39 protein-coding genes and 1 pseudogene are annotated in these 45,082 nt (G+C 70.1%); 16 read left to right on the top strand and 24 right to left on the bottom strand.

Annotated elements, in window-relative coordinates; all coding sequences use genetic code 11:
• From ACWDZ6_RS30420 to ACWDZ6_RS30410, 3 genes are all read left to right on the top strand, one after another.
• The coding region (locus ACWDZ6_RS30420; RefSeq protein WP_451505390.1) for a hypothetical protein at positions 1-839 on the top strand (839 nt) is incomplete at its 5' end.
• Between the two features lie 150 nt (positions 840-989).
• Complete coding sequence (locus ACWDZ6_RS30415; protein ID WP_451505389.1) at positions 990-1,670, top strand: class F sortase; 681 nt, start codon at positions 990-992, stop codon at positions 1,668-1,670.
• Between the two features lie 94 nt (positions 1,671-1,764).
• Complete coding sequence (locus ACWDZ6_RS30410; protein WP_451505388.1) at positions 1,765-2,280, top strand: SixA phosphatase family protein; 516 nt, start codon at positions 1,765-1,767, stop codon at positions 2,278-2,280.
• A gap of 37 nt (positions 2,281-2,317) precedes the next feature.
• On the opposite strand, the gene ACWDZ6_RS30405 is transcribed toward ACWDZ6_RS30410, so the two are convergent.
• Positions 2,318-2,779 carry a MarR family winged helix-turn-helix transcriptional regulator gene (locus ACWDZ6_RS30405; protein ID WP_451505387.1) on the bottom strand — a complete coding sequence of 154 codons (462 nt, stop codon included), beginning with the start codon at positions 2,777-2,779 and terminating at the stop codon, positions 2,318-2,320.
• 95 nt (positions 2,780-2,874) lie between these two features.
• Between ACWDZ6_RS30405 and ACWDZ6_RS30400 the strand changes: the two genes are divergently transcribed.
• Positions 2,875-3,714 (top strand): SDR family oxidoreductase, encoded by an 840-nt coding sequence (locus ACWDZ6_RS30400; protein ID WP_366735559.1) that lies wholly within the window; start codon positions 2,875-2,877, stop codon positions 3,712-3,714.
• A gap of 37 nt (positions 3,715-3,751) precedes the next feature.
• On the opposite strand, the gene ACWDZ6_RS30395 is transcribed toward ACWDZ6_RS30400, so the two are convergent.
• The 4 genes from ACWDZ6_RS30395 to ACWDZ6_RS30380 form a co-directional block, all read right to left on the bottom strand.
• Positions 3,752-6,943 carry a carboxyl transferase domain-containing protein gene (locus ACWDZ6_RS30395; protein ID WP_451505386.1) on the bottom strand — a complete coding sequence of 1,064 codons (3,192 nt, stop codon included), beginning with the start codon at positions 6,941-6,943 and terminating at the stop codon, positions 3,752-3,754.
• A gap of 33 nt (positions 6,944-6,976) precedes the next feature.
• Positions 6,977-7,678 (bottom strand): HAD family hydrolase, encoded by a 702-nt coding sequence (locus ACWDZ6_RS30390; RefSeq protein ID WP_451505385.1) that lies wholly within the window; start codon positions 7,676-7,678, stop codon positions 6,977-6,979.
• A 108-nt stretch (positions 7,679-7,786) separates the two neighbouring features.
• Entirely contained in the window at positions 7,787-8,269 is a 483-nt protein-coding gene (locus tag ACWDZ6_RS30385) for an Lrp/AsnC family transcriptional regulator (protein WP_389184517.1), read from the bottom strand.
• Positions 8,270-8,389: 120 nt separating this feature from the next.
• Positions 8,390-9,613: a saccharopine dehydrogenase family protein gene (locus ACWDZ6_RS30380; protein ID WP_451505384.1), complete on the bottom strand. Its 1,224-nt coding sequence runs from the start codon at positions 9,611-9,613 to the stop codon at positions 8,390-8,392.
• Positions 9,614-9,776: 163 nt separating this feature from the next.
• Here ACWDZ6_RS30380 and ACWDZ6_RS30375 point away from each other — a divergent pair, with 163 nt between their 5' ends.
• The gene (locus ACWDZ6_RS30375) at positions 9,777-10,517 is read left to right on the top strand and encodes a TetR/AcrR family transcriptional regulator (RefSeq protein WP_451505383.1); all 741 of its coding nucleotides are present in this window, start codon (positions 9,777-9,779) and stop codon (positions 10,515-10,517) included.
• Positions 10,518-10,679: 162 nt separating this feature from the next.
• On the opposite strand, the gene ACWDZ6_RS30370 is transcribed toward ACWDZ6_RS30375, so the two are convergent.
• A complete protein-coding gene (locus ACWDZ6_RS30370) occupies positions 10,680-13,046 on the bottom strand; it encodes an ATP-binding protein (protein WP_451505382.1) in 2,367 nt (788 codons plus the stop codon).
• Between the two features lie 217 nt (positions 13,047-13,263).
• Here ACWDZ6_RS30370 and ACWDZ6_RS30365 point away from each other — a divergent pair, with 217 nt between their 5' ends.
• The 6 genes from ACWDZ6_RS30365 (at position 13,264) to ACWDZ6_RS30340 (ending at position 20,816) form a co-directional block, all read left to right on the top strand.
• On the top strand, positions 13,264-15,417 hold the full coding sequence (locus ACWDZ6_RS30365; protein ID WP_451505381.1) for an ATP-binding protein: 2,154 nt from the start codon (positions 13,264-13,266) through the stop codon (positions 15,415-15,417).
• A gap of 204 nt (positions 15,418-15,621) precedes the next feature.
• Positions 15,622-15,807 (top strand): DUF5999 family protein, encoded by a 186-nt coding sequence (locus ACWDZ6_RS30360; protein WP_451505380.1) that lies wholly within the window; start codon positions 15,622-15,624, stop codon positions 15,805-15,807.
• A complete protein-coding gene (locus tag ACWDZ6_RS30355; RefSeq protein ID WP_451505379.1) occupies positions 15,804-16,304 on the top strand; it encodes an ATP-binding protein in 501 nt (166 codons plus the stop codon). The genes ACWDZ6_RS30360 and ACWDZ6_RS30355 overlap by 4 nt, the downstream gene beginning before the upstream one ends.
• Before the next feature lie 510 nt (positions 16,305-16,814).
• Positions 16,815-18,317 carry an FUSC family protein gene (locus ACWDZ6_RS30350; RefSeq protein ID WP_451505393.1) on the top strand — a complete coding sequence of 501 codons (1,503 nt, stop codon included), beginning with the start codon at positions 16,815-16,817 and terminating at the stop codon, positions 18,315-18,317.
• Positions 18,318-18,541: 224 nt separating this feature from the next.
• Positions 18,542-19,693: a nitric oxide synthase oxygenase gene (locus ACWDZ6_RS30345; protein ID WP_451505392.1), complete on the top strand. Its 1,152-nt coding sequence runs from the start codon at positions 18,542-18,544 to the stop codon at positions 19,691-19,693.
• Positions 19,694-19,766: 73 nt separating this feature from the next.
• On the top strand, positions 19,767-20,816 hold the full coding sequence (locus ACWDZ6_RS30340; RefSeq protein ID WP_451505391.1) for a lactonase family protein: 1,050 nt from the start codon (positions 19,767-19,769) through the stop codon (positions 20,814-20,816).
• Positions 20,817-20,889: 73 nt separating this feature from the next.
• Here ACWDZ6_RS30340 and ACWDZ6_RS30335 read toward each other — a convergent pair whose 3' ends face one another.
• The 8 genes and pseudogenes from ACWDZ6_RS30335 to ddaH form a co-directional block, all read right to left on the bottom strand.
• Positions 20,890-21,810, bottom strand: a complete 921-nt coding sequence (locus ACWDZ6_RS30335; RefSeq protein WP_366735570.1) for a sirohydrochlorin chelatase — start codon at positions 21,808-21,810, stop codon at positions 20,890-20,892.
• A gap of 95 nt (positions 21,811-21,905) precedes the next feature.
• Complete coding sequence (locus ACWDZ6_RS30330; RefSeq protein ID WP_451505378.1) at positions 21,906-22,898, bottom strand: N-acetylglucosamine kinase; 993 nt, start codon at positions 22,896-22,898, stop codon at positions 21,906-21,908.
• Positions 22,895-23,572, bottom strand: coding sequence for a uracil-DNA glycosylase (locus ACWDZ6_RS30325; protein ID WP_451505377.1), 678 nt, complete (start codon positions 23,570-23,572; stop codon positions 22,895-22,897). Before ACWDZ6_RS30325 ends, ACWDZ6_RS30330 begins: the two co-directional genes overlap by 4 nt.
• Complete coding sequence (locus tag ACWDZ6_RS30320) at positions 23,554-25,500, bottom strand: recombinase family protein (RefSeq protein WP_451505376.1); 1,947 nt, start codon at positions 25,498-25,500, stop codon at positions 23,554-23,556. Before ACWDZ6_RS30320 ends, ACWDZ6_RS30325 begins: the two co-directional genes overlap by 19 nt.
• Before the next feature lie 396 nt (positions 25,501-25,896).
• Positions 25,897-26,982: a WD40/YVTN/BNR-like repeat-containing protein gene (locus tag ACWDZ6_RS30315; RefSeq protein ID WP_366735573.1), complete on the bottom strand. Its 1,086-nt coding sequence runs from the start codon at positions 26,980-26,982 to the stop codon at positions 25,897-25,899.
• A gap of 116 nt (positions 26,983-27,098) precedes the next feature.
• Positions 27,099-27,854 (bottom strand): SDR family NAD(P)-dependent oxidoreductase, encoded by a 756-nt coding sequence (locus ACWDZ6_RS30310; RefSeq protein ID WP_451505375.1) that lies wholly within the window; start codon positions 27,852-27,854, stop codon positions 27,099-27,101.
• Between the two features lie 146 nt (positions 27,855-28,000).
• Positions 28,001-28,190, bottom strand: a pseudogene (locus ACWDZ6_RS30305) (NADH:flavin oxidoreductase/NADH oxidase); the annotation flags it as partial.
• A gap of 44 nt (positions 28,191-28,234) precedes the next feature.
• A complete protein-coding gene (gene ddaH, locus ACWDZ6_RS30300) occupies positions 28,235-29,047 on the bottom strand; it encodes a dimethylargininase (protein ID WP_451505374.1) in 813 nt (270 codons plus the stop codon).
• An 831-nt stretch (positions 29,048-29,878) separates the two neighbouring features.
• On the opposite strand from ddaH, the gene rph reads away from it, so the two are divergent.
• Positions 29,879-32,494, top strand: a complete 2,616-nt coding sequence (rph, locus tag ACWDZ6_RS30295) for a rifamycin-inactivating phosphotransferase (protein ID WP_451505373.1) — start codon at positions 29,879-29,881, stop codon at positions 32,492-32,494.
• Between the two features lie 253 nt (positions 32,495-32,747).
• Here rph and ACWDZ6_RS30290 read toward each other — a convergent pair whose 3' ends face one another.
• The gene (locus tag ACWDZ6_RS30290; protein WP_326648242.1) at positions 32,748-33,239 is read right to left on the bottom strand and encodes an Lrp/AsnC family transcriptional regulator; all 492 of its coding nucleotides are present in this window, start codon (positions 33,237-33,239) and stop codon (positions 32,748-32,750) included.
• A gap of 311 nt (positions 33,240-33,550) precedes the next feature.
• Between ACWDZ6_RS30290 and ACWDZ6_RS30285 the strand changes: the two genes are divergently transcribed.
• Positions 33,551-34,261, top strand: coding sequence for an SDR family oxidoreductase (locus ACWDZ6_RS30285; protein WP_451505372.1), 711 nt, complete (start codon positions 33,551-33,553; stop codon positions 34,259-34,261).
• 28 nt (positions 34,262-34,289) lie between these two features.
• Here the strand turns inward: ACWDZ6_RS30285 and ACWDZ6_RS30280 are convergent, their stop codons facing one another.
• Complete coding sequence (locus ACWDZ6_RS30280; RefSeq protein WP_451505371.1) at positions 34,290-35,657, bottom strand: FAD-dependent oxidoreductase; 1,368 nt, start codon at positions 35,655-35,657, stop codon at positions 34,290-34,292.
• A 210-nt stretch (positions 35,658-35,867) separates the two neighbouring features.
• Between ACWDZ6_RS30280 and ACWDZ6_RS30275 the strand changes: the two genes are divergently transcribed.
• A complete protein-coding gene (locus ACWDZ6_RS30275) occupies positions 35,868-36,521 on the top strand; it encodes a DUF6214 family protein (RefSeq protein ID WP_451505370.1) in 654 nt (217 codons plus the stop codon).
• On the opposite strand, the gene ACWDZ6_RS30270 is transcribed toward ACWDZ6_RS30275, so the two are convergent.
• Positions 36,499-37,164, bottom strand: a complete 666-nt coding sequence (locus ACWDZ6_RS30270; protein WP_451505369.1) for a DUF305 domain-containing protein — start codon at positions 37,162-37,164, stop codon at positions 36,499-36,501. The two genes, ACWDZ6_RS30275 and ACWDZ6_RS30270, sit on opposite strands and share 23 nt — an antisense overlap.
• 176 nt (positions 37,165-37,340) lie before the next feature.
• On the opposite strand from ACWDZ6_RS30270, the gene ACWDZ6_RS30265 reads away from it, so the two are divergent.
• Positions 37,341-38,852: an LVIVD repeat-containing protein gene (locus tag ACWDZ6_RS30265; RefSeq protein ID WP_326648237.1), complete on the top strand. Its 1,512-nt coding sequence runs from the start codon at positions 37,341-37,343 to the stop codon at positions 38,850-38,852.
• Here the strand turns inward: ACWDZ6_RS30265 and ACWDZ6_RS30260 are convergent.
• From ACWDZ6_RS30260 to ACWDZ6_RS30235, 6 genes are all read right to left on the bottom strand, one after another.
• The gene (locus tag ACWDZ6_RS30260) at positions 38,828-39,481 is read right to left on the bottom strand and encodes a TetR/AcrR family transcriptional regulator (RefSeq protein ID WP_451505368.1); all 654 of its coding nucleotides are present in this window, start codon (positions 39,479-39,481) and stop codon (positions 38,828-38,830) included. The genes ACWDZ6_RS30265 and ACWDZ6_RS30260 overlap by 25 nt on opposite strands.
• A 165-nt stretch (positions 39,482-39,646) precedes the next feature.
• On the bottom strand, positions 39,647-40,342 hold the full coding sequence (locus tag ACWDZ6_RS30255) for an HAD family hydrolase (protein ID WP_451505367.1): 696 nt from the start codon (positions 40,340-40,342) through the stop codon (positions 39,647-39,649).
• Between the two features lie 19 nt (positions 40,343-40,361).
• On the bottom strand, positions 40,362-41,048 hold the full coding sequence (locus tag ACWDZ6_RS30250; RefSeq protein ID WP_451505366.1) for a phosphatase PAP2 family protein: 687 nt from the start codon (positions 41,046-41,048) through the stop codon (positions 40,362-40,364).
• A gap of 34 nt (positions 41,049-41,082) precedes the next feature.
• On the bottom strand, positions 41,083-42,018 hold the full coding sequence (locus tag ACWDZ6_RS30245; protein WP_366736147.1) for a M56 family metallopeptidase: 936 nt from the start codon (positions 42,016-42,018) through the stop codon (positions 41,083-41,085).
• Between the two features lie 103 nt (positions 42,019-42,121).
• Complete coding sequence (locus tag ACWDZ6_RS30240; RefSeq protein WP_451505365.1) at positions 42,122-42,673, bottom strand: DUF5134 domain-containing protein; 552 nt, start codon at positions 42,671-42,673, stop codon at positions 42,122-42,124.
• Between the two features lie 248 nt (positions 42,674-42,921).
• Positions 42,922-43,305 carry a VOC family protein gene (locus ACWDZ6_RS30235; RefSeq protein ID WP_366736149.1) on the bottom strand — a complete coding sequence of 128 codons (384 nt, stop codon included), beginning with the start codon at positions 43,303-43,305 and terminating at the stop codon, positions 42,922-42,924.
• Between the two features lie 76 nt (positions 43,306-43,381).
• Here ACWDZ6_RS30235 and ACWDZ6_RS30230 point away from each other — a divergent pair, with 76 nt between their 5' ends.
• The gene (locus ACWDZ6_RS30230) at positions 43,382-43,933 is read left to right on the top strand and encodes a GNAT family N-acetyltransferase (RefSeq protein ID WP_451505364.1); all 552 of its coding nucleotides are present in this window, start codon (positions 43,382-43,384) and stop codon (positions 43,931-43,933) included.
• 22 nt (positions 43,934-43,955) lie between these two features.
• Here the strand turns inward: ACWDZ6_RS30230 and ACWDZ6_RS30225 are convergent, their stop codons facing one another.
• Positions 43,956-44,639 (bottom strand): glycerophosphodiester phosphodiesterase, encoded by a 684-nt coding sequence (locus tag ACWDZ6_RS30225; protein ID WP_451505363.1) that lies wholly within the window; start codon positions 44,637-44,639, stop codon positions 43,956-43,958.
• Positions 44,640-45,082 lie beyond the last annotated feature (443 nt).

The raw sequence follows: 45,082 nt of genomic DNA, 5'->3' as shown, positions 1-45,082 counted from the left end.
ATGAGAAGGGTGATTCCGAGAAGTCTGAGAAGGGCGACTCGGAGAAGTCTGAGAAGGGTGATTCCGAGAAGTCTGAGAAGGGCGACTCGGAGAAGTCCGAGAAGGGTGATTCCGAGAAGTCTGAGAAGGGCGACTCGGAGAAGTCCGAGAAGGGCGACTACGAGAAGTCCTGGAAGGGCGACCACGGCAAGGGCGACCACGGTAAGGGCGACCACGAGAAGTCCTACTCGGAGAAGCCGAGTGGCGGTGTCCACACCGGTGGTGGCGCGCTGGCCATGGCCCTGAATGATGACTGGGGTCAGGAGAAGGGTGACTCGGAGAAGTCTGAGAAGGGTGACTCGGAGAAGTCTGAGAAGGGTGACTCGGAGAAGTCTGAGAAGGGTGACTCGGAGAAGTCCGAGAAGGGTGACTCGGAGAAGTCCGAGAAGGGTGACTCGGAGAAGTCCGAGAAGGGCGACTCGGAGAAGTCCGAGAAGGGCGACTCGGAGAAGTCCGAGAAGGGCGACTACGAGAAGTCCTGGAAGGGCGACCACGGCAAGGGCGGCTACGAGAAGTCCGGGAAGGGCGAGAAGCCGAGCGGCGGTGTCCACACCGGTGGCGGCGCGCTGACCATGACCGTGGCCGATGACTGGGGCCAGGAGAAGGGCGACTACGAGAAGGGCGGCCACGACAAGTCCGAGTGGAAGAAGGAGAAGCCGAACGGCGGCGTCCACGCCGGTGGCGGTGCTCTGGCCATGTCAGGCAGCAGCCTGGCTGCCGGCTCGGTACTGATGCTCATCGGTCTCGGCGCGGGGGCGTACCGGCTGCGCCGCACCGGGTCGGGCGTCACGGCGGCCTGATGGGGCCGAACCACTAGCAGTTCGTTTGCTGCCGCGGCCGCCGTCCCTCCCGGGCGGTGGCCGCGGCGATTGCCCTTTCCGCACCACAGACTGTTCCGTCGCCCGCCCGTGCCCCACCGGCGCACCCCGTAACGCGAAAGGCCCGCTCGTATGGCCGCCCAGCAGCCGTCCGGTACCGCTCCCGCCCCCCGCCCTTTCGGCCGCGCCCTGATGTGGCCAGCTGCGGCGGTTGGGCTGGGTTTCCTCCTTGTGTACAACTCCTTCACCACCCCGGCAGAGGCCCCTCCGCCGGCCCGCGCCATGGATTCCGCCCCCACCACACCCGGGGCCGCCGCCACGCCGGCCCCGCCGGCCGGTCTGGCGTTGTCCCGTTCCGCCCCGAAGCGGCTCTCCATCACGGAGATCGCCGTCGACGCGCCCTTCACACCGTTGTCCATCGGTTCTTCCGGACAACTGGACGCGCCACCGGGAGACGACAACAATCTGGTCGGCTGGTTCCAGGGGGGTCCCACACCTGGCGAGCGCGGCACGTCAATCGTCGCGGGTCATGTCGACACCAAGACCGGCCCGGCTGTATTCGTGGAGCTCGGCTCGCTCAAGCCCGGAAGCACGGTCGACATCACCCGCGAAGACAACACCGTCGCCACGTTCAAGGTCGACTCCGTCGAGACCTTCAGCAAGGCGCACTTTCCCAATCAGCGGGTCTACGCCGACACGCCCTCCCCGCAGCTGCGTCTGATCACCTGCGGAGGCGAGTACGACAGGAAGGCGAAGGACTACACGGACAACGTGGTCGTGTTCGCCCACCTCGACTCCACCAAACGCGCATGAACCGATGTGCGGAAAACCGGGACCTCGGCCGCACAGCACGCGCAGCGGAAGGATACTGGGGGTCCGGCACGGATCGCCGACCGCGGGAGGCCTTGTGGCAGAACTACGTCGGCTGATCGTCCTGAGGCACGCCAAGTCCGCCCGGCCGCCGGGGATGGAGGACTTCGACCGTCCGCTCGCCGAGCGTGGCCGCGGGGACGCCGCTGCTGCCGGTCGCTGGCTGAGGGATGCCCACTACATTCCGGACCTCATGATCTGCTCTACCGCTGTCCGGGCCCGACAGACCTGGGAACTGGCCGCCGAGCATCTCGAAACCCAGCCATCAGCGCGCTACGAGGACCGCGTCTACGATGCGCACTTTCACGCGCTGCTCGGTGTCGTAGGTGAAACACCCATATCCGTAGGCACATTGCTGCTGGTCGGCCACAACCCGGGAATGCAGGAGCTGGTGCTGGCACTGGCCGCTGAGGCGCTCGGCGACGCCCTGGAACGTGCCCGCGAGAAGTTCCCCACCAGTGCCATCGCCGTTCTCACCTGGCGCGGCGCCTGGTCCGAGCTCGCCCCCGGCACGGCTCTGCTCACCGACTTGGCAGTGCCTCGGGGGACTTGACCGGTACGGGGAGCCTTGGTGACCCGGAGAACAGGCGTCAGTCGTCCTTGGCGGCCTTGAGCTTGTGCCACACCGTGCTGAGCGCTTCGAGGTCCTCCGTGTCGAGGAGGTCGGTGAAGACCGGTGCCAGGCAGGCGCGTCGCGTGGCGTCGGCCTCCTCGAAGAGCTGGTGACCCGCCGGCGTGAGGGCCACTTCGACGGAGCGCGCGTCACGTGGGGACGGGGTGCGGCTGACAAGACCGCGGCTCTGGAGGGCGTCGACGACCCGGGACACCTGGCTGCGGCTGAGCATGGTGCTGTTGCCGAGTACGGAGGCCGGAACAGGATCCGGGTTCGAGGCGAGCCAGAGCATCACCTCGAACCAGGAGACCGGCAGGTCGTGGGCCTTGCTCAGGGCGCGGTCCACGCGTTCGGTCAGGACGGTGCCGGCCCAGACCAGTCCGTAGAAGGCGTGGTCGGCCACGGGCATCGCTGCCTGGGTGAGCTTCCTGGTTGCCATGGGCAGATCCTACCTGTTGCGTGTGCACGCACAGAATGGTTATGGTGTGTGTACACGCACTGAACTGCTCAGTGTCATGGACGAAAGGCTGCACCATGTCTTCCAAGGTTGTTCTGATCACCGGCACCTCCTCGGGCATCGGCCTGGCCGCGGCCGTTGCCGCCGCGCGGGCAGGCTGGCGGACCGTCGCGACCCTGCGCGACACCAGCCGCGCCGACGCACTGCGCAAGGCGGCCGCGGATGCCGGGGTCGAACTCGACATCCGCCGGCTCGACGTCACTGACGAGGCCTCCGTCGCCGCCGCGATCGAGGGCGTCATCAGTGACCACGGCCGCCTCGACGCCGTGATCAACAACGCGGGTGCCGGACACCTCGGCACGCTCGAGAACGAGACGGTTGCCGATGTGCGCAAGGTCATGGAGGTCAACTTCTTCGGCGTGCTCCATGTCTCCAAGGCGGCACTGCCCCACCTTCGAGCCTCCGGTGGCCGTCTGATCACCGTCACCAGCGTCGGCGGGGTCGTCGGGCAGCCGTTCAATGAGGCCTACTGCGCCGCGAAGTTCGCCGTCGAGGGCTACATGGAGAGCCTGGCACCGGTGGCAGCCAAGCTCGGTGTGACCGTCTCCGTCGTCGAACCCGGCGCTGTGGCCACCGAGTTCGTCAGCAACATCGGTGTCGACCCGGAGGCCGCGATCGCCGCGGCAGGTCCGTACGCCGATGCGATGCGGGTCTACGTGGACCGCACCATCTCGCAGTTCCTCAGCGGCGCGCAGACTCCGGCCGAGGCCGCCGATTCGGTACTCGAGGCGCTGACGGCGGACCGGCCCGCGTTCCGTATCCAGACATCCGACTGGGCCCGCGGCTTCACCGGCATCAAGCTCACCGACCTGGACGGTTCGGCGGTGCTCGGCCTCACCGGCGGCTGGGTCGGCTGACCCTGCCCCGGCGGACGCCGACGGCATGGCGGTGTGGCTACCAGGTATCGACGTACGGCCGCCGCGCCGCGCCGTCCGGCTCCGGCGACCAGGCGTCCAGCGCTGCCAGGATCCAGCGCCGCGAGTCCGCCGGGTCGATCACCGCGTCGATCTCCAGCGCGGCCGCCGCGTTGACCGCCTTGCCGTGCTCGTACAGCTCCGCGACGCGGGCGTCGAAGGCCTGCCGGCGCTCCTCGGGATCCTCGATCGCGGCCAGCTCGTTGCGGTAGCCGAGGCGTACCGCACCCTCCAGGCCCATGCCGCCGAGCTCGCCGCTCGGCCAGGCGGCGGTGGCCAGCGGGGCCCGTGTCGAGCCGCCCATCATGGCCATCGCGCCGAGTCCGTACGCCTTCCGCAGGATCAGGCAGACCAGCGGTACGCCGAGATGGGCGCCCGTCACGAAGAGCCGGGAGAAGTGGCGTACGGTCGCGGTCCGTTCCGCGTCGGAGCCGACCATGAACCCGGGCGTATCGCAGAGTGAGACGACCGGCAGGCCGTGAGCGTCGCACAGCTGCAGAAAGCGGGCGGCCTTGTCGGCGGCGTCGCTGTCGATCGCGCCGCCCAGGTGCCCCGGGTTGTTGGCGATCAGGCCCATCGGACGACCCTCGATCCGTACCAGTGCGGTGATCACGCCGGTCCCGAAACCGCGGCGCAGCTCCAGCACCGATCCGGTGTCGGCGAGCCCCTGGACGGCCGCCCGGATGTCGTATGCCCGGCGCCGGTTCTCGGGCACGGCATGCCGCAGCGCGCGCGGATCGGGGGAGTCCCAACTGCCTTGCGGACCCTGGAAGTACGAGAGGTACCGGCGCGCCACCCGCACCGCATCCGCCTCGTCGGCGACCGCGATGTCCACGACGCCGTTCGGCACCTGGACGGAGAGCGGACCGACCTCCTCGGGCCGCTGCACTCCGAGCCCGCCGCCCTCGATCATCGCCGGGCCACCCATGCCGATCGTCGCCTCGGGCGTCGCGATCACCACATCGCAGCAGCCGAGCAGCGCCGCATTGCCCGCGAAACAGCGCCCGGACGCGATCCCGATCAGCGGCACCAGACCACTGAGCCGTCCCATCTGGTGAAACGTCATGAGATCCAGCCCCGCGACAGCTGTGGTGTCCGTATCGCCGGGCCGCCCGCCGCCGCCTTCCGCGAAGAGCACCACGGGGAGCCGCCGCCGCTCGGCGAGCTGCAGCATCCGGTCGGTCTTGCGGTGGTTCTGGTGCCCCTGAGTGCCGGCGAGCACCGTGTAGTCGTACGACATCGCCACGCACGGAGTTCCCTCGACCGTCCCGGTGCCGGTGACCATGCCGTCGGCGGGCGTGGAGACGATCAGGTCCTCCAGCGAGCGGCGGCGGCGCTGGGCGGCGATGGCGAGCGCCCCGAACTCCCTGAAGCTGCCCGGGTCGCAGAGTTCGTCGATGTTCTCTCGGGCGGTGCGGCGGCCGATCCGATGCCGTTTGGCGACCGCGCCGGGACGGTTCTCGTCCAGGCCGACCGCATGGCGGCGCAGCGACTCGGCGAGATCCGGGCGTATGCGGTCGAGGTCGACGCCCACCTCGAGGGGCCCGTCATCGGCAGGTTCGTCCCCGGCCGGGTCGAGCAGTACCAGCGACTGTCCCGCTGTCACCGTGTCGCCCACCGCCGTCGGTACGGACCGCACGCTCCCGGCCGCGGTCGCCCTGAGGACATGCTCCATCTTCATCGCCTCGAGGACGAGCAGTTGCTGCCCGGTCCGCACTGAGTCTCCCGGAGCGACATCGACCGCCACGACGGTGCCGCTCATCGGTGCCTCGGCGGTACTCGCATCGGCGGCCACCGCGCCCGGGAGGTCCGAGAGCCTTTCGAGGAAGCCGGTGTCCGTGCCGCCCGCGGCGAACTCCGGGTCCGCGAGTACCGCCCGGAGCAGCGGAATCCCGGTTCGTACGCCCTCGATCCCGAACTCGCCGAGCGCCCGGGCGGTCCGCTCGCACGCCGCCGCGAAACCGGCGCCGGCCGGCACCCGGGCGATCACCTTCGCGAGGAGAGGGTCGTACCGGGTGCCCGTCGTCAGCCCCGCACGCGTCGCCGTGTCCACCCGTACGCCGGGGCCTGTCGGTACCTCGAACCGGCTCACAGTCCCGGGTTCCTCGGCGTACACCCGGGCCTGCACGGCGAAACCGCGGGGTGGCGGAGGCTCGGTGAGACCGAGCGACTCCAGCGTCTCGCCCTGAGCGAGACGCAGTTGTACGGAGACCAGGTCCACGCCCGTCACCTCCTCGGTGACGGTGTGTTCCACCTGGAGCCGCGGATTGGCCTCGATGAAATGGAACTCCTCACCGGCGAGGAGGAATTCGAAAGTCGTGAGCCCGGTGACGCCCGCCTCCCGCGCCATCCGCAGCGCGGCGACCAGCAGCCGGTCCCGCAGCTGCGCGGGCAGGGCGGGCGCCGGAGCGATCTCGATCAGCTTCTGGTGGCGGCGCTGGGCGCTGCAGTCCCGCTCCCACAGATGGGTCACCGACCCGGTGGTGTCGCCGAGGATCTGCACCTCGACATGGCGGGCACCCTCCAGCAGCCGCTCGACATACAACTCGCCCCGCCCGAAGGACTGCAGAGCCTCCGACCGGCAGCGTTCCCAGGCTTCCGCAAGATCGCCGAGGGCATGCACGGCCCGCATACCGCGCCCGCCGCCTCCGCCCACGGCCTTCACCATCACCGCCCCGCCGGGACCCAGCCCAGCAAGGAACTCCCGCGCCTCCTCCAGGCCCGTCGCCCCGCGCGTCCCCGCGAGCACCGGCACACCGACCCGCTCGGCGAGGACCCGCGCCCGCGCCTTGTCGCCGAAGAGCGCCAGCACCTCGGGCGACGGCCCCACAAAGCCGATTCCCGCCTCCGCGCAGCGCGCGGCGAAACCGGCGTCCTCGCTGAGGAAGCCGTATCCGGGGTGCAGCAGGCCGCAGCGGGCCCGCCGCGTCGCCGCCAGCACCGCCCCGCCGTCCAGATACGCGGCAGGTCCCGACCCCGGCAACGGCGCCGCCTCGTCGGCCAGTTGGACATGCTGTGATCCCGCGTCGTCCTCCGCGTACACGGCCGCGGTCCGCATTCCGGCCTCGGCGGCGGCGCGCAGCACCCGTACGGCGATCTCTCCGCGATTGGCGACGAGTACGGCGGCAGAACCCATGAGTTCCTCCAGAAAGGGCGGCGCCGCCATGCTCATCGGCCGATTCCGCCTGCGCAAGGCCCCCGACGTTCAAGATCGGACAGAGGGAGCCCGCGGAACGAGCCACTCGTACGCGGCCTGCGCCGTGAACTCGCTCTGGCCGCCCGCGAAGAGCAGCCCCGCGGCCTGGAACGCCGGGTCTCCGGCCGTCGCCGGGACGTAAGGGACGGCGATGCAGCGCATACCCGCGGCGTGCGCTGCCGCCGCGCCCGGGGCGGCGTCCTCCAGCACCACGCAGTCGGCGGGACCGGCGCCGAGGCGGCGCGCGGCCTCGAGGAAGACGTCGGGCTCGGGCTTGCCCTGCGCGACCTCCTCGGCCGAGACGACGATGGGGATGAACGCGTCGAGACCCGTACCCGCGAGCACCGCCTCGATGGCGGCACGGGAGGAGCCGGATGCCACCGCCATCGGCACTCCGTCCGTGTGGAGCCGCCGCACGAACTTCCACATCTCCGGGAAAACGTCCGTCGAGGCACGCGCCAGCTCCAGATAGTGGCGGTTCTTCGCGGCGAGCAGCTCCTCGACCGGCACCTCGATCCCGTACTCCCCGCGCAGGATCTCCAGCGTCTCCCGCGTCCCGATCCCGATGAACCGGGTGTGGTGCTCCCAGCTGAAGTCCGCCACGCCGTGCTGGGCCAGCAGCCGGCGCCCCGCTTCGTAGTAGTTCGGCTCGCTGTCCACCAGTGTTCCGTCGAGATCGAAGATGACCGAAGTGGTGCGCGAAGTGCTCATGCGCACCAGCATGCCAAGGCGCGGTTCGACCGTGCCAAGGCGGTGCTCGTCCGTGTCAGGACCGTGCCGGCGTGGAAAGGCTCGGTGCCACCCGGGCGATGACGGTGCTCAGCGTGATGTACCGGCGGCCCGGCCCACCGACTCGACCAGCGGCAGCAGCCGGTACGGAACGCGCTCGCGCAGTGCCATCTCGGTCCGCGTACGCACCACGCCCGGCAGCTGGATCAGCCGCTGGATGACATCCTCGAGATGCCCGTTGTCCCGTGCGGCGACGCGCGTCAGCAGATCACCGCCGCCGGTGATCGAGAACGCCTCGATGATCTCGGGCACGGCCGCGAGCGCGTCGCCGACCTCGTCCAGATGCCCCTGCGTGACCTCGATATGGACGAAGGCCAGCACTGGGTGCCCAAGAGCGGCGGGGGAGAGGTGCGGGCCCGTGCCGGTGATCACGCCGTCCCGCTCCAGCCGGTCGATCCTGGCCTGCAGGGTGCCGCGCGCGATGCCGAGGATCCGGGCGTACTCACGCACGCTGGTGCGCGGCCGCTCGATCAGCAGCCGCAGGATGCGCGTGTCGAGTGTGTCCACCGCCATGGCCCACTGGCCTCCCTCCGGCCCGAGCTCCTGCCCTGCACTGTGCCAACTGCCCAGTCTATCGCGATCCAGTTGAGCCACTGGGTGCGGTAATGCCAACCACCGCGGCGAGAGGGCGAGTCACTGCTCGCGCATGCCCCACGGTGAGCCGTACGCGGTCAGCAGGTCCAGGAAGGGCCGTGCGGGGAGGGCTTCGGGGCCGAGGACGCCGCTGCCGGACCAGGTGCCGGCGGCGATGAGTTCCAGCGCCACGACGGGGTTGATCGCCGTCTGCCACACGACGGCCTGGCAGCCGTACTCGCGCATGGACCACTGGTTGTCGACCACGTGGTACAGGTAGACCTCGCGCGGGCGGCCGTCCTTGGTGCCCTTGACCCAGGTGCCCGCGCAGGTCTTGCCGTGCATGCGTTCCCCGAGGGCTGCCGGGTCCGGCAGGCAGGCGGCGACCACGTCCCGCGGCGATACGTGGACCGTGCCCGAACCGTCCGCCGCGGGCACCGGCACCGGATCGGTGCGGTCGAGGCCCAGCAGGTGCAGCGTCCGCAGCGTACGGATGAAGTCCTCGCCGAGGCCGTACTTGAAGGTGACGCGTCCCGCCTCCACCCAGCGTGGCACCAGCAGGACCTCTTCGTGCTCGACGTTGACGCACTCGACGGGTCCGATTCCCTCGGGGAAGTCGAAGACCTCGGGTTCGCTGAAGGGTGCGGTGGTGAACCAGCCGCGGCCGGCCTCGTAGACGACGGGCGCGTTGAGGCATTCCTCGATGGTGGTCCAGATGCTGAACGAGGGCGCGAAGTCGTAGCCGTCGACCGTGAGGTTCGCTCCGTCGCGGATACCGATCTCCTCGATCTCGTCGAAGAGTTCCTCGGCGGCGTGGCGGGCGAAGACGTCGGACATTCCGGGCTCGACACCGATGCCGACCAGGGCGAGCAGCCCGGCCTTCTCCCAGTCCGCGGCCCGCTCGAACTGGGCGTCGCCGAGCTTGACGCCGCACAGTTCGTAGGGGCGCTCCGGGTGCGGGCGGGACAGCGACATCGCCATGTCCAGGTAGTGCGCCCCGGCGGCCAGGGCCGCCTGGAACAGCGGCATCACGAAGCGGGGGTCGGTGGCATTGAGCAGGACGTCACAGCGCTGCTCCTGCAGCAGCGCTGTGACGGCCCCCTCATCGCTCGCGTCGATCCGTTCGGCGCTGAAGCGACCGTCCGGCTCCAGGGCCGCGACGGCGGCCTGGGCGCGGGACAGGTCGTAGTCGGCGACGACCACATGGTCGAAGAACGACCGGCGGGCCGCGATCCGGGTGATTGCGGTACCGACGCCGCCAGCTCCCACGAGAAGAACACGCATGGCCAAACTCCGTTTCCCAGGCACGGTGCGCGGGCGGTCTGCTGGCGCCGATTGTGGACGCGCCGCCCGTCGGATCCGATCCAACGCGCCCGCCGTTGTTAACGTCAACCGCGTTGGCATAAGCTGCGCCGGGTCAGGACGACGGTGGTGGAGGGAGTGTTCCGTGCCCAAGCCTGTGGTGCCGGAAGAGGCCCGGAGGCGGCGACGTCCCACGAAGAACGGTGCGGTCCTCTCGGAGCGGCTGATCGTGGAGACCGCGCTGCGCATGCTGCGGGAGCACGGGAGCGCGGGCCTGACCGTCCGCCGCCTCGGCACCGCCCTGGGGGCGGACCCGAGCACGCTGTACCGGTACTTCAGCGGCATCGACGACCTGACGCTGGCCATCGGAAACATGCTCGTCGGACGGGCCCTGGCGTGCTGGGAGGGCACCGGTGACTGGCGTGCCGACCTGCGGGACCTGGGGCTGCGCATCCATGCCGCGTATCTCGAACATCCCCAGGCGGCAGTGCTGACCGCCAGCCGCGTGACCGGCAAAGGCTATGAAGTCGCGGCTGACGAGACGATCCTGGGGCTACTGCGCACGGCCGGCTTCCCGGACTCCGAGGCGGTCCGGATCTATCACGCGTTCATCGACCAGAGCCTGGCGTTCGCCGCGCTCGACGCGGCTTCGCTGGCACTGCCGGCGGCGGCACGCACGGCGGACGAGGAGGTCTGGCGAGCCACGTACGCCCGGCTGCCCGCCGCGACCCATCCGCACATCGCGGCGACCGCGCACCTGCTGGTCGCCCGGATGAACCACAGTGCGTATCCCACCGCGCTGGAGATGCTGCTGGACAGCGCATCGACCCGGCTTGCCGAAGTACGACGCGGGAGCAGAGGCGGCAGCAGCGGCGGGAGCGGCTGAGCCGCGGCGCGGAGTACACGGTGGCGCGAGATCGTGGAGGCGCTCACCTGGGGTGGGTCAAAGGGCAGTTGGCCTTCGGAGCCGGTTCACCTGGCGGTCGGCGGATCACCGCGCGGTCGGCGGGCCACGATGCCGTAGGCGGGTCACCGTGTCGTCGGCGGGTCACGGCCCGCCGTCGGGGGAGGGCTCGTCCCCGTCGGCCGGGCGGTAGTGCTCGAAGACCCAGACAGCCACCTGGGCACGGGAGGTGAAGCCGAGTTTGCTCAGTATGTGCTCGACATGGCCCTCCGCCGTGCGCCGGGCGATCACCAGCGTGGCCGCGATCTCCTTGTTGCTCAGCCCGCGCGCGACCAGATGGGCGATCTCGGTCTCCCGCCGGGTGAGCGGTGACGCCGGCTCATCCTCGCCGCCCGGTTCCGCAGCCAGGTGCTCCTCGAGCGCGTAGCCGAGCGCCTCTCCGTAAGGGAGCTGGGAACCCTTCCTGACGGCAGTGCGGAAGGCCGCGGCACCGAGGGCCCTGCTGGTGCGCGACTCGCATTCGTCGTGGTACTTGACGAGGTGCCCGTACCCGGACAGCGGCGCGCCGACCGCATGCCAGACGGTCTGCAGGACACCCAGGAGCCGAGCGGCGCGCTCGTAGTGCTCCTCCGTGGCGGCGATCCAGGCCAGTACCTCAAGGCTGACGCCGACCCCCAGTGGATCGTCCAGCGAACGGTTGAAGGCCAGGCTCTCCTTCTCCAGCTCGGCGGCGCGACGTGTGGAGCCCTGGCGCCAGACCTCAATGCCGAGCGCCATCGTCGTGTAGGCCCTGTGCCAGCCCTCTCCGTAGGCGTCGCACAACCGCAGAGACTCCTCCCCGAAGGAGACGGCGCGCGGCGAGTCACCGAGGAACGAGTGGACCAGCGAGAGCCGGATCAGTGCCAGCGCGAGTCCCGCGGGGTCGTTGACGGCCCGGTGCCTGGCCACTGCCTCCTCGTAGTGCCCGATCGCGGATTCGGCGTCTCCCCCATACATGGCGATCATGCCGGAGTACAGCGCGGTGTAGGCAAGTACGGATTCGTCCGCCAGCTGTTTCCCCAGCCTTCCGCTCTCCTCGAGCATGGCGGCCGCCGCGGCGGTCTCGGACTGGATGACGGCCAGCCAGCTGTTGGTCCACAGCGCCCGGGCCCGGACCGGGCTGGGTTCGGTGCAGACGGCGAGCCCCTCGTCCAGCCAGCGCCGTCCCTCGCCGAGGTAGTAACTGGTGATCCAGTGGTAGAGCAGGTCCGAGGCCATGTCCGTGCCGGCCTCGGCCTCCCCGGGTTCGGCGAAGCAGTACTCCAGGGCAGCGCGCAGATTGTTGTGCTCCAGGTGGAGCCGCGAGAACCAGGCCACCTGCGAAGGACCGAACAGCTCGGCATGAGCTTCGCGTGCCAGCCGCCGGTAGTGGTCGCGGTGGAGCCGTTGCAGATGGGCCGTCTCCCCGGCCGCGACGAGCTGCTCCCGGCCGTACTGCCGCAGTGTGTCCAGCAGCCGGTAGCGCACCGTCGAATGGGGCTCCTCTCTGAGAAGCACGGACTTGTCGACGAGTCCGGTCACCACGTCGAGGACCTCTTCGCGGCTGATGCTGTCGCCGGAGCACACCTCCTCCGCCGCCTCCAGATCGAACCCGCCGGTGAATACCGAGGCGCGAGCCCAGAGCAGCCGCTCCTGATCGGTGCACAGAACGTAACTCCAGTCGATCGTCGCCCGCAGCGTCTGGTGGCGCGGGAGCACCGCACGGGAACCTGCGGTGAGCAGCTGGAACCGGTCGTCCAGCCGCTCCAGCAGCTGCTGTACGGAAAGCGCCCGCAGCCGGACGACGGCGAGCTCGATTCCCAGGGGGATGCCGTCCAACTGCCGGCAGATCCGTTCGACCGCTTCACGGTTTGCCTCGGTGACGGAGAACCCGGGCAGGACCGCGCCCGCCCTCTCGATGAACAGCCGTACCGCGTCGCACCGGGCCAGGGACCTGGTGGACAGCCGGGGTTTCTCGGTGCTCGGCAGGTCCAGCGTCGGCACGGCCAGGGTGTGCTCGTAGGGGAGGCCCAGCACATGCCGGCTGGTGGCCAGGATCTTCAGGCCGGGACTGGAGTGCAGCAGGGAGTCGGCGAGCACCGCGCACTGCGGCAGCAGGTGCTCGCAGTTGTCCAGGATCACCAGGATGCGCTTGTCCCGGAGGTGGTCGGTGAGGATGTCGAGTGGCGGCCGGGAGGAATGGTCACGGATCTCCAGCGCTTCGGCGACGGTCTGGGCGAGCAGCCCGGAATTCTCCAGGCCCGCGAGTTCGACGAGCCACACGCCGTCCGGGAACGCCGACCTGACCTCGGCTGCCACATGTGACGCCAGCCGCGTCTTGCCGACTCCTCCCACACCGGTGAGCGTCACCAGACGCGATCCGGACAGTCTCCTGCGGACCTCGGCCACCTCGCGCCGACGTCCCACGAAGCTCGTCACCTCGGCGGGCAGCCTGCCGTCCTGCCGCCGACGTGCCGAGACGCTTGGTGTCACGACAGCCATCGATTCCTCGGACCGGTCCGATCCACGGAGTACGGGCCGTCCGCGAACCGTGCCGACACCATCCAGCCTATTCCTCCGCGTTCCGGAGATCCCCACTGCGCTCCACCTCCTCCATGCCCGGCGAGGAGGGCCCGGAGAGCCCGAGGCGAGGATAGCCGGGAGAGGGGACGTATCCGGCTCCTCCTACCGCAGGTGCAACCATGGTGTTATGTCCGCCTATGGTGCCAATGGCGCCGGTCCTGACTTTCCGAGAAGCGCCTCTTTCGGCGGCGAGTCCTCGCTGATCGGCCGCCGACAGCAGGTCGCCGAGGCCAAACGCATGCTGCGGCACTCCCGCCTGGTGACCCTCACGGGTGTGGGCGGTGTGGGAAAGACCAAGCTGGCGACAGGAGTTGCCGACGAGGTGCGAAGGGCGTTCCCGGACGGCGTGTGGCTGGTCGAGCTCGGCGCGCTGGAGGACGAAGGGCTGCTGCCGCAGACTGTCGCGACCGGGCTCGGGCTGCGGGACCAGTCGGCACGGCACCCCTCGGACCTGCTCTGTGACCACCTGCGTGACGCTCGTTCCCTGATGGTCCTGGACAACTGCGAGCACATCCTGGACGGTTGCGCGGCGCTCACCGACCGCCTGCTGCGCGCGGCTCCCGGGCTGCGCGTGCTGGCCACCAGCCGTCAGCCCCTGGGCGTGTACGGCGAGTCCGTCCTCTCGGTGCCCGCACAGGCCGTGCCGGAACCCCGTCGAGCGCTCCGCCCCGAGGCGGCCGCCCACTACGCGGCGGTCAGGCTGTTCCAGCGGCGGGCGGCGCAGGCGTCGCCGGGGTTCACCCTCGGCCCGGAAAACCTGGAGACGGTCGTCCGGCTCTGCAGGCGTTTGGACGGCATCCCGCTCGCCATCGAACTGGCCGCGGCGCAACTGAAAACCCTCACGCCACAAGAGATCCTCCGGCGGCTGGAGGAGCACCTCGATTTGTCCCCGAAGCGCTCCATGGCGGACCCGGCCCGCCATGAGACCTTGCGCGCGTCGATCGACTGGAGCTTCGATCTGTGCTCTCCGGGTGAGCAGCGGGTGTGGGCGCGCGCGTCGGTCTTCGCCGGGAGCTGCGGGCTGGAGGCGGTCGAAGCGGTCTGCTCGGGTGACGGCATTCCCGAGGAGCGCATCTTCGACCTGGTGGCGGGGTTGGTCGACAAATCGGTCTTCATCCGGGAGGAGCACGGTGCCCAGGTGCGCTACCGCCTGCTGGAAACGATCCGGCAGTACGGCGCGGAGCGCCTGGCCGAGGCCGGGGAGAAGACGGCCCTGCAGCGGCGCCACCGCGACTGGTACCACCAGCTGGCGGACCGCGCGGAGGCGGAGTGGCTCAGTCCGCGTCAGGAGACCTGGCTCGCCCGGCTGCAGAGCGAGCACGCCAACCTCCGTACCGCCCTCGAGTTCTGTCTCAGCGAGCCCGGTCAGGCACGGGCGGGGCTGGAGATCGCCGCGTCGCTGTGGTTCCACTGGCTGTGCAGCGGATTCCTCAGTGAGGGGCGCCACTGGCTCGGCAGGGCACTGGCGCTCGCGCCCGAGGACTCGGTGGCCCGTGGCAAGGCGCTGTGGGTGGACGGCTGGCTGTCGGTGCTCCGGGGCGACACGTCCTCCGCGCTGCCGCAGCTGGAGGAGTGCCGTGCCCTCGCGCTCCGGCTCGGCGATGAAGCCACCCTGGTCCACGCCGAGCAGTTCCTGGGCGGCTGTGTGCTCTACGACGGCGACTTCCGCCAGGCGATCGGCCTTCTGGAAAAGGCCGTGGCAGGTCACCGCGCGGCAGGCGACCGCAACGGCTTGATGACCGCCCTGTATCAGCTCACCGTGGCCTGCGCCCTGTCCGGCGATCTTCGTGCCGCGGATTTCGGGCAGGACTGCCTGGACCTGTGCAATGAGGCACACGCGCCCTGGTCCCGCTCCTACGCCCTGTGGGCGCTCGGCCTCCACCTCTGGCGCCGGGGCGAGCCACACCGCGCGGCGGAACTCCTCCGGGACGCCCTGAACACCCGCCGGGTCGTGGGAGACGGGTGGGGCATCGCCCTGTGCCTGGAGGCGCTGGCCTGGGCCGCCGCCTCGGCCGACGAGGCGGAACGCGGTGCCCGGCTGCTGGGCGCGGCGGACGTCGTCTGGCGTTCCATAGGGATCTCTCGATCGGGGTTCCGGTATCTGGCGGAGGGACACGAGAAGACCGAAATCCGCCTGCGCGGCGAGCTCGGTGAGCGCAGATATGCCGCGGCAGTCCGGCGCGGAGCGAGGCTGGGACGCGACGGGGCGGCGGAATGGGCGCTGTACGGCTCCCCGGCCCCGGCCCCGTGGCCTCCCAGGGAGGCGGTGGCCGGACGGTGAAGGGGGCGGGAACACGGGTTCCGCGGCAGCGCCCGCCCACGCTGAGCCATTCCGTGGTCACCCCGAGAAGCGTTCCGGGCCCACTTCGGGTGGTTCAGGTATCCGATCCGGGGATTTATCCCCTCCCTGCACGCGTGTCGTCGGCACATGATGGTCGGGTCTGTGAGACCGCCCCAGCCGGACGGAGAAGTGAAGGTCCGAGCAATGTGCCAGCACCAGCCACCATGTCCATCCTCGGCCGCGACCGACCATGACGCCGCGCGCCTCGTGGCCTACCACCCCGAGCAGGGCTGGGGCCTCCTCTGCAACGGCGTCACGGTGTTCGAGGACATGGGTGAGCTGCTTCCCGACGACAGGTCCACGGAGGCCGTGGAGGGCAGTGCGGCATGAATCCGTTCATCGATCGCACGCCCCACATCGCGCCTGTCCCGAAGCAGCAGGCGGGGCACGGCGCTCCCCCGGACGAGAGCCCATGTGACGCTCCCCCGGACGAGAACCCATGTGAACAGTCCTGGTTCCTGCCGCCCGAACCGTCCGCGGTGCGCCAAGCAAGCCGGATAGTGCGCGCCCAGCTGGCTCAGTGGGCGCTCCACGAGCAGATCGACGACACGGAGCTGCTCGTCACCGAGCTGGTCACCAACGCCCTGCACCACGCAGGGGGACCGGTCCGGCTGACGTTCCGTCGGCCCTCCCGGCACGGCGGGATACGTTGCGAGATCGAGGACGCGAACCCCGCAGGACCCCTGAGGCGCCAGTCCCGCGAGCACGACGAGGAGGGGCGCGGATTGCACCTTCTGACCCTGCTGTCCCGCTGCTGGGGCAGCCACCGGACAAGCGAAGGGAAGGTGGTGTGGTTCGAGCTGCATACCCGTGTCGGCTCCGTATAGCGGGCCGGACCTTACGACGGAAGGAGGACCAGTCGACGACGCGAAATGACGCAAACGCAAACAGCCTGATGGCCATCGAAATGGGCCCAGGGTCCGGGAGACGAGCTCCATAGCAGCCTCTCGCCCCTGGGCCTCCCGATCGCTCTCCCCGAGCGGCCTGCCGCCTTCTGCTCACACGCGCCGGGGCGCGGACGTCACACGCGCCGGGGCGCGGACGTTCCCTCGGCAGCCACGGGATGCGGTGCCGAGTGTGTCCACCGTCACGGTCCGTTGGCCTCTTTCGGTTCGGGTTTCCTGCCCTGGACTGTGCCAATGGACCAGCCCAATGCGATCGAGTTGAGCCACTGTGGGCGGTGATGCTTTCCTCTGTGGAGAGATGGCGCTGCGCAGCGCCGGAACGGCGACGGAGCCGGACCGGACCCGCGGCGCCTTTGCCATGTCTGAAGTGGGTGCGTGAACAGCAACGGGGGCGGGACGACCATCGTGAAGACCATGACCGGGGTGCAGCGGATGTTTGTGGCCCCGGATCCAGGGCGCGTGCGACTGCGTGTCTCGACGCGCGCCGTACTCGGCGTCGCCCTCGCGGTCGCCGCCGCCGAACTGGCCGGGCTCTCCCTGATCGCCTCCATCACCGGCGGCCTCGCCGCGCTGCTCGCGCTCTTCACCCTCGGCGACCCGACCGTGCGCCGCCAAACCGTCACCACCGCCCTGCTGCCCGCCGTCGGCTTCCCCGTCCTCGCGCTCGCGACCACCCTGCACGAGCTGCCGCTGTTGCGTGCCGCCGCATGGCTGAGCGTCGTTTTCTGCGCCGTCTACGCCAGGCGCTGGGGCCCGCGCGGGCAGGCGCTGGGCATCTTCGCGTTCATGATGTTCTTCGTCACCCAGTTCCTGCACGCGGGCCCTGCGCAGCTGCCGGAGCTGTACGGGGCGGTGGCGCTGGCCCTGACCGCCTCCTCGGCCGTCCGCTTCGGCCTGTGGTGCATCGAGCGGCGGACGCCGCCGGCGGCGGCGCCCGCGCCGCTCCCCGGCCGCGGACTCGCCCGCCCCACCACCCGGCTCGCTTTCCAGGCGACGTTCGCCTGCGGCGTCGCGATCGCCGCCGGGCTGCTGATCTCCCCGGACCGCTGGTACTGGGCCGTCGGCACCGCCTGGTGGATCTTCGTCAACACCGCGTCGCGCGGCGAGACGCTGGTCCGTGGCTTCCGCCGCGTCGTCGGCACCGTAACCGGCATCGCCGCGGGACTGCTGATCGCGATCCCGGTCGCGGGCATGCCCGCGCCGACGGCCGCCCTGGTCGCGGTCTGCGTCTTCGGCATCTTCTACACGGCCACGCCGTCGTACAGCTGGATGATGTTCTTCGTCACCGTCATGGCCGGTCTGCTGTACGGGCTGCTGGGTGTCCTGCACCCCGGGCTGCTGCTCCTGCGCTTCGAGGAGACGGCGGTCGGCGCGCTCGGTGCCGCCCTCGGTGTCGCGTTGATTCTGCCCGTCACCACCCATGCCGCGACCGACGCCTGGATCCGTCGCGCACTGCACTGTGTCCACGGCTGCACCACCGCGGCCGCGCTCCGACTGGCCGGGGACGAGAAGGCCGATCCGGCGCCGCTCGCAGCCGAACTGGAGCTGCTGCTCGGCCGGGTACGCCTCACTCTCGCCCCGCTCGTCCATCCGCTCAGCCCGCTGCGCGCCCGTAAGACGCGCGCCCGCCAGGTGATCGCGCTGCTCGACGACTGCGCCCGTGAAGTGCGTGGCCTCGCCGCCGTCGCCGCCGACCCGGACGCCTCCCACGACGCCCGGCTGGCAGCCGCCTGCCGGCGCGTCGATGCCGCCGTGCACGCGCTGGTGCAGCCCGCCACCCGGCAGGCCGAGGCCCCCGTCGACTCCCTGCCGGCCCCGCAGCACCACCACGGGGCCGAGGCCGCCCTCACGCACCTGCAGGGGCTGGAGCGGGCGCTCGTAGAGCTCGATGCGCCCCTGCGTACCTCTCCGCGCGCCGCACTCGTACCTGCCTGACCTGCGCATTGAGGCAAAGTTGCGAAATGAGGCAATTTCACCTGGCACACACAGGGTGGATCAGTCTGTTCAAAGGGTAACCAGAGCGGCATCCACGAACGTCCCCTCCAGGACCGGGGGTACGCGCCATGCGGAAGTTTCTGCTCAGAGCCCTGCGCCGGACCGGCGCACGGGTGTCAGCGCACGAATGGGCGAATGCTCCGGAGCCGGAAGCACGCTGCCCGATGGGCCACTCGGAGCCGCAGACCGCCGGCCCGCCCGCCACCCGCGGTGAGCTGGCGGAAGAGGCGGAGGAGTTCATCCGGCTGCACCATCGCGAGGAGCCGTCGGCAGGTGACCCGGCCGCCCGGATCGCCGCCGTACACGCGGAGATCGAGGCGACCGGAACCTACCGTCACACCCGGGCCGAACTCGTCCACGGAGCACGTGTCGCCTGGCGCAACAGCAACCGTTGCATCGGCCGGCTCTACTGGCGCTCCCTGCGCATACGCGACCGCCGACATATCGACGACGCCGACTCCGTGGCGCGCGAGGCGGCCGAACATCTGCGAGAAGCCAACAACGGCGGCCGGATCCGCCCGCTCATCACCGTCTTCGCGCCGGACGCGCCGGACCGTCCGGGACCGCGGATCTGGAACGAGCAGCTCGTACGGTACGCGGGCTACGCCAGTGAGTACGGGCCCGCAGTCGGCGACCCGCGCAACGCCGGGATCACCGAGCTCGCCCTCCGGCTCGGCTGGCCGGGCGGCCCGGGCACACACTTCGATCTGCTGCCGCTGGTGATCGAGGACGGGGACGGCAAACCGCGCTGGTTCGAGCTGCCGCGCGACGCCGTACTCGAGGTGGAGCTGCGCCACCCTGAGCAGAGCTGGTACGCGGGGCTCGGCCTGCGCTGGCACGCCGTACCCGCGATCGCGAACATGTGTCTGGAGATCGGCGGAATCTGCTACCCCGCCGCCCCCTTCAACGGCTGGTACATGGGCACCGAGATCGGCGCCCGCAACCTCGCCGACACCGACCGCTACGACCTGCTGCCGCGTATCGCCGAGCAGTTGGGCCTGGACACGACGAACGATCGCTCGCTCTGGAAGGACCGCGCACTGGTCGAGCTGAACCGAGCGGTCCTGCACTCCTTCGATCTCGCGGGAGTCACGGTCACCGACCACCACACCGAGTCGCGCCGCTTCCTCACGCACCTCGACCGCGAGCAGAGCCGGGGCCGGAGGGTGGGCGCGGACTGGTCGTGGATCGTGCCGCCGATCTCTGGCTCCGCGACACCCGTCTTCCACCGGACGTACGACCCGACCCAGTGGCGTCCCGCCTATGTCCACCATCCCGAGGCGATCGCGCGGGCCCGCGGCGAACGGAGCGCGTAGACGGAGTTGGTCTAGACCGCCTGCTACGGTCGGCCGGGCAGCAGGAGAATCAGTGGTGGAGAGGGGAAGCGCTGTGGGCGACAAGAGCGCCGGACGGGCATTCATCGGGTCGTTCACCTCGGCCGGAGGCCGCGGGATCATCGCAGCCACCGTGGACGGGGATACCGGGGCCCTGACGGAGACGGGGGCGAGCGACGCGGTCGCGGACCCGTCGTATCTCGCCCTGGCGATCGGGTCCGGCGGCACAATCCTCTACGCCGTCTCCGAGACGGCCGAGGGCGCGGTGGGGGCGTTCGAGGTGGACGGGCCGTCGCCGAGGCCGATCGGCGGGCGCGTACCGGTGTGCGGCGCGGGACCCACACATCTCGCGATCGCCTCGGGCCATCTGGTGACCGCCAACTACGGTTCCGGCAGCGTCAGCGTGCTCCCGGTCGGGGCCGGCGGCGCACCGGCCGCCGCCAGCGGCGTACTGCAGCACGAAGGCGCAGGACCGCACCCCGACCGGCAACGCGGCCCGCACGCGCACCAGGTACTGCCCGATCCGACCGGGCGCTGGGTGCTCAGCGTCGACCTCGGCACCGACTCCGTACGGATATGCGCACTGGACCCCGGGACGGGCGAACTGAGGCAGCACGGCGAGACCGCGCTGCGCCCCGGCACAGGACCGCGCCATCTCGCCTTCCACCCCGATGGCGGCCACGCCTATGTCCTGAACGAGCTCGAGCCGACTCTCACCGTCTGCCGCTGGGACGCGGACTCGGGCATCCTCGAACCGGTCGCCGAGACAGCGGTGCTGCCGGCCGGCGCGACCCGGCCCAGCTACCCGTCCGGGGTGGTCGTCTCGCACGACGGCCGCCATCTCTGGGCGGCCAACCGCGGCCACGACAGCATCGGCGTCCTCGCGCTCGACAGGACGCACGAGAAGGCGGAGCTGATCACGACGGTGCCGTGCGGCGGGCACTGGCCGCGCGACCTGGCACTGGACCCCACGGGACGCAGGCTGTACGCCGCCAATGAGCGCTCCGGAGATGTCACCTGGTTCGACATCGACCCGGAGACGGGCGTTCCGCGCAGGTCGGGCTCCCTCGACGTCCCCGCCGCCTCCTGCGTGATCTTCGCCTGACCGCCGGGGCACTGCGCAAGGGCCCGCACCCCTCGCGTGGTGCGGGCCCTTCTGCGTACCTGCGGCAGCGCCGTCAGAGACTCGGCGAGCCCTGAGGCTGCGGCGCGATACCCAACGCCGTCGCGTACTGCGACAGCACCAGCTTTCCGATCGCCGGGTAGGCCCCGAGCGCCTCGGCGGCGGCACAGCCCGCCTCCTTCACGGCCGAGTCGAGCAGGCCATCGGGCAGCTCGGGGCCCACGAGGTACGGCGCCAGGGCGAGCTGCACCGAGCCGGAGCCGCGCAGCTGCTCGGCGATCGCGCCGACCGCCCCCTCCTGGTCCAGCGCGGCGGCCATCACCGGCACCGCGAGACGCGCCGCCAGCAGCATGCCGGTGATCCCGGCGGCCTGGACGGCCTCCTCGCCGCCGACCGTGGCCAGGATGATGCCGTCGGCCGCCGTGGCCACGGTGAACAGCCTGGCGCGGTCGGCACGCGCCAGACCGGCCTCCGAGAGCCTGACGTGCAGGGCTTCGGCGAGCAGCGGGTGCGGGCCGAGGACATCGGTCAGCTCGGCGCTCGCGCGGCTGTCCATGACGGCATGGCGGATCCGGCGCATCAGGACGTTGTCGGGACCGGCGAGGAGGGGCACCACAACGGCGGCAGGACCCTCGGGCGCGGCCACTTCACGGCCGGCGGCCTGCGCGATCTCGTACCGCTCGGTGCGCCGGGCGGCGGTGTGCGCGAGGACGACTTCGAGCGTGGGGTACTCGGCGTTGTCCCCGTCGAGATAACCGATGCCGACCTCGAGGCCCGGCAGCTCGGAGCGAGCGATGCTTATGACCTCTTCGGCCAGGCTGCGCGTGGCGGGCACAGGAGCGCCGGGCACGGCCAGCACGAGCGCGGGCGCGCCCTCGGGAGCCGCTACGGGCTCCGGGCGGCGGTGCCGCCCGGTCTGGCGGGGTCGCGGCATTCGTACAGGCAGGCCGGATGCAGGCCCAGTGGGGGAGCTCATGGCGCCGCATGCTACTGGTTTTGGGGGTGCGACTGTTCGGGGAGGGGGCGGTCAAGTGTCATCTGTCCACATTTATCCGATGAATGCAGTACGCCTCAGCTGTCCCGCTCTGTCGGTACGTGCAACAGAGTCGGATGACGCGGCAGCCGCAGTGAACCGGTGGCAAGCGCGGACGCGATGACCAACGAGCCGGCGAGTGGATCGCCGGCCGCTGATACCTGCCGTGCGTACGGCAGTTGTCCGGCAAGCTCCGCCCTCAGCGGTACGAGAAGAGGGGCGCCCATCCTGAACAGCCCACCGGTGAGGGCGACTTCGCACCCCTCGGGCACATCGGTGGCAGGCGGGCAGACGGCCGCGGCCGACTCGGCGATATGCCGGGCGGCCGCCGCGAGGATGCCCGCCGACACCTCGTCGCCGTCCGCGGCGCACCTGCCGACCTCCGGCGCGAAGGAGGCGAGCACCGCGGGCCGGTCGGAGCGCGGGTACAGCATTCCCGGCAGCTCCCGCGCCGGACCGAACACCGACTCCATCCTGGCCAGCAGGGCCGCGGAACCACCACGCCGTCCGTCATGGACGCGCAGCGCGGCCTCCAGCCCGGCCCGGCCGATCCACGCGCCACCGCCGCAGTCGCCCAGCAGATGACCCCAGCCGTCAGCCCGGCGCCAGTCCGACAGGTCCGTGCCCAGCGCGATCATGCCGGTGCCCGCCGAGACGACCGCCCCGGGCCGCTGGCCGAGCGCACCGGCGTACGCCGTGACCGCGTCGGCCGCGAGCGCGAGGTGCCGTACACCCAGCGACTCGGCCAGCGCCGCGGGGACTTCGGCGCGCAGCCGGTCGCCGAGCGTCGCCATCCCGGCCGCGCCGACAGCGACCGCGGACACGGTGCCGCCCCCGGCCCGGTCGAGCAGGGCGCGCGCCATCGGCAGCAGCTGGTCCAGCAGATGCTTCGCGTCGATACCCGCTTCGCCGGTGCGCACCGGCTCGCGCGACACCTCGGTCTCGGCCTTCCCCGGGTTCCCGGCCTCCGCCAGCGCGACACGCAGCCCGGAACCGCCGGAGTCGACTCCGAGCACCCGGCTCACGCTCACGGAAGCTGCCAGTCCACCGGCTGCGCCCCCTGGCGTTGCAGGAGGTCATTGGTCCGGCTGAACGGACGCGATCCGAAGAAGCCGCGGTCCGCGGACATCGGGGAGGGATGCGAGGACTCGATCGCCGGAAGGTCGCCGAGCAGCGGACGCAGATTGCGGGCGTCACGCCCCCACAGCACGGACACCAGGGGCTTGCCGCGTGCGGCGAGGGCCCGGATGGCCTGCTCGGTCACCTCCTCCCAGCCCTTGCCGCGGTGCGCGGCGGGCTTACGGGGCGCGGTGGTGAGTGCCCGGTTCAGCAGCAGCACTCCCTGCCGGGTCCAGGGTGTGAGATCCCCGTTGGCGGGACGGGGGTGCCCCAGGTCCGCGTGCATCTCCCGGAAGATGTTGTCCAGACTGCCGGGCACCGGCCGCACCTCGGGCGCCACCGAGAAGCTCAGCCCCACGGCATGCCCGGGCGTGGGGTACGGATCCTGACCCACGATCAGGACTCGCACCTCGTCGAAGGGCTGCTGGAAGGCGCGCAGCACATTCGGTCCGGCCGGCAAGTAGGTGCGTCCCGCGGCGATCTCCGCGCGCAGGAAGTCGCCCATCGCGGCGATGCGTTCAGCCACGGGAGCGAGCGCATCGGCCCACCCGGGCTCTACAATTTCCTTCAATGGTCGTGCTGCCACGAGCGGTTGTCTCCAGGTGTCGCTTGTGTGTCAATGAGCAGTCGCGGGTCGAGACGCCCCTCCACGTGAAGGGGCGGGAGTGCGATGCTCCCCGGCAGGGGCGTGCCGGGCACGTCTGCCAGCAGGCCCATGGCCTGCTCCCACAGACCCGAGTGGTACCAGCGGTTGAAGGTGCTGCATACCGTGCCGAACGACCCGTACGCCTTGGGCAGATCCCGCCAGGTGCAGCCGGTGCGGGCCTTGTGGAGCATGGCGTCCAGCGCCTGATGGGGCGCCATCGTCGGCCGTCCGGGCCGCGGCGCGGCCAGGACTGGTTCGACCAGAGCCCACGCCTTGTCCGTCAGGTCGGGGACGGTCCTGCCGCGCGAGCGAAACCAGCCGATCACCCGGTCGTCCTCTCTTACCCGCATCGGGACCTCGCCCAGGATTGTGACCCGGACATCGAGCAGGGCCAACACCTCGGCCTGCTCGCCGGGCTGCATGTCGTGCAGCCGTTCACGGGCCATCTGGGCCAGGGCTTGAAGGTCACGGGCCCTCTGGCCGGCGGCCTGGGACTCGCTGCGCCACGCCTGCGCCTCCTCCAGGAGGACGCCCAGGCGGGCTCGCTCCTCCTTCAGCTGGCTGACGGCCGCCATGATGGCGGCGGCTGCGTCCGGCTCCTTGGCGGCCATGACGACGGCCGCAGTGATCGCACTGTCTTGCCCCGCGATCTGACCCTCCAGCTCAGTGACGCGGTCCTCGTGGTTCACGCCGCTGCGCTGGGCCATCTCGGCCCAGTCTCCGGCCATGGCCGTCAGGCGCTCCGGATCTTGCAGCAGGGTGCAGACTTCGCCCCACACGCGGGTCTCCACCGCTTCGGCGTCGATCTGCGAGCAGCCGCATCGGGGCTGCCCTGCGTATGACTCGACCTTGCCGGAGCAGCGGTAGGAGCGACCGTACCGGTCGTTGCGCTTGACGCCCGTGTAGTGCTTGCCGCAGGCGCCGAAGAGGCGCTTGCTCAGGGGGTGGGAGGCCCCATGCTTCCTGAAGGGCTTGCGCGCAGTGCGCTTCATCGCGGCGTTGAGCCTGACCACCTCCTCCTCGCTGAAGATGCGGTCCAGTTCGACGGTTACGGTCTCGCCGTGGACGGGACGCCCGTCGGCGTCCAGCTTGGTGCCGCGCTTCCCGGTGGAACTCGCGGGGCTGCGGTACACCCGCGTTCCCTCTTGCAGGGGTGGGCTCTTGAGGATCTTGCGGAGGCTGTTGGCGGACCAGCGTCCGCCCCGGGGCGCGGCGTGGCCTTCGGCGGCCAGCGTCATGGCGGCCTCGCGCATGTTCATGCCCTCGGTGACCATGAGGCTCCACGCCCGGTGCAGGACTGCGGCGGCGTCCTCGTCGATGACGAGGCGGCTGAGCTTGAGCTTGCCTTTGTCCTTGATGCGCCAGCCGTAGGGAGGGTTGCCGCCGAAGTGGCCACCCTCCTCCGCCTTCTCCTGGATGCCGCTCTGCGTGCGCTCGCGGATGATCTCGCGCTCCTCTTCGGCGTAGTCCGCATCCTTGCGCATCTTCTTGCGGCCCTCTTGAGTGGAGTTGTCGTAGTCGCCCTTGACGACGGCGACGTACACCCCCAACTCTTCCAGCTCCCACACCCAGCGCCAGAAGGCGCGGCCGGTGCGCCCGATGGCGCGGCCTTCTGAGACCACCACCATGTCGAAGGGGCGGGGGTTCTGCCGAGCCTGCTGCATGAGCCGCTCGAGGTCGGGGCGCTCGTGGGCCTCAAGTGAACCGCTCAGCCCTTCGTCGGCGAAGGTGTCGACGTGTTCCCACCCCTTCTCGCTGATGTGCTTGGCGGTCTTCTTGGCCGCGGCCTGTACGCCGTAGCCTTTGGCCTGCTCCTCGGTCGACACCCTGAGATAGTCGACCGCCTTGAGCGTGAGAGTCTTGGTCATGTCGGTCCCTTCGCGACTGACAGATCCCGGTGGTGTTGCTGCACTGCCGGGATCACCCATGTGCGGGCATCTTAGGCTGCGGGTCTGTCAGTTCGGGGCAGGAACAGGATCGCCAGCAGGCGGCCGTAAGCAGCACGGCTTGCAGCACGGCGGTGACCGCCGGGTAGCTGGTCTCCGTATCCATGTACGGCGCCAGGGCTTCGCGTATGTCCACGCGGAGGTCCAGGCGTCCTTTGTCTCTGGCCATAGGGCCTCCAACGAGAAGAGCCACCGCGCTTGGCGGTGGCTCTTGGGTATTCGCGCTGGTCAGGCGGCCAGACGCATTTGAAAACGGATGACACCTTGCGGTGCCCGCTCGCACGGGGCGTCACTCTACTGGTGCGGCGACGGCACGGTTCAACCCATGGCCGCCGCCCGTACACAGAGCACATCCGGCAGATGGGAGGCGAGCAGCTGCCAGCTGTCGCCGTCGTCCGCGCTCGCGTACACCTCGCCGTTGCGATTGCCGAAGTAGACACCGGCCGGATCCGCGTCGTCCGTGCGCAGAGCATCCCGCAGCACCGTCCCGAAGTGGTCTCCTTCGGGCAGCCCGGCCGACAGTGCCTCCCAGCTGCCGCCCGCGTCGTTCGTACGGTAGACGCGACAGCGACGCCCCGCAGGCACCCGGTCCGCATCCGCCGTGATCGGGAAGACATAGGCCGTGTCCGGACGGTGCGGATGCGCGGCGACCGCGAAACCGAAGTCGGACGGCAGGCCCTCGCCGATGTCGGTCCACTTGGCGCCCGCGTCGTCGCTGCGGTACACGCCCCAGTGGTTCTGCAGATACAGCCGGTCCAGATCGCCCGCGTCCTGCGCGATCTTGTGGACGCACTGTCCGAACTCCGGATTGGGGTCGGGCAGGAAGACCGCCGACACTCCCTGGTTGGAAGGCGCCCAGCTGGCGCCGCCGTCCTTGGAGCGGAACACCCCGGCCGTCGACACGGCGACCGTCACGGCCTCCGGGTCACGGCGGTCGGTCACCACCGTGTGCACCGCCTCACCACCGCCCCCCGGCACCCATTGCGAGCGCGTCGGATGCTCCCACAGGGGCCGTACGAGCTCGAAGGTCTCGCCGGCGTCGTCCGAGCGGAACAGCGCGGCCGGCTCCGTGCCCGCGTACACCACGTCGGGCGTGGCGGGACCGGCCGGATGCAGCTGCCACACCCGTTCCAGGGACGCCCCGGTGTCCTTGGGGAACTTCACGGCCGGCTTCGACGGCTCGATCCAGGTCTTGCCGAGATCGTCGGAGTGGAACACGGAAGGACCCCAGTGCAGGCTGTCGCCGCCGACCAGCAGCCGGGGCACGGAACGGCGCGTATCGATCCCGATCGAGTACACGGCCTGCGCATTGAAGTGCGGGCCGTCGAACTCCCATGTGCCACCGCGCCTGCGGCCGATGAAGAGCCCTTTTCGAGTGCCTACGGTCAGAAGTACATCGGTCATGGCCGATACCTCCAGGACGTCCTTGTCTCGGATAGTGGCCAGTCTGCACCCACCCACCGACAGTGGCCCGTGGGCGGCTCTCGCGCAGGCCGGCCCGGGGGAAAGGTCCGGACGGTTCAGTCGACGACCGAGCCGGCGGTGATGTTGAGGGCTGTCGCCGTCATCGAGCGAGCCATGTCCGAGGCGGCGAAGGCAGCCACGTTGCCGACGTCCTCCAGCGAGGCCGGCCGCCCCAGCATCGTCTGTTCCGTGATCTTCTCGGTGATGACATCTCGGTACTCGAGGCCCTCGGGGACCGTCTCGGGCACGCCGCCCGTCTGGAGCGTGAGAACACGGATGCCGTGCGGGCCCAGCTCGCCGGCCAGATTCCGCCGGAGGGACTCCATGGCGCCGAACGCCACCTGGAACCCGCCGATGTTGTAGTCGCGCGGCGGGTCGCCGTAACCGCCGAAGGCGAGGATCACGCCGGACTGCTGCCGGATCATGTGCCGCGCCGCGGATCTGGAGGTCAGGAACATCGCGCGTACTGCGTTGTGCACCGGGCGCTCGAAGTCCGCGAGAGAGATTTCGGTCAGCGGCGTCCCCTGGACCTCTGAGAACGAGATGAGGCTGAAGGAGATGTCGAGGCTGCCGGCCCGCTCGACCACCGCGCGGGTGAAGCGGTCGACCGCTGCCTCGTCGAGGGCGTCGACCTGATCGGTGTCGGCCCTGCCGCCCGCGGCACGGATGGTCTCGGCCACCTCCTCCAGACTTTCGCGGGTGCGCCCGGCGAGATGGACCCGGGCACCCTCGCGGGCGAAGGCACGGGCGACCGCCCCGCCGATGCCACCGCCTCCTCCGTAGATGACGGCGTTCTTGTTCTCGAGCAGCACGATGTGCCTCCTTGGTGCTCACGTCCTCAGTGCAGACCGGCCGGGGCCCCGGAACTCATCGGTGCCCCCGGGGCGAATCCGCCGGAGCCGTGCGGCCCGCGCGGAGCGGCGGCGCGGGCGATACCGAGCGTGAGGAGGTGACAGGCCCGCGCGGCGAACGGCGCCCGGTAGCCGGGGCCGGTGGGGATGCGGGCCCGCGCGGCGTTGCCGCCGGTCGGGACATCGAGCAGATTGACGCCATGCTCCTTCGGAGGCGAGGCGAGGCGAGGCGAGGCGCACCGTGGCGTACGCCGTCCAGCCGGCCCCCTTCCGCCGTGCGGTGGCGGAGATACGGAAGACGGCGGCAGCTTCGGTTCCGCGGCCCGCGGCCGTTCATGGCGCTACTCGCGGATCTCCTGGGTGCAGCACTTCACTCCACCGCCAGCCTTGCGGAACTCGGAGAGGTCCACAGGGACGGGGATGTAGCCGCGGGCCGCGATGCCCTCCATGAGGCCCGTCGCATCCTGGGCCATCACTACATTGCGTCCGTCGGAGAGGGAGTTGAGTCCAAAGGCCAGTGCGTCCTGGCGTGTGGAGATGACGGCGTGCGGGAAGAGGGTTCTGAGTACCTTCTGGCTGCCCGCCGAGAAAGCCCCCGGGTAGTAGGCGATATTTTCGGCGTCAAGCGCGAAGAGCGCTGTGTCCAGGTGATAGAAATGCGGGTCGACAAGGTGAAGACTCACCGTCGGCGCGCCGAAGAATTCCTGGACCTCGTGATGGGCCGCGGGAAGAGTGCGGAATCCGGTGCCGGCGAGGATGTATCCGCCGACAGGGGTGAAGTCCCCTTCTCCTTCGCAGGTGTGGGACGGGACGCGCGTCTCGAATCCGGCGTTTTCGAACCAGGTCCTGTAGTGGGCGGCCTCAGGCTGCCGCTCCGGCGCGTGGAACTGCGCGCCGAACACCTTGCCGTCGAGTACGAGTGCCGAATTGGCCGCGAACACCATGTCGGGGAGGTCGGCGACCGGTTCCACCGTCTCGACGGTGTGGCCCAGTTCGCGGTACAGGGATATCAGCGTGTCCCACTGCTTTCGGGCCAGGTCGACATCGACCGGCTCCTCCGATGTCATCCAGGGGTTGATGGCGTACCGGACGTCGAAGTGCTCCGGCGGGCAGACAAGATACCGGCGCTTCTGCGCTGTACGGATGGGCGGCATCCTCGATTTCCTTTCACCGGGCTGGGGGCCACCTACCACGCTATTGAATTATCACGGACAGTGACAAGATGAATGAGTTGCGTACACCCGCAACTATGTTGCGCATATGAGGCTTTGAGCGACCACTTGTTAACCGAGTGGCGCGCAGGAGGAGGATCTGGTGCGGCGGGACAGCCGGGCAACGATCCGGGCGGGGTGGCGTGGGGCCGTTCGCTTGGGTGCCGCGGCCGATTTGAATCACGGCGACCGTCAAGCGTCCGTTTGGCGAGCTTGGCCCAGCACTCGCGTGGCGCGACGACCTCCGGGAGATGGCGGCGCGCTCGACGTTCGGGCCTTGCCGACAAGGGAAAGAACCTCTGGTTCCGCGGCTGCATCCGTAGGCCGATGGGCCATCCGCCTGAGCCAACGACGCGTACCCGTACGGGGCGCGCGTTCCATTGGACGGCAAAAGGCAAGGAGAGCTCTCCTTGCCACTCTCAACGTATAGCGCGCTGGGGGGCTTGCCGCAAGACCCGGGTCACGGCGCAGAATCGTCGGCCGATGCCACAACCTGCGGAAATGGGGGCACGACGTGCGTGTGTTGTTGTCGACGTATGGGGGACGCGGTGACGTCGAACAAGTGGTGGGACCGGCAGTGCAGTTGCGGGTGCTCGGCGCGGAGGCGCGGGGGTGCGCGCCGCCCGACTGGGCGGAGCGGCCGGCCGACTCGTCAGAGGGAAGGCAACCAGGGATGGGGACGTGCTCGACAAGAGGTTCGACAGAGTTGGAGGCGCCGGTGATTCGATCGGCCACCGCAGTGCAACGGAGCACGGCTGCCTCGGAGGTATCGCAGTGATCGAGCAGTACGTGTTGGATCTTCAAGAGGTTGACGAGACGCAGGTCGCGGTCGCCGGCGGCAAGGGCGCGCACCTGGGCGGGCTGTCGCGGATCGGAGGCATCCGTGTACCGGGTGGCTTTTGCGTGACGACGGACGCCTTCCGGCGGATCATGGCGGAAGCGCCGTCGATCGACGATCGGATCGATCGGTTGTCGCGCTTGAACCCGGACGACCGGGAGGCGATCCGCACGCTCAGCGCGCAGATTCGTCGGACCATCGAAGGGATTGCCATCCCGGGCGATCTCGCGGCGGCGATCACCCGCGCGCTCGCCCAGCGCGGCGAGCAAGCCGCCTACGCCGTCCGATCCAGCGCGACGGCAGAGGACCTGCCGACGGCCTCCTTTGCCGGCCAGCAGGACACGTACCTGAACGTCGTGGGGCCGACGGCGATCCTTCAGCACGTCAGCCGGTGCTGGGCCTCGCTGTTCACCGAGCGGGCCGTGATCTACCGCCAGCGGAACGGCATCGACCACCGTACGGTCCGCATGGCCGTGGTCGTGCAGCAGATGGTCTTCCCGCATGCGGCCGGCATCCTGTTCACTGCCGACCCCGTCACGGGCAACCGGAAGGTCGCCACCGTGGACGCCGGCTTCGGCCTCGGCGAGGCCCTGGTCTCCGGCCTGGTGAACCCGGACGTCTTCAAGGTGCGACACGGCGAAGTCGTCGCCAAGGCGATCGCCGCCAAACAGCGTGCCGTTCACGCCCTGCCGGCCGGCGGTACGCAGGAAGTGGCGATCGACTCGCAGCGGCAGGAGCAGCCGGCGCTGACGGATGCGCAGGTCGTGCGGCTCGTGCAGCTCGGGCGGCGGATCGAGGCGCACTTCGGCCGCCCGCAGGACATCGAATGGTGCCTGGTCGACGATGACTTCCAGATCGTTCAGAGCCGGCCGATCACGACGCTGTTCCCCATCCCCGGGACCGGCGACATCCCCGAGGCCGGCGACCAGGAGAACCACGTCTACGTCTCCGTCGGTCATCAGCAGATGATGACCGACCCCATGAAGCCCCTGGGGCTCTCCATGTGGCAGCTGACGGCCATGGTGCCGATGCACGAGGCCGGCGGGAGGCTGTTCGTCGACGTCACCCGACGACTGGCCTCGCCCGCGAGCCGCGCCGGTCTCCTGGACGTCGTGGGGAGAGGCGATCCGCTGGTCAGGGACGCTCTGGAGACTGTCCTCGACCGCGACGATTTCGTCCCGTCGCTCCCGGACGCGGGTCCCGGCGGGCCGCGGGCCGGCGGTGCGTCCGCCCCGATCGAGAACGATCCGGCCATCGTCACCGAGCTGATCGAGCGCAGCCAGGTGTCCATCGCCGCCCTGGAGCGCGACATCCGGACGAAGACCGGACCGGCGCTGTTCGACTTCCTGCTGGAGGCCTTCGCGGAGCACAAGCGGGTCCTGAGTGATCCGCTGAGCATGCAGGCGATCATGGCGGGGATGGAGGCCACGTGGTGGCTCAACGACAAGCTGCAGGAGTGGCTGGGCGAGAAGAACGCGGCTGACACGCTCACGCTGTCCGCCCCCGACAACGTCACGTCTGAGATGGGACTGGCGCTGCTCGATGTCGCGGACGTGATCCGCCCGCAGCCGGAGGTGGTGGCGTTCCTGCAGGGCGTCGAGGACGAGGGCTTCCTGGACGAGCTGGCGAAGCTCGCGGGCGGGACCGAAGCGCGCGACGCCATCGAGGCCTACCTCGACCGGTACGGCATGCGCTGCGTCGGCGAGATCGACATCACGAGGCCGCGTTGGCGCGAGCGCCCCACCACGCTCGTGCCCGTGATCCTCGACAACGTCAGGAACTTCGAGCCGGGCGTCGCCGAGCGGCGCTTCGAGCAAGGGCGGCAGAAGGCGCAGAAGAAGGAACAGGACGTGCTGTCACGCTTGCGGGCCCTGCCGGACGGAGACCGGAAAGCCGCCGAGGCCAAGCGGATGATCGACCGGGTCAGAACCTTCATCGGGTACCGGGAGTACCCGAAATACGGCATCGTCAGCCGCTACTTCGTCTACAAGCAGGCCCTGCTGGAGGAGGCCGAGCGCCTCGTGCAGGCCAACGTGCTTCCCGAGAAGGAGGACATCTTCTACCTCACGTTCCAGGAACTCCACGACGTCGCGCGCTCGAACCAGGTGGATGACCAGCTCATCCAGCAGCGCAAGGACGCGTTCCGGTCGTACCACGCGCTCACACCGCCCCGGGTGCTCACATCGGATGGCGAGGCCGTCACCGGGGCGTACCGGCGCGACGACGTGCCGGCCGGCGCCCTGATCGGCCTACCGGTTTCCGCCGGGACCATCGAGGGAAGGGCCCGCGTCATCCTTGACATGGCGGATGCCGATCTCGAAGCGGGCGACATCCTGGTCACTACCTTCACGGACCCCAGCTGGTCACCGCTGTTCGTCGGAATCGCGGGCCTGGTGACGGAGGTGGGCGGCCTGATGACCCACGGCGCAGTGATCGCCCGGGAGTACGGCCTGCCGGCCGTCGTGGGCGTGGAGCAGGCCACCCGGCTGATCCGGGACGGGCAGCGGATCCGCGTGCACGGAACCGACGGGTACGTCGAGATCCTGCCTTGACCGACCACACCGAGAAGCCCGCTCCGTAGCGTCGGGCCAAAACAACGCCAAGCAGTTGATGACCACCCCACGACCGCCGCCCGCAACGCGCACACGCCGACACGCGGACACGACCCGTAACTGTTCTTCACCTGGGAAGTGCCTCTTCCGCTACCACGTACAGGACCCTCAGCACGTCCTATCGTTGCAGCTCAGAGGCACTTTCTGCGTTCTCGATCACCTACCGGACAGCACCCCTCGTGAAAGCCCGAGGTTAAGCGGTATCGGGTGCGAGGCGTCCCGATCCCGCTTCCGGGCTGCCCGGCAGGAGGTGCGTGAGCACGATGAAGCTGTTGGTGGCCTTCACGAAGGACTCCGACCGGATCCGTTCGAGGATGTCTTCGAAGTGCGCGACATCAAGCGCTCGGATGTGCAGAATCGCGTCGGCGCGGCCGGTGACGGTCACGGCCGACTGGATCTCGGGATGGTTGCGGACAACCTCTGCCAGCCTCCTCGGCGGAGCGGCGTCGTCGCAGAACACCTCCACATACGCTTCGGTGTGCCAGCCCAGCGCTGCGGGCTGCACCACCGTGGTGAAGCCTGTGATCACCTCTTGCTCCCGCAGTCGGTCCACCCGGCGTTTCACGGCGGGCGCCGACAGGCCGATCGCCACGCCGATCTCCCTCAGGCTCGCCCGCGCATCCGCCATCAGCGCCGCGATGATCTTGCGGTCGAGTTCGTCCAGCTCAGCTCCGCGCCGGGACATGGAGTCATCTCCTCCGTCGGGGGTACACCGCGCGTCGCGTCACGGCCGAGCGCACATTAACCCGTCGGTGCAGCTCAGGCGCGAGGGCGGGCGGATGGCACCAGCACCTCTTGATGTCGGTGAAGTCCCCGGCCCGACCGGCGTCGTGACGAGGATTCACGCGGGGCGCGCCCGCACACCGGACGGACTGCCCCGGCGGCGGCGACAAGCAGGCCGTGTCCGGGGCATGTTGACATCGAGCGCGCTCCAAGTGATGGAATCCCGGCCACGGCAAGGGCGGCTGCCCTCGCCGCGGATCTCTGGGGGTAGGCATGACCAACACTTCCGACTCTCCTGTCACTCTGATCACGGGCGGTGGCAGCGGTATCGGAGCGGCTACAGCCCGGCGGCTGCTGGACCAAGGGCACCGGGTGACGGTCACCGGCCGCGGCGAGGAGAGGCTCAGCCGGTTCGCCGAGGAACTGGGCAAGCCGGCCGGCCTGTTGACGATCGTCGGGGACGCGGCCGACTACGAGTCGGTCAGGGCCGCCGTCGAGTCCACCGTCAAGGAGTTCGGGCGGCTGGACACCGTCGTCGCCAACGCGGGCTTCGCCACCCATGACACCCTCGCCGACGGCGACCCCGCCGGATGGCGCGAGATGGTTCTGACCAACGTGCTCGGCCCCGCTCTGCTCATCAGGGCCGCCCTGCCCGCCCTGAAGGAGACGCGCGGGCGGATCGTTCTCGTCGGCAGTGTGGCGGGCTTCGTCAACACCCCGGGCAATATCTACGGCGCGACCAAGTGGGCGGTCACCGGCCTCGCCGAGAACACCCGCCGTATGGTCACCGAGTACGGCATCGGCGTGACCCTGATCGCTCCGGGACGGGTGGAGACTCCTTTCTGGGACGCCATGGGGAGCCTTCCTCCCGGGGTGCTGCTGACCGCCGAACAGCTTGCCGAATCCCTTGTGTGGGCCATCGGGCAGCCGAGCGGCGTCGATGTCAACACCGTGGTCGTCAGGCCGATCGGGCAGCCCGTATGACCCGGCGGGCCCCGTGGATCCAGCGGATCTAGAGGTGCGCGGCGCTACCCGCCGCACTCAGCAGACCCGGCCAGTCGGCAATCTTCACGGACCGTCGGCCGAGCGTCAGTCCGAGCGCCGCCTCCGCCGCCTCGATCGCCATCCAGCCCGGCCATGGGACCGGCCGGTGCCCCGACTCCCGCAGTGCGTCCAGCGGGTCGGCGGCGACGGGGCGCAGCATGAGCGTCGCGGCGTCGTCGAGCAGCGACGTCACCGTCTCCTTGGCGCACGGCCGGTTGGTGCCGATCACTCCGGTCGGACCTCGTTTGATCCACCCGGCCACATACTCCCCGGGCGACGGCACACCGTCGCGCAGTACCCGTCCGCCGGAGTGCGGCACCGTGCCGTGCTCGGAGTCGAACGGGAGGCCCGCCGGCGGCACTCCGCGGTAGCCGACGGCCCGCAGCACCAGCTGGGCCTCGATCTCCTCGTATCTGCCGGTGCCCCGTACGCCTCCGTCGGCGTCCGGAACGGTGCGCTCGAACCGCACGCCCGCCACCCGGCCGTCCCGCTCGAGCAGCTCCACCGGACGCAGGAAGAACCGCAGATGGATCCGGCGTTCCCGCCCTGTCGGCGGCTGCCCGGCCCAGCCGCGAACGACGTCGAGATTGCGGCGGTTGACCGCCGGAAGGCCGGCGGGTGCGATTCCCGACGGATCGGCGTACGCCGGGTCCAGAGCGAGGTCCTCGGGCTCGACCTGCACCTCCGCCGCGGGCAGTGAGCCGAGCTCGCGCAGCTCCTTGGTGGTGAACTTCGCCTGCGAGGGGCCGCGCCTGCCCACCATGTGCACCTCGCGGATCCGGCTGACCGCGAGCGCGCCGAGCGCCGCCTGGGGCACATCGGTGGCGCGGAGCTCCTCCGCGCCCCGGGCGAGAATGCGGGCCACGTCGACGGCCACATTGCCGACGCCGATCACCACGGCCGAACGGGCGCCGAGCGCAAAGCCGTTGCCCGGCGCATCGGGATGTGCGCTGTACCAGGAGACGAATTCGGTGGCCGAGTGGCTGCCGGGCAGATCCTCGCCCGGCACGCCGAGCCGACGGTCCTTGGCGGCGCCCACGCAGTACACGACCGCGTGGTAGAGCTCCAGCAGCCGCCCGGGATCCAGGCCGTGCGTGCCCACTTCCACATTGCCGATGAAGTCGATCCGCTCGTCTTCGAGCACCGTGCGCAGATTGTTCTGCAGGGACTTGATCTTCTCGTGGTCGGGCGCGACCCCGTAGCGCACGAGTCCGTACGGGCAGGGGAGCCGGTCCAGGACGTGCACTCGCACATCCGGCACCCGACTCTGCTGGACAAGGGACTGCGCGGCGTAGACCCCACTGGGTCCCGATCCGACGACGGCGACGCGAAGCACAGCTGCGCTCCTTCCCACAGGGGGATTCCAGCATCGCACCGGTGGGCGGGGATGGGGGAGATGCGCTAACGGGGTGTGTTGCGGCGTCATGGCGTGCGTGCCGCCACAGAGGGTGACCATTTGCCTGGTTACGTGCTAATTATGCAAGAAACTACGTTTCTTAACGCTAATGATCAGTATGACTCGTTTGAGGCATTTCCATATCCGCCGGTGTGGGAGTTGCAGGGGTGCGGCACGGTCGCCTGTGGAACGGGACTGGTCCGGGGGGCGTACGAGGCCGCCCCGCCCTGGTTCAACGTGCGGCTGACCTTCGCCGACGGCGCCCGGATCGATGTCCTTGCCGTCGTCACCGACGGACGGATCGCCATCGAGGACCTGCGCGCGGACCCGCCGCTGCCGCTGGAGGGCTTCGCCGTGCTCGCCGACCGGATCGAGGATCCGCTCGAGGACGCCTGCCGGGTGACCGTGGAGCAACCCGGTACCCGGCAGACGGCACCGGTCGCGGCCGGTGCCGCCGGGCGGGCGGACGCGCCATCGCCCGGCCGTCGTCGGGCCCGCCCCTCGGTGCCGCGCGGCAGTGCCGGCCGAAGGCTCGCGGCCGACGTCTACCGGGCCGCGCAGCAGGACGGGCGCGATCCCGTGCTCGCGGTGATGGGCGCCACCGGGCGGAGCCGCCGCAGGTCCCTCCGGCTCATCGCCGGCGCCCGGGACGAGGGTTATCTCGCGCCGCGCCACAACCGCCGCCGCGCCGACCCCGCGCGGACGCTCGGCCCGGTGCGCGTGCCCGACGCGGTGCACGCGCCAGACACGGTGCACGCGCCCGACGCGGTAGAAGTGCTGCTCACATCGAACGCATCCGGTTGATCTCGCTCGTCTGCTGCGCGATCACATCGTTCGCCATCTCCTCGACCAGGACGTTGTTCCCGTCCGAGAGGACTTCGGTGGCCATGGTGAGCGCACCCTGATGGTGGGTGATCATCAACTTCAGGAAGAGTTCGTCGAACGCCGTGCCCTTCGCGGCGCGCAGTTGGGCCAGTTGGGCCGGGGTGGCCATTCCGGGCATTGCGCCCCGACCGTGGTCATGACCGCTCTTCCCCTTCGCCCCGCCGTTGTTTTTGAGCCACCCCTGCATCGCGGCCATCTCCGGCTTCTGCGCCGCGGATATGCGCTCCGCCAGCCGCTTGACCTGCGTGGATCCCGCGCGCTCCGGCGCCAGTGCGGTCATCTGCAGTGCCTGGCCGTGGTGCGTGATCATCATGTGTGCGTAGGAGAAGTCCGCCGCGTTGGGGGTGTCGTCCGGGGCGGCCTTCGCGGCCTCCTCCGCCGAGAGTGTCCTGGCCGGCTCGCCAGGTTTCCCGGGTGCCACTACGGACGGTCCCACTGCCCCCTTGGCCTCGGCGGGGGCATCGGAGTCCGACTCGCAGGCGCCCAGGGCGAGTACGGCGGCAGTGACCGCTGCCGCGACGACGGACCTGCGGACATGCGCGGTCCTACGGCGGTTCAACACGGTGACCTCCTGAGGCACTTGGGGTTTTTGGGGACCGTCCTAGCACGCTTCCGCACACCGTTGATCAGAAACTTTCATTACGTCTCTGTTGCCATCTGTTGAGATGTACATGGAAAGGAAGATACTGCCGAGGTCCGTGAACCGTTCAACTCCGAACGGATACAAGGGAGGACGCAGTGACCCTGTTGCACACCACCCGAGTGCGGCGCAGACGTCTGGGCGTGGCGGCAGCCGCGGCCGGGCTCCTTGCCACCCTGCTGACGGCCGGACCCGCGGTCGCCACACCAGACCCCGGGGACGCGCCCGCCCGGGCGAAGGTCTCCTCGGAGCAGGCCGCCGAAGCCAGATCGGCCATCGAGAACGGCGAGATACCCCCCGTCGACGCGGTCGTCCACAGCGACAACGTCGAGCACCTCACCAACATCCCCAAGGACGCCCTCAAGGGCACCAATTCGGACCTGGCCTTCCAGGGCAAGTACGCCTTCGCGGGCAACTACGACGGCTTCCGGATCTTCGACATCAGCAACCCGAGGGCCCCGAAGACCGTTTCGCAGGTCCTGTGCCCCGGATCGCAGAACGACATCTCGGTCTCCGGTGACCTGCTCTTCCTCTCCACCGACTCCTCGCGCAACGACAACTCCTGCAACAGCGTCTCGCAGCCCGCGACGGAGAAGTCGTCCTGGGAGGGCATGAAGATCTTCGACATCAGCGACAAGGCCAACCCGAAGTACGTCGCCGCAGTCGAAACCGCGTGCGGATCGCACACGCACACCATCGTGCCGGAGCGTCGCAACGTCTACATCTACGTCTCCTCCTACTCGCCGAGCGTGACCTTCCCGGACTGCCAGCCGCCGCACGACGGAATCTCCGTCATCAAGGTGCCGCGCAAGGCCCCCGAGAAGTCGGCGATCGTGAACTTCCCGGTGCTCTTCCCGGGCGAGGGCCCCGACGGCGGCGGCAACCCGGGCTCGCCCACCAACCCCGGCGTCTCCAAGACCACCGGCTGCCACGACATCACGGTGCTGCCGTCCAAGGACCTGGCCGCCGGCGCCTGCATGGGTGACGGCATCCTGTTCGACATCGAGGACCCGGAGCACCCGAGGGTCATCGACCGCGTCCAGGACAACGTCAACTTCGCGTTCTGGCACTCGGCGACCTTCAATCAGCGGGCCAACAAGGTCGTCTTCACCGACGAGCTCGGTGGCGGCGGCGCGGCCACCTGCAACGCCCAGATCGGGCCGAACCGCGGCGCCGACGGCATCTACGACATCGTCGGCAAGGGCGACCGTCGCAAGCTGGTCTTCCGCAGCTACTACAAGATCGGCCGCTACCAGGCGGACACCGAGAACTGCGTGGCCCACAACGGCTCACTCATCCCGGTCAAGGGCCGCGACATCATGGTCCAGGCCTGGTACCAGGGCGGCGTCTCGGTCTGGGACTTCACGAACTCCTCGAAGCCCAAGGAGATCGCCTACTTCGAGCGGGGCCCGCTCAGCGCGGACACGATGTCGACCGGCGGTGCCTGGTCGGCGTACTACTACAACGGCTACATCTACGCGAATGACATCGCCAAGGGCTTCGACGTGCTGAAGCTCGACGACCGTCGGACGAACGCGGCGAAGCGGGTGCGGATGCACGAGCTCAACGTGCAGACCCAGCCCGACTACTTCGACGACTTCGACCACTGATCCCGGAACTCCTGACGTGTTCCGCCGGGCGGCTCGGTGTCCGGCGGAACGCCGAGTTCCCAGTCCAGCCCGTACCTCTGGAACAACTCCGCACGCAGCCGTGCTCGTGGCATCGGTGCGCCGGGCAGCAGCAGCGCGAAGACCGCGCCCATCAGCAGGGCGCGCAGCAGCGGGTAGTCGGCGTCGACATCGGGTGATCCGTACCGCTCCATCGTGTCGCGGAGCAGGAACGCGAGGCGCTGCTGCTCCGGGCACTGCACAAAACCCTCTGCCTGCAGAACACCCGACATATGGGTCCGCATCAGCAGCGGATGGTCGACCGTCAGCCCCAGAATCGCGTCGATCGCGCGTGCCAGCCGCTCCCGCCCGTCATCGGTGCGCGGCTCGTGTTCGAGCGCCGCCTCGAGCGTGAGGTGCATCAAGCGGTGCACGGCCGACTGCAGGAGCTGGCGCTTTCCGGGGAAGTAGTACGAGACCAGTCCGCGCGCCGAGCCCGCCCGGTCGGCGATGTCGGCCAGCGTGGTGGCCTCGTATCCGCGCTCTCCGACGAGCTCCACCGTCGCCTGCAGAAGCCGCTCCCGCGAACGCCGACGAAGCTCTTCATTGACCGATGCGCTCCGCGGGGACATGATTTACTCCTGCGTTGACTGGCTTCGAGCCAATATACTCAGGGCGTCCCACTGCGAGGCCTCACGGCCTGGTCAGCGGGGTGCTGCCCGAACCGGACGACGCGGGGGATCGTCCGGTTCGGGTGGCTTTGTTGTGCCTTCATTGTGCCTCCGCCGCTGTGGGTCTCAGCCGATGAGCCCGATCACCGGCCGCAGTCCCGTCGGCCGTTCCGCCACCGGAAGATGGTCCACGAAGTGGACCGCGCAGCCCAGATCCGCGGCCCCGCCGTCCGCCCGCCGGTCGTCGCCGACCATCAGCACCTCGCGCGGGTCCTGCCCCAGAGCCTCGCAGGCGGTGCGGAACAGCCGCGGATCGGGCTTCTGTACGCCGTGCTCGTACGACAGCACATACGCGTCCACCAAGGCGTCCAGACCGTGGGCGCGGAAGACCGGCCGCAGATCCCAGCCGATATTGCTGACCACCGCGACGCCCATGCCCCGCTCCCGCAGCGCGCTCAGCACCTCGCCGGCATCCGGATAGGGGCGCCAGGCCGCGGGCTCCCTGTGGCGGTCGTACAGCGCGTCGTACAGGCCCGCGTCCGGCAGCTCCACCTGCCGGGCGAGACCGGTGTACGCGGCCCGGTGCCGCTCCGTGCTTTGGTCGCGGGTCGCCCACAACTCCGTGAGATGTGGCGGCACGTGCTGCGGGAAGGACCCACCGGGCAGTGCCCCGGCCGCCTCCAACTCATCCGCGTAACGGGAGAGTTCGGCTTGGGGGAGCACACTGCCACGCGCGTCGAGGACCGCGCTCAGCCAGTCCCGCACGGACTCGATTCGGAAGAGCGTTCCGGAGAAGTCGAAGAGCACACTCTTGATCGCCATGAGCGCGATCCTTTCCGTCTCAGCGCCCCCGGGACAAGACCACCCGCTCGTACGCGGCAGCCGACAGGGCCACCAGACACGCACCCATCAGCCAGCCGCCCAAAACGTCCGAGGGCCAGTGAACGCCCAGCCAGATCCGGGTCAGGCCCGCTCCGGCGACCGATACGACCCCGGCCGCGACGCTCCAGTGCCACAGCCGCCCCTCCACGCCGTGCCGCCTGAGCTGCCACAGCAGCAGACCGCAGGTGACCATGGCCGTCATCGCATGACCGGACGGGAAGGCCGCGAAGTGGGCCGAGTCGACCGGATCCGGCCAGTGCGGCCGCTCCCGTCCGACAGCGGACTTCAGACCCTGCTGTACGAGCGTGCCGACCGCGCTCGTCACGGCGACCCACAGCGCCGGCAGCCGCTCTCCCCGGCACCACAGCCACACGACCGCCGCGGCGATCAGGGCGCGCATTGTCCACGGGTCCCACACCCAGTCGGTGAGCACCCGGTTCACCCTGGTGGGCCCCGGTTCGTTCACCGCCCAGCTGTGCAGCCCGTCGGCGACCGTACGGTCGAAGGAGAGGAGAGGCGCCCAGGAGACCGTGACAAGAACCAGCAGTGCCACGGACACGGCGGCGAGCGCCGCGCCCGTACGGGCCGGTGTGGTGACCGGGTCGTGTGCCGGGGGAGTGGGGGGCGCCGGGCGGGGGGAGCTCATGGGGGTGATCCTCGCCGCAGAGCGGCCCACCGGGCTAACCCAGCGCGCGCAGGGCCGGGACGAATGCCACCAGCAGTGGAACCAGCGGCACCAGTGCGGCGGCCGCGGTCAGCCGCAGTTTGCGGCCGGCGGTGAGCCGTGGTGCCGGCGTCAGCAGCCGGTTGACGCGGTGCGGCAGTTGGGTGTCCGTCGTGGGGCAGGGCCCGAACACCCCGCGGTCCTCATTGAGTTCGACCAGGGCCAGCGCGATGGTGCGTCGGCCGAAGCGCTTCGACGCGACATCGTCGGCGGCCAGCTCGACCAGCCGGTGCATTTCGTCGCGGAACGCCGCGAACACCGGGATCTGCGGAAAGCCGTTGGCCAGTGCGGCCGAACAGTGCAGCAGCCAGTCGTGCCGCGCCTGCGCGTGCCCCTGCTCGTGGGCCAGTACCGCGTCGAGCTGACGGCCCTTCAGCCGGCGCAACGCGGCTGTGGTGATGACCAGTTGGGGTGCCGTGCCGGGCAGCCACCAGGCGTCGGGCCGCTCGCCCTCCAGGACGACCAGCGGTTCGCCGCCCGGGTCCTCGCCCGGCAGCAGCGGGGATCGCACTAGAAGGTCGGTGCGCCGCCGCCTGCGCCGCACCTGGGTCCGGTGGATCTCCCGGGTGAGCATCGCGCCCGTCCACAGGCCGCCGCAGGCCAGGATCACGGCGAGCACGGCGGACCACGGTTCGTTCGCTCCGAGGGCGTAGGCCTCGACCACACCGTGCGGTGCGCCCGCGAAGACGTGACCCCGTACGAACTGCCAGGCCGCGGCCGCACTGAAGATCATGGAGAGCGCGAAGCACAGCAGCACGGACGCCACCACGCACTGCCACACCCACAGCGCCACCACGGGCTCGCGCTCCGGCCAGTCGGCACGCGACACAAGTCGCGGGGCCACGACGGCGGCCAGTGCGCCGAGCAGCAGGAGCACGAGGGAGACCAACATGGGCGACAGCCTATGAGCGTGCGGCTACTTGCGGGTATGGCCGCGCAAGCCAAGTGACGCAGGACACGGTTTCGGCGCTGGGGGTGGGCGGACCGCGCGCCGTTCAGAGGGCGAACAGCATCGCCAGCATGGCGATACCCATGGCGAGCCTGCAGGCGAGCGCCAGCTCGGGCTGGGCGCCCCAGGCGACGGTCGCCGTCGCCGCGCCGCCCGCAGGGGCCGGCACGGGCATCAGCCGCAGGCCCGAGCGCAGGACATACACCGTGTAGTACGCCAGCAGCGCGCCGGTGAGCAGCGGCACACCGGCGGACGCATGACCGGTGTGGCCGCCGCCCGGCGCCATCGCCACCGCCATGTAGACCATCGCGAGCGAGCCGACGAGATGGTGCAGATGCCGGGTGCCGCGCCGGGCCGGCCACAGCGCGTGCAGCGCGGCCACGCCGAAGACCGCGGCGTACACCGTCCAGGTCCACTCCGGCACCGCGAGCACGGTGGCGGGCACGGCCATCGCGGCCATCCCGAAGCCCATCAGTGCCTCACCGCCGGCCGCCTTGCGTGCCGCCCCGGAGCAACTGCGCATCCGCGCAAGGCAGTACGCGCCGGTCGCCCCGCACAGCGCCACGAGCAACCAGCCGGACATCGCAGGTCCGTGCACGGCGCACCTCCCCCTTCGACGGTGTCGAGAGGTCGATGCCCGGCGCTGCGTGACCTACGCGAGCGCACGGGGGTACACGGGGAGCACACCCGGAAAGCGCGCCCGCCCCTCCAGCGCGCCTGCACCCGTCGGCCGGCGGCCGGGGTGCTCACTCTTCCGGCGCCCCCCCGGCAGACGGACGGTCGCGGTGCTCACGGGGCGGAAGCGCACTCACGGGCGGTCGCGGTGCTCACGGGGCGGAAGCGCACTCACGGGCGGTACCGCAGCGGATGGTCGGCCGGCACCTCGACCAGCACGATGCGGTGACCGTCCGGATCGGCGATCCACATCTCGATCAGCCCCCAGGGTTCGCGTCGCGGCGGCCGCAGCACCTCGACACCGCGCCCCGACAGCTCTTCGTACACCGCTGTCACGTCCGCTACCTGGAGCCACAGCCGCACGCCGGGCGAGGGCGCCGCCGCCCGCCCGGAGACCTCGAGATAGCCGCCGCCCAGGAAGTACACCGTGCCCCGCTCGGGACCGGTGCCGAACTCCCGGTAGACCGGCAGGGCCAGCGTCTCGCCGTAGAAGCGCCGCGACCGCTCAGGATCGGACGGGCGAAGCAGGATCCGGCTGCTCAGCACATGCACCATGCCCCGGACCCTAGGCCGAACAGCCGGGTTAGTCTCGTCGGACACTTGCACGCAACGGAGAACGGACAGCTACACCATGGACACCGCACCACCCAGGGTCTCGGGCGAGCTCACCTACCGTGACGCCGTCGAGGCCGATGTGCCGGTACTTGTTCAGCTGATCGAGTCCGCCTACCGCGGCGACTCGAGCCGGAGCGGCTGGACCACCGAGGCGGACATCCTCGAGGGGCAGCGGACCGACGCGGAATCCGTGCGCGAGGTCGTCACTGCTGGTGGCAGCACCCTCCTCGCTGTGGAGCGCGACGGCGAGGTGATCGCCTGCTGCCAGCTCGAACATCGCGGTGACGCTGCCTACTTCGGCATGTTCGCGGTCCGCCCCGGGCTGCAGGGCGCGGGCCTCGGCCGGCAGATCATCGCCGAGGCGGAGCGCGTCGCGCGCGAACGCTGGGGTGTGCGCGAGATGCAGATGACCGTGATCTCGGTCCGTGACGAGCTGATCGCCTGGTACGTGCGCCGCGGTTACCGCCGTACGGGAAAGCTGAGCCCCTTCCCGTACGGCGACGAGCGCGCCGGCCTCCCGCAGCGCGACGACCTCGTCTTCGAGCTGCTGGTGAAGGAACTGTCCTGACAGGACAGGCGCAGGAACTGCGCTAGGCCGTGAACCGGCCCGTGCGCCGGATCTCGGGGAAATCGGTGGTCGCGCCGTCCAGCTCGAGGGCGCGCACCAGCCGCAGATGGTCCTGGGTGTTCACCACCCAGCCGATCACCCGCAGCCCTTCGCCGTGCGCGTGCTCGACGGTCTCCAGGGTCAGCCTGCGGATGTTCAGCGCGAGGGAGGCGGCGCCCACCGCCTTCGCGCGGTCCACGACGTCCGCGCCCCAGCGGCCGGCGATGAGCACGGTGCGCACACCCGGCACCAGCGTGGCGATCTCGGCGATCGCGTCGTCGTGGAAGGACGACACCTCGACGCGGTGGACGAGATCGCGGCGGCGCAGCACCTCGGCGAGTGCCTGGGCCGCGGCCACGTCCTTGATCTCCGCCTGGAGCGGCGCCCGTACGGCGTCGAGCACCTCTTCGAAGACCGGTACCCGTTCGCCGTCGCCCGCGTCGAGCTCCCGCAGCTCGGCGAGGGTCTTGTCGGCGATCGGACCGCTTCCGCCGGTCGTACGGTCCACGTCGGCGTCGTGCATGACGACGAGGGCGCCGTCCTTGCTGAGATGCAGATCCAGTTCGATGGCGTCCATACCGGCCTGCTCGGCGCGGATGAAGGAACGCAGGGTGTTCTCCGGCTCGACGCCCATGACCCCGCGATGACCGATGGTGAGGAAAGTCAAGATTCTCTCGCTTTCGTCGACGGCGGCTCCCGCGCGCGGCGCATCCTGGCACCGGCGCGGCAAGTTCGCAGCCTAACGGCCCGCTTGCGCGATGGAACCGGTCACGCGCGGCCCGTTGGAGGGGTTCGCTCCGGCCTCCGGGGTCCCCGGGAAAAAACCGGTGATGAGCGCTGTGACAAGGGCGGCCGGGGTGCTCACGCGGTACGGCTCCGGGGCGAGGCGGGCCGGCCGGACGCGTCCGTCCTACCGGCGGCGGCCGTGCGCCGCGAGGCGCGTCACTCGCTCGTGGGCGCGTCCGTCCTGGATTGACGCGGCAGCGCCCGCGGCCGGCCGGCCGCGGGCGCGGGGGGCCGTGGGGGTGGGGGGCAGGCACGGTGGGGTCTGTCGGTAACCAACGCACAAAACCGAGCCGACCGCAAAACATTAGGTGAACAAGGGGTGGG

The sequence above is a fragment of the Streptomyces sp. NPDC002926 genome (assembly GCF_053591755.1).
The sequence above is the reverse complement of the archived record's forward strand: the minus strand, read 5'-3'. Positions and strand labels throughout refer to the sequence as shown.

Excerpts from the sequence above, each read along its gene's own strand:
- ACWDZ6_RS30230 (WP_451505364.1), top strand. The coding sequence starts at position 43,382 with ATGGACACCGCACCACCCAGGGTCTCGGGCGAGCTCACCTACCGTGAC.
- ACWDZ6_RS30335 (WP_366735570.1), bottom strand. The coding sequence starts at position 21,810 with ATGAGCTCCCCCACTGGGCCTGCATCCGGCCTGCCTGTACGAATGCCG.
- ddaH (WP_451505374.1), bottom strand. The coding sequence starts at position 29,047 with ATGCCGCCCATCCGTACAGCGCAGAAGCGCCGGTATCTTGTCTGCCCG.
- ACWDZ6_RS30235 (WP_366736149.1), bottom strand. The coding sequence starts at position 43,305 with ATGGTGCATGTGCTGAGCAGCCGGATCCTGCTTCGCCCGTCCGATCCT.
- ACWDZ6_RS30260 (WP_451505368.1), bottom strand. The coding sequence starts at position 39,481 with ATGTCCCCGCGGAGCGCATCGGTCAATGAAGAGCTTCGTCGGCGTTCG.
- ACWDZ6_RS30350 (WP_451505393.1), top strand. The coding sequence starts at position 16,815 with ATGTTTGTGGCCCCGGATCCAGGGCGCGTGCGACTGCGTGTCTCGACG.
- ACWDZ6_RS30285 (WP_451505372.1), top strand. The coding sequence starts at position 33,551 with ATGACCAACACTTCCGACTCTCCTGTCACTCTGATCACGGGCGGTGGC.
- ACWDZ6_RS30385 (WP_389184517.1), bottom strand. The coding sequence starts at position 8,269 with ATGGCGGTGGACACACTCGACACGCGCATCCTGCGGCTGCTGATCGAG.
- ACWDZ6_RS30395 (WP_451505386.1), bottom strand. The coding sequence starts at position 6,943 with ATGAGCATGGCGGCGCCGCCCTTTCTGGAGGAACTCATGGGTTCTGCC.
- ACWDZ6_RS30345 (WP_451505392.1), top strand. The coding sequence starts at position 18,542 with ATGGGCCACTCGGAGCCGCAGACCGCCGGCCCGCCCGCCACCCGCGGT.
- ACWDZ6_RS30405 (WP_451505387.1), bottom strand. The coding sequence starts at position 2,779 with ATGGCAACCAGGAAGCTCACCCAGGCAGCGATGCCCGTGGCCGACCAC.
- ACWDZ6_RS30320 (WP_451505376.1), bottom strand. The coding sequence starts at position 25,500 with ATGACCAAGACTCTCACGCTCAAGGCGGTCGACTATCTCAGGGTGTCG.
- ACWDZ6_RS30255 (WP_451505367.1), bottom strand. The coding sequence starts at position 40,342 with ATGGCGATCAAGAGTGTGCTCTTCGACTTCTCCGGAACGCTCTTCCGA.
- ACWDZ6_RS30245 (WP_366736147.1), bottom strand. The coding sequence starts at position 42,018 with ATGTTGGTCTCCCTCGTGCTCCTGCTGCTCGGCGCACTGGCCGCCGTC.
- ACWDZ6_RS30380 (WP_451505384.1), bottom strand. The coding sequence starts at position 9,613 with ATGCGTGTTCTTCTCGTGGGAGCTGGCGGCGTCGGTACCGCAATCACC.
- ACWDZ6_RS30390 (WP_451505385.1), bottom strand. The coding sequence starts at position 7,678 with ATGAGCACTTCGCGCACCACTTCGGTCATCTTCGATCTCGACGGAACA.
- ACWDZ6_RS30365 (WP_451505381.1), top strand. The coding sequence starts at position 13,264 with ATGTCCGCCTATGGTGCCAATGGCGCCGGTCCTGACTTTCCGAGAAGC.
- ACWDZ6_RS30290 (WP_326648242.1), bottom strand. The coding sequence starts at position 33,239 with ATGTCCCGGCGCGGAGCTGAGCTGGACGAACTCGACCGCAAGATCATC.
- ACWDZ6_RS30315 (WP_366735573.1), bottom strand. The coding sequence starts at position 26,982 with ATGACCGATGTACTTCTGACCGTAGGCACTCGAAAAGGGCTCTTCATC.
- ACWDZ6_RS30250 (WP_451505366.1), bottom strand. The coding sequence starts at position 41,048 with ATGAGCTCCCCCCGCCCGGCGCCCCCCACTCCCCCGGCACACGACCCG.
- ACWDZ6_RS30360 (WP_451505380.1), top strand. The coding sequence starts at position 15,622 with ATGTGCCAGCACCAGCCACCATGTCCATCCTCGGCCGCGACCGACCAT.
- ACWDZ6_RS30400 (WP_366735559.1), top strand. The coding sequence starts at position 2,875 with ATGTCTTCCAAGGTTGTTCTGATCACCGGCACCTCCTCGGGCATCGGC.
- ACWDZ6_RS30415 (WP_451505389.1), top strand. The coding sequence starts at position 990 with ATGGCCGCCCAGCAGCCGTCCGGTACCGCTCCCGCCCCCCGCCCTTTC.
- ACWDZ6_RS30355 (WP_451505379.1), top strand. The coding sequence starts at position 15,804 with ATGAATCCGTTCATCGATCGCACGCCCCACATCGCGCCTGTCCCGAAG.